The sequence below is a fragment of the Legionella qingyii genome (genome assembly GCF_003184185.1).
Genome location: NZ_QHJG01000009.1, coordinates 11519 through 69189 on the forward strand (window position 1 = coordinate 11519; position 57671 = coordinate 69189).

Consider the following 57671-nt stretch of genomic DNA (forward strand, 5'->3'; position numbering starts at 1 on the left):
ACTTCATAATAAACTACTCCTTCTCCTCTTCCTTTGTGCAAGCAAACTAGAGAACGGCATTTATACTAAGGTCGTTTTTATTCAAAAAATTGGGTCGTCGATACCAATTGTAATCCTTTCAGGGGGTTTTCGCAGATTTCTTGTAGTATAGTTATTATCGTCGGAAAGGCAAAATAATTAAAGTAAATTAAAATTAATAGTTGGCTGTTAAATACTGATATGAAATTTTTGTAACCAAATTTTAGTCTGATTGGGTCCACTTTATTCTACTACAATTGTATAAATTTTATAGTATAGAATTTCACGTAGGGACAGTTTCTTCGTAGATGTCTTCTTCTTTTTTTATTCTAAATATTCAAGTCTATACTTCAAATAGTACTTCTCGTATTCTACTAACTTCTTTTAATACTAGTAGTTGTTTTTTAAGAATTTCTACGTAAGCTGCTATTTTTTTTGAGTAATGTGTGGATATGCTGATTATTTTGTTTATAAAGTTCACGTACGTCTCATGTAATAAATCTTGCTCCTAATCATGGTCTTCTTTTATTAAACTTCATAAAAATGTACTCAATGGAGAACGAGTATTAGTTAGTTATCGTAAACGCCTTTCCGACCGTCATGTCGCAACATTTGCTCCATTTATAGAACAACAAAACGTATGGTAAGTATAGAGCTGGGCCAATTAAGCGCTAAAATTATTAATAAAAAGTAAACGTTCAACGAGAGGACCAAATGAGTTTGTAATGTACAACGAGCCAATATCTGGGATATGGTGTCTTGAGTATGTCAAACTACTGTCCCACCTTTAAGGTTAACAACATTACGGACTATACGTCAAAAACTTTTTGTACTTTAGTTATTTAATAGGAGATTACTTTTTTATGACAGGATTTAGAAATTTTCTACTGATACTTTTAAAAGCCGGTCTACAGGACCTTTTGATGGAATGTAGCCTATTTTGATAGCTACTATATCTAAGATGAATAAAAAGTTTCATATTTTTTAGTAAAGATATGGTAAATTTTTTTCTCTGGTAATTGAAAGAATAGTTTTTAACAATGAAAAATTTAGAATTTTCTCCTAGCGACAATAAATCACTCTTCCTTGTGGTAGTCCTCGCTAAACGAGAAAATTTCCCACTTGAATAACATAGGTTTTTTAGTTATTGATAAAACGTTTAGGTAGGACCGCTATAAAAGCCACTCAAACCCTGTATGGTACTATTGATAAATTCTGTACACAGGCATTGCCGTGACCTTCTGACATCTAATTACCAATAGGGCGCATCGAAGCTTTTTTCTGATAAATTAAAACTAAGCAGAGAAATATAGTTGAAATAGCTTAGAATATATTTTTCGTAAAGTTTAGCTCTTTTTTTTTAACTAGTAATTTTAATAAAGATTTTTATCTATCCTCTAAATATACAGATTGCGACTCTACAAAAGTTCTTTAATACCCATATATCTATTACTATAAGTTTTTTTTATACACTTCATTTTTATAATTATCGGCCAACACCAGATCCATCAATATAACGTCTTCGTGAACACGCTAACCCTACGAGATTAAAATATAACCAGCTAGTGCTATGTTAACTATAGGTGTTAAATTTAGCAGTTTTGAAGTAAATGTGACTATAACCAGTAAAATTCAGACTTGCGAATTTTTTCTCCTACGTTAACTATTTAGGACGCTAATTGCAACTTACATATTAGCTCGGATAAAGTTTTCTTTTACGAGCTTTTGAACAGCTTTTACGCCTATAGTAGTATCTATGTTATCTAAAAAATTCACATTTTCCTGAACAACGCGAGATGCTTGTTACAATAAACGTTTCATTTGGCCAATATTCGAGTTAATTACGTCCCACCCCTCGGTAACGGAAAATATAGGGCCGAAGTTTAGTCTGTTTTTTGACCAAATTTCTTTAGAAGTTGTAAAGATCACAGCTGTGACGACTCGGGTACCTTATACGGATAATGATATTTGTCGAATAAATAGCTTAGTTTGGGGTAGAAGGGCTTCTCCATAGATGTTTAAATTAATTACATAAACTAGAGTACCGGCTCTTATTCGGGACGGGTCGTAGTGTCGAAAGACGCCCCCGTAAACGTAGGCGTAGAAATACGCGTTGATAAAAAATAGCACATGAACGTTTATTTCTCTAACAGCGTGAAGGTATACGCTACCGCAACCTGTACTTATAATAACGTAACTTAGGTCGAAAAGGAAACAGTATTCACATATTTCTTTATTAAGACTTATTATTAATACGCTAGTCTATTACTCTACTCTCTCTAAACATCCCCATAGTAACATTAAATTTGTTCGAAGAAACCTTAAATTGAGGGGAAAACGTTGATCTGGTACCGTCAAATATTTAAGTGGTATAAATGGCAATTTTAAATATGGCTTTGACTTTGGGCTAAGCAGATTTAAAGCTGGTAAGGGTCGTGTTTCAAGGTCTAATCACTCGACCTTAGGATTAAGTCATTCAACGAATAGTTCCTGAAGATTTTAAAGAAGTAGTAGTTTGTTCGGTAAACCTATCACACTCGATAACTTAGGATAATGACGAAGTTAAAGTCGTAGGAATCCGCGTAATCGGTGGTAACGTCGATGTTGAAGAAAAGGGTGAAGACTTAGATTTCGTATCGAGCATTATGGAGGACCATTTACCTAGTATCTGTCCGCGAATTGAAGTAGCAAAGGGAACTATTTTTTACGTTTACTATGCGTAAGTCAGTAAGGTCTCCATTTTTAAGGTACCCGCAGGGGACTAAGTTATAATTAGTGCAAAGAACCTAGCGTGAGTCGTATCTTTCCACGCATAAATATACTTTATTGTAGCAGTAGTTAGCCTAGATACATGTATTAATTGGAGCGTGTCCTATTAATATCATGAAATACCTATTAATAATTAATTCGGTCTACCTCATCAATAGATATCCGCATCATCAATGCCAACCATATTCTCACGGACTTTATCTCCTGTACATTCTTAAATGCCAAAGGGCCACCGTAGAGTAGGAGATAGCAAATTAGAACGTAATACAATCGTACGATTAGTAATTCAACAATTAACCAAAATCTTGTACTTCGAAATGACAGTCAATAGCATACTTTATTCGGCACCAACCGGGAAATAGCGCCTATAGTTAAAAGAAAAGAATTAATAACAATACTTAGGAGATTGAGAGTGCGTTGCGAGATGACGGAAACTCCGATGTCTATTCTACGAAACCCATACCGTTCATAACTCATTTTAAGAAAATTTCTAGCTACTCTGTTATAAGCAAATAAGTTTCTATGAGGGATCTGCAACGAAAAGGTTTAACTTTTCCTCTTCGTATACTTTGGATAAATAGCTTCAAACTAACCTGAGTATCCCTGTTAGTGAAATACAAGTACGTGACACCCTGGACTGAAATATTCAGGGAGCGGTTATTATTTGGTTAGTATGAGAAGATTTAGCTGGAGAGTTAAACCCTTAGTTTCGTATCTAGATCGTTTTTTTTGTAGAGATTGAACCACCTTTCTTAAGGTAAGTTAACATGAGTTATTGGAGTACCTCGTTCCGTAGTTCTTCTTAATAAGAGATCGACGGTACGCTCTTAGAAATCGTGTTCGGTTTCTCAACCAATGTCGAAGGGTTCCTGTTAATACCGGAGTTCGTCCTGAGTTACGCCCATAACCTTCCGTTGTTATACCGGGACGGTGTAAGCCTGGACAATTAGAGTCTTAACTTGGAAAAAGGATAATAGTTTATCCGGGATTACGAAGAAAATGCGAACTACAGAAACCACCTTGTGCCGCTTGCTAACTTTTTGTTTTCCGTAACCGGAATATAGTTGTCGTACTCAACCTACGTCGTAAAGACTGCAACTGCCCCTTGTAACGTTGTTGCAGAAATTGGTAACGATGTTAGTTTCGTGCTTAGCTACAGGAATTTCTATAGTAGGTTCTACTGTTCTTTTTAAATGTCGACTAAGTTTTTAGTAAATTGCATCCGAGCAGAAGTGCTTCACTACAAAATTCACGCGTTTCGGTCAATTGGTTACTACTTTGCAATAACGGAAGAGAGATAGTTGTTAATGTACAACGTGTTTTATGCGAATTACAAGAAAACCCTCACTATGGACTAGTAAGTGTGAGAAATTAAAAAGTAAATTTTCTGAAATGTAATGGATTTTTTAACGGTAATCTCGAAGGGAGTCTTGAGCGGGTATTTTCCGGCCTGTAAGAGCGGCGACTTCGGCCAGACGTACGACGGACACGGCTTTAACCTTAGCGATGACGCGCAGAAATAGGGTTTTAATGGGAGAGACGGTGTGAGAATGTCCTTCCTCATTAAGGGCCTCGTGGTAGTTCATAAAGTGGATTACGTACCTCGGAAAATTCATTAAAATGTTGAGGGCAAAAAAGACCTCCGTGTAACGCACGTGTTGTGGCACGGAGTTAGGTACGTATGGTTAGACGAAAACGTGTCATAGTTCTTCAACATGAATTGCGTAAAATAGTCCACTCGTTGAATAACATACGGAATTTTGTACTACGTCTTCTCGAACGTAATGTTTTTTTTCGGTACAATTGGCGATTTCTTAGAGAAGCGTATCGTTCCAATTCGAAATCACGACCGCACCAGCCACAAAACCTTCACGAGCTACGTCTCGCTAACATACGAGTTAGCGCGAACCCGATACAGTTACGGGTCCGTGTTTCTATAGTTCTATGCTAAGTTAACATAGAACGTAACCCGCCTCCCGAAGTGAGAATTTTTATCACTTTTTTAATTTTTTAAATTGTTTTAGTCTTAAAAAAACCACGTCTGCTATCTATAAATAAACGACATTCCATAAATATTGAATTTCGCTTAGTACTTGATTACATGTCCAATACTTAATACTTTTTAAAGGGATACCATGAAATACTTTGACGTCGTCGAACCGCTTTGAATGAACTATTCGCGAATTTTGGTAATCCCGATTCAGTCCGTTTCACCGCACGAAATCAAAAAGAGAGTTAACTCTGGAGAGGGGATTGGGTTTAAGTCGAACGATTTTTTGATCCAGAACTCCGGGGCTGACAACAGCCAAATTAACTGGCGAACCGATTTCTTCCTACCCAGTAAGCTGTCCTACGCTGAGTGCTAGCGGCTCAGTTTCATTAGACGGAGTGACTTTTTCGCTGTAACTGAGAACCTGTCTATTCTTTGTGACGGCTACTTGATAGTTTCCTTAATGAGCGGAGAGATTGACTTCGTCTTAATTTTCGTACATAACGGTGTGATCTTTTTTAATTCTTTTGGCGGCTCCTTAGAATACTCATTGAGTTATTAGTAGTTTTTTAGTTATTGTGTAGCAAACGCGTTGTCTTATCAAGTTACCTTTGCAAAAGATTAGCCTTCGTCGCAGTGTAACTGCCGTAACCGACAACACATAAAAACCAAGTTAAGAGTCGTTATGCAGTCGTGTCTTCTACGGATATAGTTACCGTTATATCATGTCTAACGTAGTGCACATTGGCCAGTCCATTTTGTGGAGATACACCTATTGTTAGTTAAACAATTTTTTCCAGTTTACTACAAACTCAATCTGGGATGCGGAAAACTTCAACGTCACCTTGTCCGACTCCGTGTTATAGAATAACTATTCTGGTTAGATGTTGTACGAGTTAGCTGTAGTTAAGCCTGGTCTCTCAATCAGTCCTTGCTTCATTACAGGGAAGTTCGTCCTCTACTACATTTTCGTTTTGAATTTTCACGGTTTCGCCGGGATTTTGAAAGTCTTCGGTTTGAGTTTCTTCGGTTTTACTCTGATAGAATATGTGTACACCAACGTGGTTGATCGCCTAACCAATCGTTGGACAGAGAATCCCTTCCTTTACATCAAAGTCTTTTGGTTGGTGATAAACGCTACTAACTATTGTGGTGAAAGACCCAGCTACGTTTAAAATTTCTTTGTCTTGAACTTGTATAGTTTTCGTTAGTTGAGCGTTGCTAATTTTAACTATACATGGGAGTATTTGTTAAATGACCCTAACACTCGTCATAATCACCCCCTTCGCCTTGACGCAAAAGAAATTACGGCGGTGTCTTACGGTGACCTTTGACCCAATTTCATTGTGTTGCACAGGGACAGGCGTAAGTTTAGTGTTGTAATCTGAGTGTTATAGGAAATGCGGACCCCTGGAGACGATTCCATTGACATCTGAATGTTAGGTATGTCGTCTTCGTTCACTCGTTTTAGAGTACTTAGTAGGTAGTCTTTGCAATGGCCGGAGAGCTGCGACCTATTATTGGTAGCGGTAGTACCGACGGTGGAACTACGTTCATAATCTATGCTGGTAGCAGTTACAGCGTGATGGAGTATAAGTCCCAAGTGACCCTTGTTCAGGACTACTTTATTGGACCTGAAATTGGTCAATAAACCAGCGTAGGCGGTAAAAATACGGAAATTGGCCAATAAAATGGCTATTCAAGCCGGCTTTTAGGAAAGAAGAATATAGGTAATATCCTAAATGGTAGTGGAGACGAGATACACCACGCCGTTGGAGATAGCACGTTTACCAGCGGAAGTCTAACGAAGTTCCGTAAAAACCCCGACCCAATCAAGGAAACAGAGTTCGGTATAACTGGCTATAAAAAGGCCTATTGCTTGCACCGTTTCGATACCGATAAACCCCGTACCCTCAGTACCATCCAGGATAAAATCCGGGGAGCGAACCACCTATAGAATGTCTATAACGGTCAACCGCTACCTGTAAAATACAGTTATAGGGGAAGCCCTAACGACGCTGCGACAACCATAGAGTAATACAAGGACTATGCGATTTTTTTCTCGCGTTCTACCTAACCTAACCGTACTATGAGTAACGAAATCGACACCCGAGGTAAGTTATACAAGAGCTAGCGCCCTTAGTTTACCTAACCAAACGACGGAACCTATAATCTTGACGATGTAAAAATTCAGAGTAGTCAAACACACCTAAGTATCGTATGTCATATTTTTTATTCAGGTTACGAGAAAAACTGGAAAGATAAAAAGTTCTGGCTTTAAAACAAGAAAGCTCATACAATGAGAGGCAAGATCCTAATCCATACATACCTTGCTACCAGTAGGTTGGCGTTTACAATGTTCCTAATGAGTTAATAGGACAAAATTAACGCCCTAATTAGTACCGCGGGGCGCCTTAACGGTCATACAACTCATACTACTAACAACCATTCAACTAATTAGTTTAAGTTGGTGCTACCAATTAAAGCTATCCCCAGAATAACTCACGTAGTCCCTAAATATAGTGATGAGTTATAAGAGTTCTACAATCATATCGGACCGAGTAAACCGGTAATTATGAGGTTCCTAAACCTAACCCTAACTATAAGCAAGGTAATAGGAGACAACGTAAAAGTTGGGATGGCCAAAGATGAGCACGACTTCGTCGACCTAACAAGTCAGATAACGCGTGGTATCCAAGAAGTCAACCGTAAAGATAATGGTAATGCAAAAATTCAGCTGTGTGAGTTTACCGTACCTTGGTTTAGCCACCGAGATAAGTTGGGATGTTAGGACGTTAATACCTTATGGACGCAGGAACCGTAGAATTTCAGTGTCTAGGCGTCCGGCAACGGAATAATAACTTACTCGACTTATTTGTTAGAAATTACGAGAGAATATAGTTATGTAAGCGCAAATAGTACACCTCAAAATAGTAGTACAACGGTAAATATAATAATGACTTTGTTTTATTAAGTAGTAGATGGCGGTGGTAGTCACTTATTTTTCCGATTAAGGAGTTAACTTAATATCTTTACCACGTTTACGCTTGATTTATAATAAAGATGTTTTATAAAATTCTCCTGAACCTGTATGTCGTGTTTTTTATAAACATGACGAGTATTCTATTTGTACGTTATGGTTTATTTTGAGGATAGTATTTTGTCTAGGACTATGATGGAATCGGAAATTTAGTCCCTGAGGACCTTGAAATTTTATATTTCGAGAACAAAGATAAAATTGTTAATTTTATTGATGGCTACGGCAAGTACTAACTCATGCGAGAAATCTCGATTTAATATGTCGAATAGAACGAAAATCCAAAAAAATATAAAAAGGTACTATATTTAGTTCCATTAACTTACCTACCGGATACATTTTACACTACGTTTATTGTCTCTTTAGTTTTTTTATTTGCAAGTTGGTTCACTAACCTGCGGATTTAAACTATTTTGATTACGCTCTTGTTTTACTCTCATAATTGATTTTGTTATTAAAGACGTAGTAATAAAAATAATCGGTAGGGACGTTAACGTCTAAGTGGGCACGAGCAAGCTAATGCGCGATAACCACATAATGGTTCGCGGAGTTCGAGTTGGTATTCAGAGTAACCGCCTCTTCAGTGAGTTTATTCGTTAGTTCACCGAGGACTCGAACTAAAATCAATGAAGCAATGTGGAGTTTAACGTCAGCTTGAGTAAAACCGTTGGTGTGCAGTGTCACAACTCCGCTGCTTATGTCGAAATCCATCACACCTAAATCCATTCCAGTCACAAAACGGGGGTTGTGAATGTCGTGTTATAGTAAATCTAAAATAAGGAGTGAAATTTGGAATATAACCGCGTCCATAATTAATGTGGATAAAAATATTACAGTTATCACCCGGTCATCGTTGTTTGTAAGTAATACTAAGATCAAAGCCAGGACGTAATGTTTATCCACGACTGAAACGATAATTACTATTAACCAGATAGTTACGACTGCAATTTTTTTAGACCCAATTTAGGTTACATTGGCAAATGTGGGGACGGTGAGTTAACCTTTGATTGCATGTATAACTGGGGACCCATCAACCAAATCCACATCCGATAGCTCACTCAATCAGCATATTGGAATTGTATAAAAGGGGTTCTTGTTTGCGAGAGAGTCGTTCGCTAATTCTCCACTAATTTACTAAGGACGTTGACTACATCAACTAAACAGAGCTAATGTCAAACGAAATTGTCGTAATATGGTAAAAAATAAACAGGGAAACTGAGATCCAAAAAGACAAGAGAATCGTTAATACCTCTGGCAAATACATTACTGACCTTTTCTTTAAACCGCTGTTTACCAATTTATAACCCCACAAAATAAACCTTAATTAAAACAAGACCCACATCGATGTCCAAATTGCTACCTCAAACTTAAACCCTGTTTGACCAGGATAATAAGAGCCATACATCCACTACATAAACCGCGTGGTAATCGATAACTTCCTAATTACCGTAAGAAAGATCTTCGTTGAAAACACCCCAATAAAAAGAAACCAACCCTCGCGAATAGGTTTAAAGTTGTATACCATACATGCACCAATGAGCGAAATCCATGATTAAATAGTCGCGATACCTAAAATTAACGTTTACCTACCTACGTTTTAGGTCACCCTCGAATGAAACTGATAGTTTGGTACGCGTACCTCCAATCATCGAAAAAGCTATAAAATAAATTAGGCCATCGTGTCCGTTTTAAACATGTGTGATAATCACGACCTATACAATGCCCGAGATACAAACAGGATAGGTAATCACGGATAAAATATAATTCTTTAGCGTTATATCTAAAGCGTTTTGCTAGTTACTGACATCGTCGGAGTAAACCGAATCGGAGTCGTAACAGCCAGCAACAGGAACCGCTACTCTCACCGATAGAACGGTTACTGCTGGTCTTTTACTTTCATCGACGTTACCTCAGTTACACCCTTTGTCTCTTCCGTGGACGATCGAATTGAGAAAAACCGTAAGGACTGCTCGATTGTTTTTGATGTTTTATATGATAATTTTAAGGTATACGCAACCCTTAATAACGCTGGGCAAGTAAATTGTGTGGAAATAATCCATAATTACTCAATTAACTCCTACCGTTTCTAGCCTAATTTCTACCAGACGATCGGATATTACGCAATTCGTGGAATGTTTCACTAGGGTTATTATTTCTACGCTTTCTCGCAAATGTTTTAGTACACTTGTTAAATCCAATGCGGGAAAACGATTTTTTTATGTGTCTTTTAGAATCACTTCGTTGACTTCTTGTTTAATTAGTCCGGCGATTACTGGATTTTGGATTCCATCGGGGGGAGAAAAAAAGTAAGTCCCAATACCAACGTACACCAAAAATGAAATAAAATGACAAACGACAACCGAAAATGGAGAGATGATTTTTGTTTGATGTAAGATGTGTTACCATAGTAGCCTACCGTAAAATGAGGAATGGTAACGGAACCCAGCGTCGCCTTAACCCGACCTATCAACGACTCATACCCGCTGTCGGGACCCAACACGTTCCTCACAACGGTTGGAAATACCCGCGGAGAAGAAATAGATAACCAGTTCATGACTGAAGTAATTGACCTAAACATAATAAAATATGGCATAACCGTTATCATCTTAACATGGAATACCAATTTATGTAAGCTGAACCAGGTCTATCCTATCAATGGGTAATCTTGGTATATAGAATAGAAGTAGCGAATCTCTATTTATTCTAATGTTGCTTAGTGGGTGTAAGTTATACCTCACATGGTACTAAAATCTAATACTTTGAAATTCTCATTAAACCACCGATAACGATCCGCAAAATAATTAACCGAAACGATAGTACCTACCTAAACTGGACCCACAGCGATAGACCAATGGGACCAAACGGTTTTGCCTATGGCTTGCAGCATAGAATTAATTATGCCATCCTGGTTGAACCCTTCCATTAGTTCACACCAAATAAGATCCTCCACCGCGTTAAAAACGACGCACCGGACTAGAAATGAGCGAAAGTAAAAGACCTAAAATAAATCGATACGACCAACAAAATGACAGAAATTAGAATTCCGGGCATCCTAAATTTATGGCTAGATTTGACCTATTAGGAGAAACCTCTAGATGAACCCTAACCGATGAAAAACAACCGCCTAAACAAGGACGTGAGTAAAAACCTCACCGTCACCCATTGCATAATGTTCCGCATGGGAAAATAATACTGCTGTCAAATTCTCACTATATATGTCCATGTAAAAAAGTCAATGAATTGGGAATGCGGAACACGACACCCCATGAAAGTCACAATTACGAACGTTACGTACCACGGAAAAAATATGTTTATTTTTGACTTCCAAGTAACGTCTTTTTTCGTTCTTTACCGCGCGCAATACACCGAAATAACTACTGGAATAATAAGTAAAATTACCCGAAAACCTGATTAAAATAACTACCGATACAAAACTTATTACACTACGGAGTACTACCGGGTAGATTAGGCAATATATTTCTTCATTTACAAGTTTAACCACGAACCAAGTGATTGATATCTCTATACGGCTAAAGAGATAATCAGGGAGAAAATTCATAAGACACACGGACCAATCGATATAATGATCGGTTATTTCGTAACTACCGAAAATATAATTCATCATAGTCACAACCGAGTAATTATCGGTGTCACCCGTATTCATACAAAGGTAAGTAAGAAGGTAGTAGCTGGGTGGGTTTTATGTCGAACTACCATACCCTATCAAGTAGCTCAGTCTGGTGAAATAAGTAATACGAGTAACGTTGTCATTAAAAAGAAGGTTAACATGATCGCATGTGACGTACCCAAATAGCCCAGGAAGCGCCTTTCCAGTTACTTTTCTGATAATTTCTTGTTTGTTGAAGTATGACTATAATTCCTCTTTTTTTACACCATAAAGAGAACCTAAGAACCTTGTCCTGAGCGAACAAGTAAACGGTATAATTTGCGTTACACCAACCTCGATTCCCTATGACTATTTTTCTATAGATGAAGTCTTAGCATTTTTTAAATTCCCAGTCCATCTAATTATTTACGCGTGTTCTTTTCTATAACAGTAGTAACCACGTCCGGGATGTCCCAATCCGGACCGTCGAAGGGAACGGTTATGATTAAATTTTTATCAATATGACCTATTTAATGGTCAAGCCCGAAACGTTATAGGGCTAATGCTACCAGCTCTTTAACGGGAGTTGTGAGGCTGATAGTTGACAGATTTCTCCGAGTTACGAACCCTGTTCTAATTAGGCCTTAAATAAAAAGGTTAATTTGTTCGTTTTCACGAGTCACCACCGAGTAGCATACGTAATCTGAAATTGCTATTTCCGCGGGAAAATCCTATAAATCAGAGTTTAGTAAATTAATTTTTTCGTAACATACTCCAACAAACGAGAATAAGATTATATCTTCACTATTGACTATGATGTCACCTTCTATAAGTTCTTCCAGTGGCATGTGCATGTCAGATAGATAGATTAGTTAGTCAATAACTTCGTAGTGAACAACATCGACGACTATTAGCAAAGAGGCTCAGAGCAGCTTTCGATCCCTAAGGAAGACTACGGGTACTAAAGAGCTTTCATTACTAAAATACGTTTTATCTTGTACTTTCTGGGGTGGTAGTAACACGAAAACTTATGAAACTGTGTCTGTTTCATCAACGCAAAAATGGATACAGATCGGTACGTAGGAGTGACCACTACTGCCAAAGAGGGCTATTCCAACCGATATATTTTTCAGATTTACTAGTTGTTGAATAAAGTTTAAATCGCTTAGTCAAACTTTTTGTCAAACCTTGCTAGGTTTGTCATCCAGTCGCTAAAAAAATAGGTAATCAGCCACAAATAAGAGTTGCTAAACAACTACTTGCCAAACGAAATTATCCTCTACGTCGGCATCCATACGTAGGACACTGTCGGGTACCGAAATTAGACCCTAACTTCCCCAGACTTAGTAACCGTTTACGTTAAGCTACCCGTGAACGTGTTTTATTTCTATAACCAAGCTATCTTTAAAATCTCGCAATGGTTAGACTCGTATCCGTGCGATGTTTCGATTACATAGTACCATGATTAAACTATCAGTCAAATAAGTGTTGTTTATGTCAAAAACGAGTCGATGAATCGGTCACATGGAACGCTGAGCGGTTAGTGCTAAATAATGGAAAATTTGCATAGTAATACCTAATAAACAGTCCGTCTTGATCGGGGTAGTGAAGCGAATAACTTTTCCAAGCTAATACAAAAATTTACTACAAAGACTTGTTAATTATAATTTGATACTCCCCGTCAAAGGTGCCATATGATCGATGGGTTGGCGAGGAGTGAAAAGATGACTCTAATTACGCTGTTGAATAAGCGTTACCGAAGTACGATAGGGTCGGGTCCTGTGAAACAGAAATATATAAGTATAAGGTAAGACAGTCGTTAACACGACCATAACGCCTACGATATGATTTTAGTCGTTGTTTCTTAGGCGACAACTTCTCATACAATTCCATAATTATGTTCTTTATTTGAATCAATGGTCTGATGACGGGGGGGTTACGAACTTGCACTGAGTATAAGTAAAACCACCCCCGAGTGGTTGGAATAATAGAGGAGTTAATAAAAACTTCAACTACTCTTCATAAGCTCTCCGTAAAGTACATCGTGGAGTACGTCTTTATCGGTATCTTCAGCTGGGAGCATGATAGTTACTTCTTTTTTATTCGCGGATACGATCACGGGAACACTTAGCTTATTCGTAACCGCGTGTTCTAAAATTGGGGCTGCAAGTTGTCCGCTAGTTATCTCTCGTTGGTTAGCTTAACCAAGTTAGTACGTAGTTAGAAAAATCTGTCATATCGTAATTGTTGTATTTGGAACTAAACTACATACCTAATGGGTTTGTTTGTTATCTTTCATAACTTTTATTATATCTTCGTCAAAGAAATAATTTAGGTTCATCCTAACGGAAAAAACGGATGCGAGTACAGGCAACCTACTTTTTCGTGTACGTTGATTAGGTCCTTCTCCTAGAGGGTTTACTACGGTCAGCTTATCTTTACAAAACGGACCGAAGACTTGTTGAATTTGTTTTTCCGATAAATGGATAACCGAATCTAGTAAAACGATTTGGTTGTCTGGGGTACCGTGAACGCAATTTATGTTTTTGTGATTTTTCTTTAAAAGTTCCTATGTCACAACTCTCACGTAGAGTAGAATAACCCAATCCTCGAAGTAGCTAGTCAGTTAATTGAGTACCTATACGCGTTTTATGTAGGCTGGATTTCGTCATATTTTTGTGGCAGTATTTAGTAGATAATGGGTAACACGCGCCATACCTCTAGACGTGACTTCTAGTTGATTCCTTTCGCTAATAACTACTATAATACACAATAGAACTTCACCTAGAGTTTTTTGTAACACGACACAAATTAATAGGAGAACTAATAAAACTATCACTTGAAGCGAGCGATCTGTTGAATCAATTTCTACCAGACCAGCGTTAATTGCTGATGTATTAAGTTTAAGTGGGGTTTCGTTCTGTTTATTGGGCTCAACATTCATCGATAAAACTAGCGAAAAAATTTTGGTTATGTGTTTCTGTGAGTTCTTAGTGAACTTTAATCATTTTAAGTTTTTTCTGGCTTCTTACGAAAAGTTTGTTCTGAATGCGGGGAGGGTTCCGTCTGTAGATGTAATGTCTTCGTGGTATTACTTTAAATTTAAATAAAAGAAATTTTTAGAATTACGTCCAAAATGTTTGAAGTCCCAGTATATCGAGGGGCGACAAAAATGTATTAAGTAGTTCTCGGTGTAGTTAAGGTGCTCGTCCGGATATCCCCGCTACCCTTCTGTAGCGAAGTTGATTTAGACGTTGACGTTCATAAAAACGAAGCTCTGCCTATAGTAATGGAAAATTTACCAACCCCATCGGTCTTGGTAGGTTAGCAAGCACTACGACTATTTATTAGACTCGATGTAGTCCTTCATTCAAGTATAAGAAATGATAAAGCATGGGTGAAACATGCACGCAGAAATAGTCGACGTTAAGGTTTAGCCGATCGAAAGGGCCAAATGAATTATTGAGTCATCCATGTAATTAAAAAGGATATAGTACCTAATACCGTCGGTAAAAATTAACAAGTTATTCTAAACCTAGGTGAGGGTAAAGACATCGTTATCGATGTCGTTCGACTCGATGGGCGAGAACTACCGGACGGCATATGCCCAGAGCATTAAGCTGATAAAAACGGTATCATTGTTAACATAGTAGTTCTCTAAAAAATTCTAATCATATCCGTAAAAAATTAACAACGAGCCGGTTAAAGGCAAGTCATTATAGGTTTTGGCTAGGTTAATGACGTCCAAATAAAAGATTTTATCAAAGCCTCGATATTTGAAGGTCCAACTAGACAAGGGGTAAAAAAAAGTGCGGGTTTTTAAGTTTCACTTCCCCTTATAGATAAAGAACTCTAGAAAAATTGTGCCATAGTAAGTAAGATATTTAGAGTAGTCCTACCCGGTTCAAAGAATATAAGTACGGTTAGTAGAGTGGTGATCATATTGGTTTATGTGAACGATTTCGACTCAAGTGTATTCATTTATCAAGTAGGACCTGTTATTTTTGCGGTTAGTTTCTCACCGACGAGTTATACGCTTTTGCTCTAAGCGAAAGTTCATTAAAAAGAAGCCGAAAAAAAGCTCTTTTACGTAACCTTATATTTACTCTTTGGTAAACTTTAAATAATTTAAGTAGTTGGCAGGTATAAGCAAGTAATGCATAGTATAATTTTCTTTACTATGGGTATTATAAGAAAACGAGTGGGAATTCAACTTTTAATTAATGTGAGAACTGAGGTTTTATTAATTTCGAGCGAGATAGATCGAAACGGAGCCCACCGTTTAGTAAAAAATAACTACTATTTTGTTCTCTGAGAAGACTAAATTCAACAACAAGCGTGGTCCCCTTTATTAGAAATCGTATCCGAAAGACCCCTTAAAGTCCCGGTTGAACGGCCGCTACTATTGATAAATTATTTATTAAGCTAAATAGTTTCCCAAGGGTCTACTGTTGCCGTAGTTATAGCTCGTAAAGTGTCTAAGCGACGTAAGGTAGGCGGTAAAGAACTAAGTTGACGGGATTAAAACGTAAGTTTTCAGCCAACCTATGTAGTCAATTATTAAACACTTTTTCTTATAAAAAAAGAACAAGAAGCTCACGCACGGAGACAAGACACTATAGATTTTATGAAGGTTACTAACGTCCGACCACTAAATTCTATTAGGACCACGACATTTAGCGCTGTACAGAACAGCGTAATAGACAACGATTCTAAAATCGAACCATAACGCAGCTTTAATTTAAGGGTCTATAAAAAAGGTTATAAACGAAGCAGTGTTTTAGAGACGATAGTCCTACTTTTACTTCATAACCCAGCCAAGGTTAATTAAGTAGACCTCATGTGAATTACTAAAACCGTTTTCGTCTTAAATGTATTCATATTTGTAATAACAATTATTATATCTAAGGTTACTCGCTAACAAGTGAATTCCGAGCCTTCGCACGAAGTGATAGTATGTTATTTCGAAGACACACAAAAGCGAGCCACTATAGTGCATGATAACGCTCATTATTTTGAAATAAGGGCTCGCAATTAAATAAATTTGACTGTAGCCGGTATTTAAAGCTCGGTAAAAGTGCAACTACAAGGGTAAGTTTTCTAACTCCTGGATGTCTATCTCGTACAAGCTAAAAAAATTTTTGAAAAAGGAAACTTTCGAGTGGCAGTCCAACTATTAAACCTCTTATTAGCCGACCTCACCTTGGATATTCAAATAGTACTCACCAAAGCTTATTAAGAAGTCGAGCAAACAACGTCAGTTGTTTTGTTAAAGGTAGGTCATGTTTTTAGCGTAGTATACGACAAAGTTTATTCCATATTATAAATCGACTATTTAGTAAATATAGAAGGTACTTAAATTTGAGCAAACTCTTTAAAAGTATAATCCTACTTATCTTAATACCTGATATTTGGCGTTTTTCACGTTTCACACTGAAATAGTTCGTTTAACTACGAAAAGACCTCGTAGTATCGGTTTGAGAGAACAACCCAAACTTAATTGGAACGTTTTATTTTGAAGGAACTGATATACTTTTTTATGAGAATGTTGAACTTTCTATAAGGGTAAGAGCGGAGTTCCAAATACCGATCGAATTAACTATATTCCTTCATGAATTAATATCCAAAAAACAAGAATCCAAGCGGTGATGTACGGAGAAAATAACTTGTTTGTTAACCTTGACGACATCATTTTCTACGGTGTCGGCAAATGAAGTTGGGCCGCCGTAATTGATAAAGTGGAGTAGTTGTTGAATAGGAAGATCCGTGGAACCGTTCTCGCGTTAAACTCAAGTCGCCCTAACGCGTTTTTTATGGAAAACCCCCCTGACTTAGCCCTAGTTGATGAAGATTTAGGTTAAAAAAGAACGGAAGATACATAGAATCGTAGGGATATTTACTTGCTAAACATCGCCCAAAACGTAAGCAACGCTTACTAAAATTAGCGCTTAACCTATTGGTTGGCTAAGAAGCGATATAAGAACGTGCGTTAGTTTGCGTATTATAACTAAAATAAGGGCGAGAACCGTAATTTTAATTAGTTATAGAAAGGTATCCCCGTTTGTAATTAAAAAGGATACGAGTAGAGTAGGTTCTTGGATAACGACGGCCGTATCGAGCAAACTTATAAGGGCTCTCATCTTCGAACTTACTGTCAGTTCGTTTGTCAAATCCACCACTAAAACCCTATGATTAATTTGGGTCATTTTTTTGTCGGAACCCAAAATTAATAGCGTCAAGTTACTGGATATTAAATGTCCCATCATCATGTTATAGACCAAACGTCATGTAAAGAAGCCTACTAATGGTAAAATTTATGACCTGTGGTCGTTCTTCACAACGCTGTAATTCGGTAAAATAGTTACTTTTTAATCCGAAAAATCCTTGACAAGTTATGGACGTTACCTTATAAAAATTTCTTCAAAGACAGATATTGAAACGTTGAGTTCGCCGGAGGGTTCAGAAATAGTAGGGATTCCGAGCGTAATTAATAGTGAAAGTGTTGTCAACCGAAGATTGGGAGCCCCGTTTGATATTTCAAAGCTGTTTCACCTATCAAGCGCATCGTCCTTGTATATTAGTCAGCGGTAGCTTACCCTCTAAAGTTTAACCGGGACCTCTGTCAAACCAATGACCAAAAAGGTACCCTATAGTTTACTACTTAGTAGAGTGACAACTAAAGCCAATACCGGTACCAAAAAAATTTTTCCTTGTATAATTATAGGTTTGGAGGGTCTTATAATGTTGACCGTAATTACTTCCGCAGGTACTGCGGCAGAGTGAGTTTAAATGCGAGTGAAGAATTACCATTTGAACTTATTCTGTTATAAAGTATCAGAGCTCTGACTGCAATCAAAACTTCTATTCTTTATCTAAACTTGTTATCTAATGAAGCAATTAATCAGGTTTAATTTCTAGTCATCATATCGATAAGCAATAACAACTATTAAGACGTTTACGTCTTTGTCATATTCGATAATTGAACCGCAAAACTCTTCTGAGTAATACGAACCCTCAGTGAACTAATGTTTATAGCTTTGGTACTAGTCAATTATTAAATTGATTTGATAGTTCTCTAAAAAGTCCTTCTCTGAACGATTTTCGTTGAAGTCGTACAAAACTTTTAAGAACTCGAAATACTATAAGGACACCAGGCTTGAAGGTAAGGGGAGGGTGCTTCGGATCAGAGGCTACCTGTTTTAGCAATACAAGTGACGATTTTTTTGATTACCAATTATCAGGACCCTATCTCGAAAGGGCGTTCTCGGTATGGAGGAATAGGTTAAATAACCCCCGAGGGAGAAAGAGCTCATAACTTATTCGAAAAGGTCGTAGTCAATATCTACTTTTTTATTGATGAAATAAAAGATTAAACCTGAGGTTCCAATGGAGGACATATACTATATATTGTTTATTGAAATTGCATTAATAACAAATACGCATCGTTGGCGAAATTTCAAATGCCAATGGAGTAGAAAATAAAGTGATCATGAGCTGGTTAGTGGAACAGGTTATGGTTTTATTTCAGCAAAATCCAAGCATACGGGAAGTTGTTGGTCTACTAGAAATCCACTGAGACATCGTCATTTTCATTCACAATGACCGTGGCTAAATAAAAAATACCAATTATAGGGTTATCGAAGTATTAAAAATAGTAGGAAAAATCACTTAAATCAGCTGAATTTGAGTCGGGATCCTTTGAGAAATCGTAATTTGGTCAGACTTGACTCATTATAACTGCTTTAAAGGCGTATACTTCAACAATCACTTAAGTACAAGTGTTGATGTAGGTGTGACGACAAAACTATTAAAACCCCCAGACGTTGATAAAAACGGCATTTGAGAAATTTACTCGGTCATTGTCCACGTAATAAAACACAACGTCATTTTGAATATGACGAAAGTAACCCTTGTTCACAGGTAAGTCCATTTCGTCGGCTTAAGCGTAACTGTGATGAGTTTTTGTTTTCTTTCTTTTTTATGAATTAGTAAAAGTACCCTTGTAAGAGGCATTATATAGTAGGAATAACTATTTTACTACAAAATCTCGTCGTCGACGTACGTATGTTTAACGGCGTTATTCTCGTATTGGATTGGTGAGTACTTGGGTAAGTTTATTCTGTGCAAACGAAAGTAGTCCGCGATATTCTAATCCATCCCATTTATTAGGTTTTTTACTACGTCCGTTGGGACGACGACTCCATTAATTGGTGGGTCATTAACCGTATCGTTTGTATTTATGTATTTTACGGGTCACGTACGACGCACGTCGTTAAAAAAGTTCGGTTCCATTTCGGTCAAGTCCTGAAAGTAAGCGATTCGCGGTTTACTAAGAATTTTATCGATTTTTGTCCTGATTTTTTGGTATGAGAAATACGGTCGGTATTTTAAAGTCAGAAACCCGTGAGGTCCCGTATCTTTGGTATATGTTTGGATCACGGTTATCGGGATAATAATTATTTCGTTAATGGGTTACTTTATGATAGCGTTACTACGGTTTTACTCAACTCGACAAAAACTAAACGTACTTTATAGGATAAAAAATGGGACACGGACAAGAAATAGAACTAGACCAAAACATAAGACTAGATCTATTCGGAGTCGAGGTTATCTTTCTAAGTGAAATAGCGAGTGTCGCCCGTTCTTACGTAACTAAGGCTTTAGCCTTGCTAAATATCTCGGACACCGACATTTTGGTTGTCTGTAGAATAATGATTAACCTAAGTAGGGGAGAAATAAATTCCATTGAACATTGTGGTGACCAAACGAATGGGGTGCATTTCAATTCCACGGTAGTTGACAACGAAATAATAGTGGAACTCCGCAATGAAATAATGATTGTTTCCAACGACATCCTATTACGAGTCGCAGTTTTTTGTTTAATGAAAAATTTACAAATAGTTCGAGTCCTTATGGGCATTAGTATAGGAATTGTAGTTAACAGTGTAATTAAAATGAAACTGAACCTAACAGAAATAGTTCTTGATCGACAGGGCAACGTATGGTAAACGGTATAACTCAACACTTTGGGTTCACAAGTCGTGAGGTATTTTATATTCATACTAAAAATAGGTTTCATATGCAAAGTCTCCGTCGTTTATAACCTCATCTTTTTCATTAACGCTATTCGTTACTACTCTCGCTCGAAGGATCCCAAACGAAGTATTAATTAAAGGAATAAAATTATAGTCAAATTTAGTTAATATATAATTTAAAAATGAGCCCAAACTCTAATGGGGGTTGTTAAGCAAGTGTCTCAGGAAATCCATTGTTTTATTTCCGTAGAAAGACGAACAGAAATCATCGTCTTCTTCGTGTACTTCGTCAACGGCATCGTGTCAGTAAGTAGGGAAAAAATCGTTAAGGTATCGTAAAAAGTCAACGTCGTTATCACAGTAACAATAGACGACGACTTGAAGGTCAACGTTGTTCTTGTTTTTTTCGTCAGTAATGACTAACGTAGTTGAATAGAGCACATTTGTACCAAAAGGGAAGGTAATTTACTTAAGAAGTAATTTTATGTTATCACTATAACTTTGCTGTTCATATTCTAATTTTTTGCTATAGGTTGAGTTCTTCGATTATTAGTTAGTTCTTTCCTTGGTTAGTATAATTCAAGTGGCGGTTTTCCGTGAGAACGATTTTCTCCTCTTAATTCAAAAACCAAATTACATAGTTATAATCGTCTATTCCGGACGTATCGACCTAGTTACGTCAACCGTTAGGTGGGGTATGTAACTTATAATAAACACGCATTTTGGTAAAGACAATTGTTTCGTACTAATTACGTTGGGTTAAAGTACGGTTGATGATTTTATTGTCCATAAAAACATTAGGCGTTTTTTAGTTAGGTTCAAAGTACTAGTAAATTACCTTGGTAATTAGGTGGTCGTGGAAGTTACTTATTGCAAAGCTATGGTAGGTCAACGTTTAATTCTGTTATTAGGCGTTAAAGTAGTTACCTGTTCATTGGAGGGAGTGTTATACGTCGTTATACTCCGCTATGTCCGTAGAATTTAGCGGTTCCTAACTAATGTAGGTTTAACTATGATAAAAAAACATATATAACACGTAGTGATGATTGGTCAAATGGAAGATAAAGGTACGTAGGTGAACGATGTCCAAATTAACGTCGACTTCGGCTTTTTACTAAACGGTTTGCACGACATTGTATCCAAAATGGTGTTAGGCACAGTCATGGTCACTATTTTTTTACGAAGTAAATTATTTAGGAGCATGAAGCAGTTATTTATTCAGACGTACACTATTTTTACCGTACACCCGTCGAGCGAATATATTGTGTATTACTCGAAGTCCTATCCGGTTAACGTACCTCAAGTAACGAAATTAACCGTGTTAGCCTAGTTCAGCTGGTTTATATTTCGTCCAACCGAACAATTTGACGAAATTAACAAGTGCGTTTAGGGTTCAAAGATTTTAGAATTCTGGTCTAAGGTTCGGAAGACGTCTACCGTTAAATACTCCGTCTACTACATTGAGAAGTAATCTAAAATAAGGTAACTCGAGATTTTTAAGAAAATTACATCGTACACCTAGAAAACTATTAAAGAATATTTTAAAAAATTTTTGAAGTAGTCTTTGTGGACCGGTGTCTAGCCATATATTTTTAGCTCCCCTACTTCAGTGTAATTATTCTATTGGATGGGATAGTCCAAGAAGATGACGTTTTGCGTAACGTATATTAGGGGGGTATCTGGTTGGATAATTACGTTTAAAAAGCCCATTGACCAACTGGTTCTCTCAAAATTTAAATAGGGTTAGGTACTAACCCGATACTGGTTTAGGACCGTTTAGTTGCTTATAGTCAACTATTAGGTACTCCTCGAATCCATAATTACCACTGGTCTGGACCGACAGCTTAGGGGTAGGTACTTTTTTTTATTCTCCTATAGGAAGAGGCATTGATACCTACGAATACAAGTATGTAATGTGAATAGACTAATTTATTGAGTGCTTAGACAAGCCCTCATACTAACATTAAGTTTTACTATGCATTAGGTCTCCGAAACTGTGAGTGTCACCCAAAAGAATATCGTGTCGTCGAATAGGGGAAAAAGAAGTTGAGCGCTCGTATTACGTTTCGATTTACACCTGTAGGATTAACCTCAACAACTTAACCTGAGTATCTTAGTCGGGTCAAATTTCCGCTAACAAAGTGCATACTAGATTTATTTCTATAATCAACACGATCAAATCTCGCGGATAGAAGCCGTAACTGATGTTTAAGGTTACATAAGTTATTCGGTATTGAATTTCGTCCCGATTGACGACAACTTATTTATTACCTCGCAGGACGAACATTGTTTCGTATCTAGGTCAGACGAAACGGACGTTGTTCCCGCGGAACACGGCGTATTCGAAAAGGATTTCCTTAATAAGCATTACCTTGAAGTAAAACTCAATCGGGTACTATCCGGCAACGGGGGGAAGGGACTAACGGTTCTTGTGGTTTTCTTACGCGGAGTAGTTGGTTTTCACGTGGTAGTAAGCGTAACGTTTCTCTTCTATCAAAACGGTTACCTCTGTTAACCGGTGAGTACGATTTTTATGGAAGTCACTAATTTCGACTTAAGAATTTTAGGTTCCATTTAAATGCTGAATTTAGTAGATTTAATAATACGTTTATTGCGCATATCAAATGGACGCTATTTTGATTCGGTAGTATTTAACTCCGTACTTAAAGAAATAGTTATTTTGTTACTTGAAAATTGGAAGGTTCATTACGACATTGCCGTTCTAAACGGCGTATAGGGCTTCTTTTATTTTATGTTAGCAGATGCCGGTTATTTAACCTCTTACGGAGAAGTTGTCGAGCCACTAACCCCACTATAGGTGAGTCGTTGTAGCTTCGGGGTGATGGTGATCCCATGTCTCGTATAGGAGCAACCATAGGAAGTCTTTATGCAAATAGAGAACGATCACTATTTATTAGTAACGATAGTTTTACTTAATTGCTCCTTAGGAGTCGACTGTGCTTGGATCAAGAATTATTTGGAAGTAGACGGTCGACCAATCATATTAAGGATTAGAATACTCAATCTCCGTAAATTTGGTAGAGTCAATCTGGTTCGAATAATTTTTCTTGGAATAGAAATCGTGCGACACCTAAAAGAAGTCAATTATTGAATAGTGGTTCTTTATGACTTAAGCGTGGACGTTTCTTTGTTTCCCGGACATTAAGTAGTGAGTAAAGGCAGGAAGGTCGACAATCAGCTTACTGCGAAACGCCGTAATCCTAAGACCGCCATCGTTAACATGCTTGATTGAGCTAGGGAAGATGACCAACGCGAAAACGTTCTCCACAAGGGAGATGTCCATAATTTGCTAATTAACCTTGCGAAAGTCCTCCACAAAGGTATAAACGATTTCAATTATTTTTAAGTTAAGCCAGAAGTGCACAAAGTGGGTTCGGGTTTTATGGCGGCGTTGTCTGTAATTAAGGTCGACTAGCTTGTAATAAATTACATAGATTTGCTAGTGATTTAAATGCACAACATTGATGAAAAAGTATTATTCTTCCACTTCACAGTTATAACACTAATATTATTAGGTTTGGTCGAAGGAAATTTGACCGTCGGACAAGAACTAAGTTGTACGGGTTTCAGTATGTCCAAAGATCTGGATTACTGAATTGAGGGAATTAGTAAAGAACATTGAGTGAGTACCGGAATAGTCCACCTGTAGCGGTCCGACGGGGGTATGTTTTTGCAAACCGCGGTGGAAGAAAACGAAGGACTCGCCGAAAATTTTGTAGTCGTTGGCTGTAATTGAAAAGAAAAAGTTGTACTCAAAATACTACAGGTGAAACTCTTGTTATTGGTGTCAGGAGTCCTGTTCGGGGACAAAATTATGAATTATTACATCGTTTAACATTGCTTAATCCAACTACTATAAGAGATACATGGTGTACGCGAACTACATTTTCTAGTAATTTACCAACAAGTATTTCTCGAAATTAAAGTCTTTGTCTGGTCACGAAGAATAGAACTCAGTGTTGTCCAAAGGAGGATTAGTTCCTACAATTTGCTTCGCTTTCAGATTGAAGGGATGTAAAACATAACAAAAGTAAAATAAATTCATTGCCTGTACTATTTCAAGGCGGAGTAGAACAGTTGGTTTTAAAAATTTTACCAGTTGTATTTAGCTAATTAGTCATCTCTAAATTTCGTAAAAACCGTGGGAACGTGCGTTTACTTTCTAAAACTTAGTACGGGAGGCAACCAATAACTTTTTCGAGTACCATCAATGGAGATATGGTTATTTCCAGGTGACTAACTACGGTAGAGGTCAACCACCACATTTAGAAATCCAGTGCCGGTAGGACGATAATAACCACGTTATTTTCTAGTTTACTTAGCGAAACTTGTACAGTAATGTCGTTTATGGTGTTTAGGTGTTGAACATCTCAATCGACTTCTCAATCGAGTTTAATGATTTTTCGTTGTACATAAGAAGCGGTCACTACCGAGGTCGCGACAACTTTAACGCTACTTTGATCGTTAGGTACGGTTAGTTTAGTTTCCGATATGTCTATCTTTAGTCAAATAACGTGAATTCTTGCCTATAGTACCCCTTTGTGATCCATGTTACTCGTAGTCACTAAATCCAGAAATATTTCTTGGGATATTTAGTAAAAGAGAATCGACAGTAATATAACTCCTATAAGGAATATAAAGACCGTTTCTCCTAAGAAATACCTCATTAACGCTATGTATAACCAGTTAAAATCTTTTATTTAATCTCCGCTAATCATTATTTCAGACACGGTATCATCATCTTGGGGATCAAGTTCCACGTCCACCCTACAATACAATGTCAGGGCTAAAGGAATTTTCTGATAGCAGGACCCGATTTTCGTTTTTATAAATAGAATAATGGCTACTTTATTACTGACCGTACCCCGCTTGTCCATTTACCAATCGAAGTGTGGTACGACTACAACTTAGCCTAGAGTAAACAAATAGGTTCCCTAATTGAAGTCCCAGATAAGGAGATTCGACGCACTACTAGCTGTCGAGGTAGAAACTAGAAAAAATACGTCTAATACTTTCACCTTTCAGGAAGAATGTAAGTGTATGTATATCACCTTTACGGGAGCGTCAGTCGCGGCGTAACCGTTGGTAAGCACAGTACGCACTTCTTTTTTATTAGCTCGTGCGAGTTTTAGACCCATTTATATACAAATGCCGGAATTGTCTTCATCGGTTTGAGAGACCATTTAATTCATTACAGGCTCCTTAACCTCGGCAGCAGCGTCGTCTAGAGCTCCCATGACTTGTAGTGGCTTATCCATTATTCCAAATAGTCGTTCGTGATTTGGTACCGCGGAATTATTCTGGATATCCATTTTGGGAAATGACCGAAGGAGGTAATTTATGCTTAGTACTTCATTAACCCTTTAATCGCCTTTATTGTGATGTGAGATATTTCCCTCGGATACATTGCGGCATTTAGTACGCTTTTTATAAGTCTTTGTACCATAAATAACAGATGTTCTCTAACTCCAATAAGACCTATAAAAAGTGGTAAAAAAATGAAAATTGCAAAAGAATATAAATAACCGTATTGTCACAACGTTTGAGAAAATTAAAATAATGTCTATATTGGGTATTTGCTCGAGTTCTATAACTACAAAAATAGTTACTGCAAAAATTACTTGATATGTTTTATGGACGTATAGTTTTCTTATTAGATTTAACGTTCCTACTAAAGTTAGGAATAAATGTTGTATAGCATTAGTTAGTAGGAGTTTAGAGACCTAATCGTTAAGTACTAGTTTTCGTGGTCTAATGTACGAGGTGTAATGGTGTTTTAGTTTGTAAAGTAGATTTAGTGCTATAGTTAGTCAGTTAATATCCTGGCGATTTTTATGGATACAAACAACTAGGGTAGATACATTAAGTTTTTTTTTATCCATAGAAATTGTATCTTTACTAACAGAACAGGGGTCATGAGGTTTTACTTAACTTATTAGGTCTCTCGCCCTATTTATGTTGATGCAATATGCTACACTTAGTCTTTTTTCTTTAATAAGTCTAATCTTTTGGACGTTAATTAAGGACCTATCTATTTAAAGGGTAACGTCCTCTTTCTTATAAACGATCATAGTTTAATTTATCGGAACTACCATAACACGAATGACACCTTCCTGGGCTAGTTTGAAGTTAATTGTTCGAGACCATATTAGTTTAGGACGAGTAAGAACTATAAAATCATAAAAGCTAAAGAAATATAAAAAACTAATTTTTATTTAAATTATTTATAATAAGTAATGTGCCACGCTATTTTGTCCGATAATTTTCACTTGTTAAAATGGGACATATAGTTGGTAATAAATTGTGCGTTATGTTATGGATATGACCTCGTCTTCAAAATAATTCTACCGTTCTAGTACCATTAGTTTATTATTACGGTCTAGACAAATAGCTCCTTCGACTTCTATGACCGAATTAACAGGGGTAATGGGACGTTTAATAACTTTATCGTAAATTTCTTAGATTTTTATAGAACCTATGGGTTGTATTAAAAGTAGAACGTAAATTATAAACACGGGATGTAAAGTGACTATCAGTTAAAAAAGGAGTTAAAATATGCGATTACGAGGTTATACGATAAAGTGGATTTGTTTATAATAAACTTTATTGTCTCGCATTAAATGAACTATACTTATTACTTTATATAAAGTTGTCTAATTTTCTCGAGTCTCTATAACCCATAAGTAATCGATATCTGCTAATACCTTGCCCTGTAAGCTCATAGTCAATAAACGTTGTGATAGGAAAGTTAAAGGAATTTTAGCTGTTTAATAAGTAAGTACGATAACCATGTTTTCGACAACGTCTTTGTAATTTACTACGCTAATAAGTAAATCGGTTTTTTTAATTAAATTGCTAATAACGTCTTCCTCATCTTTGTCTTCTTGTTAATTTAATAAATAATGTTTTGCCCCAAGCCGAATACGTTCCGACCATAAAAAGATTTCGAAATGTACATCTTGTCAATTAGCTTGACGAAGTTCCTCTTTTTTTTTTACTTATTCATATATTCTATAACAAAAAAAGAACAAGATCCATAGAGTCCAAGTTCAAAACGACTTGATTATTTGTGTCTTCCATTAATAACCGTTACAAGTTGAGTGCTACTTTGGGTGTGTTTTACCTGAAGAGTTTCATGAATGGTTTTTTAAAGAAATTTAGAAAGAATGAGTCTTACGTTTTTTTTGTCGTTGTTTGGGCGATGCACATTTTGTAGATTACGGTCAACGCAGGCTAAATAAGTACCGTGATTACATTGTGGGTACACCGTTACATGACGAAAACTATCTCTTCGGTACTCTACCTTATCATTAGTGATAGGATTAGCACTACTACGTCGTAATCGCCGGGTTCGTATAACGTTTGTATTTTCAGGGCATGGAAGATGTACAATATAATTACATCATTGGACATAATTATTCTTACTCTAAATTTGTTATACCAAATAACACACCCTAATTGTCCGCTATATCGCTCACCCTTTTGATGACAACGACTTGAAAAAAGTTTTGAACCATAACTACATTAAATACGGCTGTTTTATAGTTCTCTCGACTGGGTTTTCTTACTTGAACGAATATCATTTTAAAACCTTGTAAAACCGGTATTCCAAGATTTTGTTCTATTGCTCAACCTAGCATCGTTTGATTCTCTTTATTATAAAAGATTAGTATTTCTCTCTCTGACCGAACTCCCTGAGAATGTAGGCGAATAGGCTGTTCTTTATTTTTTTTCTCAACTATGGACGTGCTGTGGAATAACATACCATCTTTAGGGAAATGACTAATGCTTTGTTCGTATAGGAATATAGTTATCTTAAAACGAACAGACACGTGGTTTTCTTTATGTTTATCGGGCTAATTACGTTGCCCTAGTTACGTCATTTCTTGTTCGGGTCCGTTAAAATAGACGAGTCGGCTTATAATTATAAGCGAATCCTTTGCGTCTACTATATTATCTATTGATGTACTTATAACTGCTTAATTGATTTAGTCAATTACTAAATGTACTATTTATGGAGGCCTTCAGTTTTTTATAGTACACTGGCTATGAATAGGGACATGGTCGTTATCTTTCGGGCTCGAAACAGTTAAAAAAAGTTTACTTCCTTTTTCCTTAAGTTTTAGTTACTTTAATTAATGAAATTTAAATACCCCTCCGGCGTATGCTCCGGGAAATAATCTGAAATAGTTATTTGTAGCACTATAACTATAAAAAACAAAAGTCCTCCATATAATGTTGCGAGTAGCATGACATTGGCTTCTTCTATCTCTTGAATCAGATTTATAAAAAAGACTAGACGTCGTCGAGGAAGGATTAGTAAAAAGGTAAAAATTTGGACGACAGCTTTTGTAAATACCTTAACGTTACAATAACTTTTTATTGTAGCTATATAATCCTCTTCCTCTATATTTATAAGTAGTTTTTGTTGTAATAGGTCCTTATCCTAATTTAGTGGGATCTTTAAACGTTACCCAGCTTACACTTCATCTATTTTTTTGAATGAGGTATGAATTACAAGTACCTGAGACCTTACCAGTTCCATTTTTACTGTGAGGCCTCGCTTAGTTAGTTAGTGTTGCATAAGCTGTAAAATACCTATGGTAATTATGTGGATTTTATAATACACCACTGAAATTGAATTCTGGACTGTGCTTTTCGTACGTATAGGATCTCGTTTCCTACTTATTAAATTATTTTTTATTATTACAATCGAGTTGTTCTTGTTCAATAATGTTTTTCCTTCTTTTTAAACGTCTAATATAAGACTGAAGTGGCCTATAATAACAATTACTTAAGTGACAATACCTTCTACTTCAGAGTCTAGTGCGAGGTAATATAGAACTAAAATAAATCGGTTTTTAAATTTCGGTTATTCGTGGGTTAACGGGTGATATATAAAAATATATAACTTAAGTAAAGGGAACAAAAATAAAGCTGTAATCTGTTAAAAAATAGATCATGTAAATATAGCCCTTATATCTTAACTATCACAGGTCGTTGTAATAATTGCCAATATAGGTCTGGAAAAAGTTCTCAAAATAGGGAATCAAGGCAGAATTTAAGAGCCAGAACAAATCATCATTAATCATCAACTAATGCATGGTCTCTTTAGAGTCCTTACAGAAATGTCCATTATACATTTAATAGATCTATTGATTGATCAAAGTATTAATGGAAAAGTCAGACTATTAGTCTGCAACAGTTTGGGCATTAAACTTATGGGTATATTAATCAGTAACCAAAAGATAGTTTTTTCCGGACAGAGACTCGGCAAAAAAGTGAAAGTAAAAGAAGTAATCTTTCGAGAGAAGCTACAGGTAATTCATTTATATTCAACACCGAATTGTGTTGACTTTCGTAGCATCTATGAACTTTACCTTTATTTGATCTTGTAACCATTAATAAATATTAAACTGAATCCATTCATTGTTTCAATAGAACCAGATATTCTTTACTCAACCTTTATATGGCGTTTCGTAGGAAAAGGAGGCCCATAAAAAGATTCACTCACATTTCTCGAAGATTACCAAGACGTTCCCGTCCACGTTTTAGTGAACTATGATTTTTGTATGAATTTGGTGGTGCAAGAAGTCGAGGGAAAAGCTTTCGTCATTCATTTAAGTTGTACTCAACGTTACATAGGGGGACTTAAAACGATGAAAATTCTTGTGAGTTAGGGTAAGAAAGAAGTTGTAAAGAAAATATCAAATACATTTGTAGGAGTTAACGATCATAAACTAATTATAGAAATCGGCTTTTACCGGACTAGACGACGTTACTATTAACACCTGAGAATTTTAGTATCTCTATGGGTATACATAGTTACGTAAGTAAGTTAAGGAATTGGCATATGTGTCGTGGTGAAAGTCTAAATTTGAGCTACCCTAAAAGCAAATTGTAAACTATTAATGAGGGAATTCAGCAGTACTTGTAAATAGTGTGGTTTCATTACTAGTTTTTGCTTAGATCTATTAGTTTATAATCGTATTTTCAATTTAATTAAATGAAAATAAAATCTTTCGAATAGATTGTTAATCACGTGGAATCGGTCGTTCGTAATTAAGCTCCAGTGCGGGATCGATTTCCTAAACGTAAACTTCTGAGTACAATATTAAACTTATTCGTTTCCAATATTCCGTCCACAATCGGTCTAGCAAGGACCTGTTTCCAACCAAACAATTATAATGAAGTTGTTGATCGAGATGAGATATTAAGTAGAAATTTTTTGAGCCAAAAAGTTGGAGTAATATTTTTAGCTTTAGATAAAACATATACATTTGATTTATCGAAATGGTTTTATTCACGTAGGTAAGTGGGTTCGCTGTCGGAAAATATTTCTAAGTAATGTTGTATTTATCAAGACATGGTAACGTTAATGAAAGGCTAACCGAAGTCCCTTTACAAGCACTAAATTGAGTACGCCTATTTGGGTGAAGTACCGGTTAACGGGAAGGTCCGTACTTCCTCGTGGTCGTTTAACCGAATGTTCTTTTTATTAATTAAAATGAAGAAATAGTCTTATAACTACTAATTAAAGTGAGTTATTAAACATAACATTTTGTAGATTAGGTTGGAGAAGGAACTAAAGAGCTTAGTCACGCCTAGGACTTCCGAGTAGTCGGAGGTTGAATGGCGGTCCTTTGAGGGTTGTAGGAGGTACTCCTTGTAATTTTCCTGCAACCCATTAGTTCTATGCGACGACAAGTAGTTGTTATTGGCGATGTCGTTGAAGTTACGAGTTCGGTTCGAAGGTACTGTACAAAATATAAAAAATGGGCTTGGTGTACCTGTTCCTAGCAAAGCTGGCTAAAAGAAGAGTACAGAAGACATACAAACTCAGCAGAGAAGAAGTAAAAGTAGTTGTATTAATGGCACAACATTCGAGTAGAATGAGTGAACGAGTCGTGCAGCAACGAGAAGTTGACGCAATTGTAGAAGAAGTCAAACTTAAAGTTGACTTCTTTAGTTTGCTTAATGTAGTATGAAATTTAATAGTTCGTACCATCATTTGTTCCGCTTCCGAAGAAAAAATATGAGAACGAAACCTAGAAAAACACGTATCGGCGCGTTTACTTAAGGAACTGCATTAACTAGGTAATGTCGATTCACAAGTGCGGTAACTAATAGATTTCAAACGTTTTAGTGACTAAAAAGTTTGACTCTGTAGCACCGAGACGGTCGGACAAAATGAAAAAGTAGTATAAAGAATCGACTTTACAGTTCTTAAAATAGAAAATAAACAAGACCAACTTATACTACTAGACGAAGTTAGGTAAGTTCGTGTCCTCGGAATTCAAACTTGAGTAGTCAGTTGTGAAGTGAATTTCTAAAACCTAGGGTAACTAGAAGGTCTGAAACACCTCCTTATATTCATAGTTGTTCTAAACTATACTGAAGGAGAGAGTATTATAACTGGTGAAGAAGTCATAGACAGTATCGGTACTAACTCCGAGCAACGCATATCTATTGGACAGAAACTAGTAATCGGTGTAACAGCATTAGGTTGTTGACGAAAGAGTGTAGTTTTACTACGGGGAGTTCAAAGGCAACTCGTAAGAGTTAACGAAACCAATGATTTGATACAAGTTAGCCAAGGGGACCGAAGTAAGGGTTTGCTGCGTAGTAGCTGCGTTGTGCGAGACTTCGTTTATAAGCGTAATTTAATAGAAGTTCTCTATTCATCTTCGCTGACGAGGGGTGTAGTGGGACTGCCGGACTCGCAGGGGCGTTGACTAATAGCTAAGCTGCGCTGAGTACAGCAAGACTTGGATATTAAGAATTAGGTGGACGGCGTTAATGAAGTAGTACTGCAAAGACGGTATTGACAAAATGTCGCAGCTAAAGAAGTCGCGAACGTCAAAGTCCGTCAACGCGATTTAGTCGTCTGTACGAAGGTGGTTCTTGTTATAGGCAAGGAGCAGGTCGGTATAAACATCGTTATCAATGACGTGGACCCGCTGGACGAAGTCGTTATTAAACGCGGAGAAAAAGTACCTTAAACCGTAATTCATGAACTACAAATTATAAAAGAAAAAATTCTTCAACTGAATTTTTGAGTCTACGAAGTTAGCTTTGTCATGGGTGTTCCTGTCCAACAAACGCTCGTTATGTGAGTGCCTACAGGCGATATTGCCGGAGCTTAAATAGAAAGACACAATTTATTTGGTCTAGGCTGAGCAGAAAAGCGTGGTATCCAAATAACCAACCTTAATGTTGATGTAGTTCTAATATCTAAACGACATTAAGCATTCGAAGACACAGTCGCCAAGGTCAGTACGGGCTGTTAAATAATATGTATGCCTTTTTTAAGACCTTACATTAACTTCGTTCTCAGACCAAAAGTAAAACTTAGCTTTGTGGAAGAAATCGAAGTTGCCGGACTACATTCGGAAGTCTGGTAGCGGCTGGTCCGTAACAAGCTGGTCATACAAGCAGTTGTTATTATTGGACAGGTAGGAAGTGCTATATTAGCTGTAGCGCTACTTTGTATCGTACCCGGAAATTACGACGTAAATGCACTACGTAATTGTATTACAACGATCGTACTATATTCGAGAGTGGGACTAGGTCTTCAAAACGAAATTGGTCATTGAGAAGATATACAACTACCGGATATAGTCATTCTACACGGACGAAAACGAAGAGTAGCTGTCATATTAGGGGAAGTGGTGGGAGAAGGAGAACAAAGAAGTTTACCCCTTAGTTACATAACTAAAACTACATTTCAAGTCTTGATAGAAGTCGGCGTGGGCTTTATTACTCTCCACATGCACGGAGTAGTTATTCTTACCTCAGATGAAGCAGGTGATATCGTTTTAAGTTGAGAGCAACATGGAACAGAAGTTCTGATTTACGGTATAATAGCGCATTTATTAGTTTCGGCATGAGTAACAAGCAAGGTATTTGTTATAGCGTGGCTATGCGAAGAACAAAACGACTTACCCTGTATAGCCCTATTTAGTGTGGGTGTCAATTGGGGTTTTTAAGTTTATATCCGAAGTAGGTAACTGACAGTGCAAATCGTTCTATTAGTAAGTGTCATTGTTGTACATGTGGTACCGGTCATTAACGTAAATTTATACGTCCGTTTCAACGATGGTTACAAAATGGAAGGGGGCACGCGTAAAGTCGTTATAATGGAAGTACGTTGTGGTAAGGTGGTTAATTAACGTGTAGTTTTACTGCGTTTGGGTTTCAGGCATATCTACGGAGAGAATGACATCGTTTTCGGAGTCGGTTGTAAAGTCGTTCCGAAAGTGGAAGGCGTTTTGCACGAAATTTTACAACCCAAAAACGTCGGTTGAGTCGTAGTCAGTTACGAAAGTAAACCCCAAGTTTACGTAACTAACGGTAATGACGGAAAAGGTATGCGGCGTTACATGCGAGTAAAGCCGAAGGTTTGTAAAAGAATTAGTTGCATAAGTCGTACCGGATTTATTAGGAGACCTCTAAAGTTTATTGTTTAAACAATTACATGATTTTAAACCCCTTTTTATGGTACTTATGGAATATTAAATTCTCTTAGAAGTACTATATTGAATCACTACTCTTTTCAAAGACCGCTTTGTCTGTTGGTGCTATACTAAAAGGTGTTAAGGAAAAGTATAATATGTTATAAAGCTTATCCTTTATTACGTATAGAGAGTTATATAGTACTATTACGTTCGCTCGAAGTGAAATACTTCAGAGACGTACGTAGAGCTAGAGGACATTTATGAGTGGATTAAGAGCTTTGTTTCTTTCTAAAAATCAGACGTTTTATTCGTAGTCAAAAGAAAAGGTAACTGACCGTGGTCCATTAGGTTTTCGATTTAATTTATGTCCGAATTAGTCATTTGAATCCCTTTGAGGGAATCACATAAGAGGTATGTTTATTAGGTTTATTGCTAATTTATGGAGCGACGCGCACGAACAAACTCAAAGTCCTATTTCACGAACTACATAAAAACGATAAACTTTCCCCAATAGTGTACGATTTGCTGGTTCGTAATGAGGAAGTTGTATAACGTCTACCAGTAACTAGAGAAGATATAAGCTATATAATGGTAACTGGTGATGGCCTTGCAGCCCATAAAGGAAGAATTCAGCTATTTGTATAAGTATTAATTAGCCGCCATAACAAGCTAAAACAAACCCCAAATTTGGTAAATCGGTTCGGAACGCTCGTACGTGTTATTGAAAAACGTGAGGCCGGAGTTCGTTAACTACATGTTTTAGTGATTTTTTGAGTATTGACAGAACTACTAGATACGGATAAGAACAAAAACGCCATTGTCCATATCACCGGAGAACATCGTACCGGACCTATGTTCGCTGTTGAACAAAACCGAGAGAGTAATTCGTGCGTGGTTTTACGGGACGGACTTGAAATAGTGACCCTGTTGGGTCTAATTCTAATTGGAGCAGTATAGGGAGAACGAGACGTATAACTCGTGTAACACGATTGCGGAATCCCAGACTTGGAGGTTCAACTTCACGATAACCTACAAGAGAAAGTGATTTAACGTTTCGCGCATGACCTAATAAAACATAGCGGGGTCATCAAACGTAAAGACATATGTCTTCACGTACACCGCGGTTTTATGCGTATTTTTGGGCTTTTACTGACATTCAGGTTAGTTAGTAACCCCGTTATCTATTTCCACTATCGTTTTACAATCTGTGATAATAATAAGTTAATTTTTTTCTCTGTTAATATTGGACTAGGTTTTTTCAAACATGTTTTTATATTGACTTAGTCATATGACCCATGTGCATCCGATATACAAGTGTTAATAAGAACTAAATGTCGTAAGTAACGAACTTATTCATTAACATCGGCACAAGCTGGAACTATTTTTAACTATAGGTTGAATATTCGACGCACATGTTTAAATTGAGATACTAAACCGGTCCTAAAATTCAGATGTAATTTTCGTTAGCGTAGATGAACAACCAGTGGAACACAACAGCGGTTTCAGTAAAAATTTACTAAAAAGGGTTGGTTAGCAACTAGATTTTGAAGTTTCTGTAATAGTTTTTGTCCGAGTCGTTTAACGACGGGGGTACCTGGACGGACGACCTAATTGACTCGTTGGAGTTCTGATTTGAGAAGACCGACATCACCTGGTAGACATTCATTGAGAGGACGTGTAACGCTGTTTAGTTACACGAATGGGTGAAGTCTTTAATTCCGAAGAGCTTTACGAAATTCCCTTGCGCCCACCTATGAGTCTGGTCGACGGTATCGTACCGGTGGTTTGAATAATTATTCAGGTCCCACCAGGAATAGATAACGGCGGTTATGTAGGGCTTATAAATTTAGTCCTTGACTTGCTCGACTAGGAAAGTTGAGTAGCAGTGAATGAAGACGTTTTCGTTATTGTCCTGCTACTATTGCAAGAAAGTGAGCAGGCCGATTTTACGGTTACTGAGGAACTACGGTCCAGAATAGTTTTTCTGTGTTTCGATATCCATTTACTCATGACAACATGAGTCGTGAATCTCGTTCAAAAAGGTTGCGTTCGTAACGAACAAGAAAGTAAAGGCAAAGTTAAACGAAAGCAAGAAGTAAATTAAGTAGATTAACGACCGTTATTAAAGATCGAACAACGCCTAGACACCATTAATTTGTAAGCTATGGGTTTCGGTATAGCAGGTTAGCGGGCCGGCGTAACTCAGAGCCTCGTTACCGTTTGGGGTTTAGTCTGAGAGATTCAGCGCTTTTAAGTGCAGGTCTCTGAAGTTAATTTCGAAATTAGGGACGAGCTGTCTCTGGAACTGCATAAGAACTATCTGGAACTAAGTGGTATTATGCTAATAAAACTAGGTCGGGATGTTGTAGTCGGTGACAGGGATTTCGTTGATTCAGGTTTTTCGAGCGGTATAACCCGAGCCATTATAAGTAGAGTGCTTTGGTTAACCATAAGTGGTTTACAGACGCGTCTCGGTCGTACTGTATTTTCTATTGAGGTTGAGGTCGTTAGCTAAATGATCCTTTAAATGTTAGAGCGACCAAGCCTAAGTGCTATCGTATTCGAAAACCTTCTCAAAGGCGTCCGTTTACTACTAGACACTAATTTTGTAGCTATGGATTAACTAAGCGGGAAAGATGTGGGAGTTATGATCGTTAAGGTAATAGATGTCATTATTAGTTGCGCCCTAAGGTAAACGACCGGTGAAGTTGATAAACGCCACAGTTTGGTATTGGTTTGAGCTTTGCCAATCCTTGATTTATGAGATGTTTGACTCGTGGGTAACTCGCATCGCGTCATTATCGTTCACGGCAACTCCAGCGAGGTAGCCGTAGTTTTAGTGGCTAATAATTTTAGGATACGACAAGTGCATTGCGAAAAAGGTTCGCATTCGTACGGAATAGATAAGGGTAATTCGATAGTTTTCCGTTATTTCGGACCTCAACAAATAGGTCGACTCTTTCGAGTCATTAAGGGGACAAACGCTTATAAGCAAAGTTATGCAGACCTTATAATCCATTTAGTTTACCCAGACTATGAAACCCCGCAACAAATTATTCGTACATAATCAAAAGAGGTATTTGCTTGTATGGTTGCTAATCGTGAATATCTCATTCGGAGTAACAAGGTTATGGTTACTTAACCGTAAAGTAAGTTAAGAAAAACTACAACGAGTGACTCGTGTCTTTTGAGCCACTCGTTATTTTAAACTATTAGGAATTCACAATAACTACCCGATATATTTCTTTGAACACACGATGTATAAAAACGATTACTTAGTTTTACCGGTAGTTGTGTTTAAAACTAGCCGTAAAATAAGAATTCAAAACGTGATGAGGTACAGGTATTAGGTAATCGGTTCCTAACTAACCCAAACCTACGTTTTTCGTAAACCGAAAGTCACTATTTGGAAACGGTTATGTAGCATAATAGGTTAACACGATTAAGCCCGTAATTACTAACTACATTATTTACTACGCCTCCAAAACGTACATTACTTATAAAAAATAATAACTCGTTGGTCCAAACACGTAATACCATTACTTCTTGCTGTAGAAGGAGACGGTCTATAAGACTCTTATTTAGTTTGGTACTAAAACGGAGCACAAGAAGCTCAACGTCGAGTGGTGGGTTACGTTGTTAGTACCGCAGTAATACGCATCGAAGGGTTATTTGGCCTCAGTTATGTTGGGTAAGTGGAAGGTTTAATACTATAACAGAATTATTCAGTCGCATACCACCTAGATATCCTAGTATCGGTTCTGTGTCGTTTTTTAACTCATTACGTAAGGGAAGGCTTAACTCACCGAACCGTGCGAGTCCTTAGCTTGATGTAAGACTCAATTAATGTTGTATGTATAAACAAGCCGGAATTAGTCAGGTAGAGACGCTTTGTTGCGAAAATTTAAAGAATTACGGACCGCGTATGCTAGAAATAAAAGATAATCTGGCTTTGCTTGTACTGGTAGTGGGGGAACTGGTTTTGGATAAGGCCCTCTATGTCGATGTACACGAAGAAAATTATTTATAAATGACTTAAGTTCACTTGGGTATACAACTATTACTCGCCCTTATCCGCGGGTTTGCTTGTATCAACGGAATCCCGCTCATTGAAGGGTCGGTTAAAGTAAATTCGGTAGCGTTTCTTATAATGCAGCAAAAAGCATGTCAAGAGATTAAAGTACATGTGTGAGTAGTCCTGGTAGATTACGCCGTTATCGACGCTGAACCTAACCGCATTTGCATGGTATTAGATTTATTCTAAATTAGGCTCATTCACGACGTTGATTGAGAAGTAAAGGCGTTCGTTTGGGTTGCGCGGTTGGACCGTATAATATACTAAATCTGTAACTTATTCAAAGTTAACGATATAGACATCGTGGACCTTGAACTTCTTAACTTCCGCGAAATATGGGTAGTTTATGTTATAGTCGTATTCGATTTAGTACTTAGTGGGTTTAAAATACAAAAAAACGATTTAGCTATTGAACGAGTTTTTTACTTATTAGGTGTGTTACACATGAACCTAAACGGCCTTTTAATTAATGGTTACGAAATCCGAATCCGTTCGATGCTAATTAGCATAGAAGATAACTTCGATTTTTAACTCAAAGCAATTATTCACCTTAGACAAAATGCAATCGTGGTCGTTACTATTTAGGTATTCATACTTACCCCATGCGACCTAGTCCTTGATTTTAGCATAGGGGCCCAGGTGAATAGCGATTACGGTCTACACGATCAGGGAGAAACCTTGGTTACCATCGATTATAAACACAAAGCGATAAATTGACATGTAGTATCAACGCAACTATGGTCCTTCGGTATCTTGCAGAATCGGAACCTTAAGGAAACCTGTACCTTATTGCTACTCATAGACCGGAAACTTGGCGAAGCTAATTGAATAAATGTTATACACCCCCTCAACCGACTAGTCCTAAAGGGTATGGTTTTAGTTATTATAGGAGAGGTGCGCGAGCGCGGAGACAAAAATTAACTCGATTACATAATTTTTGTATTCCACCGTTTGCTAAATATGCACCTTTAACTGAGTATTATAACTGGAGACATCATATGAATGTCGGTATATATTAAGTAACTTGGTGAGATTTGGTACTTGTAGTTAAATCTTAGGCGTCTTGATGTACGTCACGTTCGAATATCACTATTATTTTAAGTCTAATTAAGGTAATAAATACTTTCGTCAAATTAACAAAGATTTTGTTTTTAGTAATCACTAGACGGTTAATTTCTGTAAGTTCCTTAACTACTTGTGATATACTTAAATAATTGCGTTAAATTTGGCCTTTAGTAGTAGTAACCGGTACTTGTATGGCCTTTTGAGGACGGAGACAGTTAATACTTTGTCAAACGTCTCGTTGCTTATCCATATCTTACGTACAGGTATCCACGTCGCACAGCATGGATATTACAAAATAATTCACTCGTAGCACGACAACAACGACCCAAATAAAAATTTATTCCTATCGGACCACGTGGCTTCGCTATGGTCCGCTGTTATCTAATGTTAATCTAAACAGAAGAGCGAAGCTCGTGTAATCCTTAAACGAGATCGAAACAATCATCAGCTCTATCTGATGAATCAGGTAGTTGTAGATGTCAATTTCATTATATTCGGTACAAAAGAACGAATAACGAAACACAAACATTACTTATTTGTACACGAAAAAGTAATCGTTCTTCGCTTCACTGCAGAAAGTTTTCGAGCCTCGCTAGTTTGCGAAACTAGTTTTATAGTTGGTGTATCAAAAGTGCCCATCGTGAAGGGGTTGAATGAACGTTCTTTGCAACAAAAACAGCAAGTGACCGTACTTATTATAATCCTGTTAGAACAGATACATGACTATGTGGAGCCGGATATCACTATATTGGTTAATGACCTAGTGGACCATGTCCAACTGTCGTTGCGCGGTATTTTCAATTATTTAAGGGTTGCGGAAGCTATGCTTCTAGTGAGGGTCATTAAAGACCAAACCGTACAACAAATTGTTTAGCAAGTTCTAACTCGAGACTTCATTACCCACCTCGTTCGAACGATTGTTAAACTGGATAGAATTATAGCGGTGCAGGGTTTAACCGTATTTCTAGTAGTTCAAAAAACTTTACCTCACGACAACGTTGAAGTAATTCAAATAGTCTAAAATAAGGATTTCTAAAATTAAGAAATAGTTCGTCGAGTGCGGGTAGAACTTACAAAGATAGTATTAGAACGTAAAATTTGGTTACGTTTTGAAAACGAAAACGCGCGCTCCAAAACTCTATTAAATTCACCCCCAACTAGGTTAGCGCTCTTCCAAAAGAAAGAAAAGGTCAGTTTTGGAGATGGAATAGCGGACAAAAGTCAACTATTCAGTTACCGTGTTACACAGGTAATTGTGCACGTGGAGCTGTCGCCACAGGGTTTAGTGATACCTGCACTATCCGTTTTAGATTTCTACAATGTGGAACTCCATTTAGTTCTTGTAGAGGCAGACCTCATTTTTGTATTTGAGATAGAAGTTCTTTGAGACATCATCATGAAAGCCCTTGTGGAAATAACGAACGGTAAAGGGCTACGGTGCGATTATGTAGTGCATCGGTAAGTTAAAATGCGAGCACCGAAACAAAAACAAACTTCGGTGGAAGAAATATGAAGGTTACGCGACGTTGGGGGTAAAGCCGGTTTAGCACGTAGTCTTTACAAGACTAAACGTGGAGTTTTTGGGAGGGAAGCCACGAAAATTGTCGTCATACGTTGCTAACTATCGGTAATCCGAATCCTAATTATTATATTAGTAGTTTAAGTCGGCCTTAAACGAAGGTATCGCATACCTGGTATGGATTCTGAAGTATTGTAACTCGGACCCATAGCTGTTCTTGAGCGTGACGTCAACGTAGTATTTAAAGTAGATCACTATGTAAGAACGCACAGTAAAAAAATATCTATGATACCTATACAAAACTTGCAGGTATTTGCCGTTTTACAAGATATGGTAAACGAAATTAGACGAGTAAGTTGACTCGGTGTTATCGTAGTTGTTTTGATAGAGCAAGGTTGGCAAAACGAAATTCCGGAAACCGTTAGCGAAATATGAGGAGTCCTACATTTATTGCTTTTCGGTATAGGAGGTAAAGGGTAAATTAACGGGGTTAAGGGTCAGACAACCGGTTTCCTCGTATTTAGAGGTAGCGAAGTCATCGATTAACGAACGCATTAAGAAGTCTATTTACGGGACGTCAAGAATTTTGCGTATCTGCAAGACGTTCAAATTAATTGTGTTGCGCTTGTAGTAGATGGTACCGATTATTGTAAAATGCTTACAATAGTTAAACAACAAATAAAACACCCATAAACAAATTAGGAACTTTCGACACGTAACGCGAGTACGCGAGATACGGGAACTGGTTAAATCGTTATAATCCTGGATTAACGAGCTGTTGTAGTAGTTACCTGTCTAGTCGTATCACATGCAAAAGTTTTTATTAACGACGACGTTCACAAAGAACTAGTTGGAGTTCTAGACGTTCATTTAGCCGGTATCTGTTAGGAACAACGTTTGTTCTAACAGGACAAAGACATCGTACAAGAACAGGACGTTCAACTGAATTTCATGTACGCGATGCTTACTCAAGTTCTAATAGGTTTATTGGGAAACGTGGATTGACTACTTCGGTGTTTAGTTGTAGCTACGAAGGTAGAAGCGTGTTCCCCTGTCATAGAAAATGAGATTGGTAGTCAATATAGGAAAAATTTGTTACGCTAACTAAGTTGTACTCGTCATACCCCTTTGTATAGGTAATGGGGACGAAAATAGTCGCATATCGGAAAAACTAATTGATTATATAGACATAGTGCTCGATTACAATGCCCTAATGTACTATGTATATGTTATGCGAGACCTAATTAACTTAGTTAAACAAAGTGTTAAAGTTCACGTGGTCTAGCTCCACCCAGTTAGTTGTGAAATAACGTTCCAACGACTTGGTCGAAAAAATGAAGTAAATGTAGTAGGTTTAAACGTCGTATTTTCAGATGTAAGACTTATACCAATTCAAAACGTAAGTATATCCGAGAGAGTTGGTATAAAAATGACGGAAGTTGTGGATCTTGAAACCATGTTTTGAATCGGTAACCTTCACTTTTTAATGGGTCGGGTGTTTTATTCAGATCGTGATATAGACATGAAAAATTCAGGTATTCGACGTAACGAACACTGTGGTATCTCGCTAAATTACGGCTTAAATGAACCCATTTCAGACAACCTACTTTACTCTTTCATTAAACTATTAGACCGTTACATATACACTCCATAAGTGAACTAAATCTGCCTATTTTTGTTATCTGTGACAGACCCGGTGGACCGACCTCTTTTTAACATATAACCATAAGAAGGCGTTTAAAAAAATATAAGTTGAGTAGCAGTTTTGAATTTAGTCAATTCAAAGACTTTTATTCTCGTTAGAGGAGCAGAGGACGTCGGTGAAGTTAAACACGTTACGTTACAAACAGAACGTAACTCAGTTAGTTAACAGAATTACCTTATTATAGCCGTAGCTCAAAACGTAAATTTTGTCCTGTAACTCACTAGAGTCGTTATATTGCTCCTAATGATGCGAGGGACTTAGGTTGGTAACTTCGAACAAAAAAGAGATGTATTGCTTGCGAATCGGCTCGAAATAAGGCCATTAAGGTCATGGGACTTTGATTTCCAAGGTCGTGTTAAACACCAAATCATACCGGTATAGCACTGTTATTTAGCTCGTTAACAAGAACAAATTTTACTTAAACGAGAAGACGTGAGTATACGACATTACTTGTTGGTGGTGTGTAGCTTATTACTCCTGTAAAACCGAGTTGTGCATTTCTTCTACCGAGTACTTGGAATTCGTTCTGTGGGAGTAGTTTTAGAAAAAAATAGGACCATATAACTTTGAGCTGTTCAAGCGGGCCGTTACGTGGAACTTATTTTCAGCGAAATGGTAGTTATGCGCGTTATGGAAAAGGAAGTACCGAATTTAATAGTTAAACTCGTCAAACTCCCCATCCTAATTCAAACCTGAAACGAGAAGAGTACTTTACAAGAGTTGTTTATTTAGATATTTAGTTGGACTTAATAGTCAACGTTAGCAATCCTTTTCTAACGTAAAAAGTTCTACAATCTCTCATGGTGTCCGTTAAATATAAACAGTACCATTAAACAATACTGTTTTGGGTGCTACATGTTTAATTGGAGTGGTAATATCGCGACGTATTTTATTTTATTGTACAAATACAAGACGAAATGACATAAAATCATTTCCTATTGTTAGAGAAAAGTAACCAATTAAAACTCTGTTGGTTTTTACGCGAATAAATAGTTCATTAAGTGTCATGATAAGTGTTACAATAGGTGTCTAAAACACCTATTTGAAATGAAATTAATATAGTTACTTTTTTTTACTGCACCGAGACCTATTCCCAATATAATTAAAAATTACTTTTTTTTGTTCTTTTATATTTTAAAGAGGTCTTTTCAATAGGTGTCCTATCCCTCTACTACCCTAAATGTTTAACCAGCATATATTATCGTCTCTTTTTTAAATTTTTGTCAGAACTGTCTCATAAAAAATTTTTTAATTCTAGTTTAGGTTAAGTTTAGACAGGATAGAGAATTATGAAGAACGCATGAGCAAAATTGGTTGAAAAATTAAGTCCGGTTTTTCGCTACTACGGATAGTATTCGCATTTATTTTATTGACGTTAATGGTAAACTTGCTATCCTTTGGAGTCAAGTAGTACACGTTGTTTGGTCGAGCGCTAACGAGGACTTTGTTGATTTTCTTTGGAATTTTTGTTGACTTAGTATTTATTGAGGTCTATCAAATACGTACACTGTGATCTAAGTTACATACGAAACGTTAGTATATGAGAAGTAAACATCCTTATTGTGGTTACTTCTAAGATGATAGTCCTACTGATTAGTGGCCGAGCAAAAAATCTAAACGTACAAGTAGGTTATATTGTGGGTTGGTTCGTTCTGCAAGTGTATAAAAAAAAGAGTGACCGCGACTTACAAGTGGTTAAGGCCGTCATTTTTATTAACGTAGTGTAGGGACATTTGATGACCGATTTCGTGTTTCGAGAGCACGACGGGCTATTGTTTTATTTAGTTGGCGGAGTTAACGGAAACGAAGGAACGAACTAACTTCAAGTGCGTACAGTGACGACTAAAGTCTTTGAGGGTTTTCCGGACTAAAGAATATATCTTACCATAATTGGAGTAGATAACTATTAAAGAAAAGGACTTCATTTATATTTTAATGAGGACCTAGTTCATGCGGTGTCGCTCAAGGGTAGTAATTTGGTAGATTTCGTCACTTAGGGTAACTCCAACATTGTGAAAATGTTACAAGGTACCGTGTGTACGAACGAGGTAATGGTTCTACCCGTTGTTAATGAAAAAATAGAAAATAAACGAGTCCATTTTGACTTCGCTATATAAGTATTCTTTATGGTACTTTCGGTATCGCTTATTACGGGAGAAGTGAATTATGGGACCCATATCGTTTTTCTCATCGGTCGAATAGAACGCAAACTACTTTACTTCATAGTTTTGTTCGTTGAACACCATCAAGTCCTATTTCAAAGTTCTATGAAAGTTATTATCGGTGTAATACACCAACTACTTCACCGCGATTTCCTAAATTTCTGCGATCAAAAAATTACCTTAGACATAATTAATCACGACCTCGAACTTTTATTTCAGGTGGTACTTGGTGAGCTACCGGTTGGCGAGAATTTTTTATCGCACAACCGTTTAAAAACTCGGTAAGTTTATTTATCGAATTACGTCTAAGTATAGGGCCACTACTTTACCTAAGTAATCGTTGAACAAGTACAACAAGTAATCTTTAGTGTTAAAATCCTAATAGTACTTATGAAAGATAAAGCGGCACTATTTAATTTCAATTTCTTCTTTATTTTTCTGACTTAAATTACGACCTTCTTGGACGTAATTAGTGATCCTATCGAAGTAGTTAAACAAAATTAAAGTAATAAAAAAAGAAGCACGTATGTTATTTCGGTATTGTGTACTACGAAAAGCGCTATTGAGTAGTGATGGAGCCGACCATTCTTATTACCCCTGTACTCGTGGGTTATGGTAAGGACGTCGAAGCTACGGACTATTTATTCAGTAAACAAATATTTCGTATAATGGACTAAGTTGCAGTCCTTGTTGATTCTATAGACGTAATGGTCGTTGTCCTCTTTTTTATGGAAAAAGTGCGCGACTTAGGTAACTTTATCGTAATAGTTTACGATTACCCGGTAGATTTTATGGGGGTCATTAGACAGGCGCGAGTCGGTAAAATGTGTTACGGCATCGTAGTTCACATCTACCTTAAAAGAGTAAATGTCAAAGTTGACGTCTTTCTTAACGTTGCAATCCACATGGATCGAGCTCACGCACTTTATCTAGCTAGCGTAAAACGTGTTACAGTGTGAAAAGAAACTCTAATCCTTTATCTAATTAACGCCGTAGTCAGTTTTTTTATCCAAACCCCATTAATCCTTGAAGTTCCCTTTTATGTACCGAGTATGCTGCAGGGCAAGCATTAGGTAATAGGAACCTTTGCTAACCAAAGTAGTTGAGAAGACATACTTCAAAAGGAAAGTAATAACGAAGTTGAAAGACACAACGACGATTAAAATGGCGACAAAGTCGTCGGAGTAACGACACAAGACATCCTTATTCGAGTATTCGGCTTTATAGTTATAATGGGAGAAAACGCCGTCGTTCTTAAAAGACAAATCCCGGTTGATCTTAGCCACATTAATTAGGGAGAAGCCGTCTTCGTTAACGAGGAAATTCACTGTCATGTAGGTGACCCACATGGTGTCGTCAATATTCACCAAAATCACTTAGAAAACGGTATTAGTTCGCGACTATGGTTACGAGGACAAATCCAAATTCAAGGTGAAATCCATTAAGTTGTGTGAAAGAAAAATAAAACCAACAACCGCGATATTGGCAACGTTCCGGCGATTAGTGGCAAAATGGTTCAACTAATTGAGGGAATGTTAATTCGAGTTGCTATACAAAAAGGCCATAAAAAAAGTGATGAAGCTCACATTAACATTAACACAGCGGGTTTCAGTGCCCTACAAGCTTAAAATTTCAAACAAGATCTATTTACCATGGTCCAGGCCCATTGAGTCAAGGATTTTGTCATCTATTTTCGCTACGGGGGGTGTAAGGCACTCGCTATTAAAATACTTTCTATAGTAAAAATCGTATGAGACGTAGTTGTACGCGACCTAAATGTAGGGGGCTGTACTACCGTTTTTCGAGATATAGAAGGCCTCAATTACATGCATGATTCGAACGACTAAATGGTTACCAATCAAGTAGTTTCTGTACTAAAAGTTACATCGAGTAGACATACGGACAATATTATTTTTTAAGTATTAGGTGAACCAACACACCAGCAATAAACATTGCACTTTTTATCAACGGGGTGTTATTTTTTGTACCCCGTACATATAAATAAAGCGTCGAAGATAGAATTGCAGAGCTCTAAATGGAAATCGAAGACGAAAAAATCCATTAAGATGGGTCTCGTAAGGAAAAAATTTTCAACGAAAGCGGAACAGACGTAGTTAACAACTTCCATTTCTTTCACTTGCGAGTATAAATGGCATTGATTAAAGAGCCCTTTATATAAAAAAGAAAAGTAAAAAAAATCTTCAACTAAAAAGCGGACACTACCACTCGCTTAATGGTGAATATCTGTGTAACTACAGAAAAAGTAGGTATGGTCCGTAAAGGTAGACTTACCATTTCACTAGAAATAGAAGTTGTTGTAGGTAACTACCGTATTCTAATTCTAAAAGCTTGACTAGGTCCGAAAATGAACCACGTTTGTAAAGTATTTTTAGTACTTTACGAAATAGTTGAAGGACGACTTCTGGATTTTTTCCTAATACCCCTACAAGTTAACTTTATCCCCATGGTAAAAAGGTAAAATTATCGCGTAAGTACAATAGCTGAGGCAGGTTAATTAAAGGTAATTGCAAACGTTTATGTGGTTTATGTCAAACTATATGTTTTCATTAAACAGTTCAGTTTTATGAAAATTAAATCAGATGTCAAATTATTTATAGTAAATTAAATATCAAGTTATGCTAAATTCCTTTTATAATACTACGTACGGTACCAATACCTTGTTAGTCCGTTTTTCAATTAGATATTTCTTCATTTTTTTGGACTTGGAGTTCTTTTACTTCATGAGTAATTTCAAGTACGTACACCGTAAACAGCATGACTAAATGTACACAATCTACCACTTAATTTGTTAGGGTTCGATGGAGACTAAGGTCCAGTAGTTTAACAACCGTGCCAACGTTTTCATCCAAGTAACTTATGGTTAAAACAGTAACCTGTTGCCTAACCCCAAGGCACCAATCCACCTTCAACACTTTTCACAGGTAAAACAGATAGTCCTGCACTTTTAGAAACACTGGTGCGAGCTAAATGACCAATAGTTTAACTACCACCAAAACGTCTTATAACACACCGATTGGTCGCTAAAACAAAAGGATATGGACTACCAATAAGACTACTAGTTCGACGAGGCGATAAAACACGTCCTAATTAACCAATGGCCCGGAATAACTTTTGTTTATTGCGGTTTGTAAACCCTAATATACCTAAACCACGTCGTCGTGTATAAGAATAAGTTCATCGATTTTTTGTTCCTGCTTGTCAAATACAGAAATGTTCAGGACCACTATTGGTTCGAGTTCTCAAACGGATATTCAATCCACGTCATACCCGACCTCTGAGTCTAGTTCTACGCGGGATAGGAGAACTACGACGTTAGTAAAAACGTGGGCATCCTCGTGAATAGGGCGATCGCGAAGCATTATGTCCTTTTCCTCCCTATCATCAGACACGACCTTAAGTGTACTCACTATAAGGGTCAAAAGGGATATTATAGGAAACCCCCCTCTCTCAAGAAACAAGACATCGGTTAGAGTGGTCTTTTCTACCACTTCTTAAAAATAGCGAACGTGGCTTTTAGGGACAATTTTGTCTTCAAGTATGCATAGGTAATTCACTTCGGTTAGTTCGTGAACTACTAGACGCAGTACCCGCCAAATGTCCGCGTCGTCAATAATTCTAGTCCTGAATGCTTTTTGGGGTTCCAGCTCCGTTTTTTACAAAAATTACTCCCTCAAATCTATCTGATTTACTGGCTTAATTTTTGTAAAAAATTGCTTCTCTCACCCCAAAAAGCATTCAGGACTTCTAATCTTTAGTTCACTGCAGTGAAAAAATGGTTTAGATAATCTACCAATATAACTATATAACGTTTAGGTTGTATAAATGGATAAATCTTATGAGTGACTTTTTGTAGGTATCCAAGAACGGAACTGAGTTTTATAAACCCTCGTAGCTGTAGTTCCTAATAAATGAGTAGTTTCCCTTAATAATACAAAGTTGTTCGTTATCATGCTTGTGGAAGTGGGTCAAACTAAGTACCTAATTGTAGACGCTATCTGAATCCGGTTGGACTAATATATTTTCGGGACCTCGTTGTGGTTTTAATATAGTTATGTAATTAAGCGACACCGGACCTTCATTGTCAAAATGGGCGTAGTCTACGCAAAGGACTAAGAACGAAACATCTTCTAGGACGTGAGGAATGTCTATCTAAGCGGGAGGAGTGAGCAGGCCCACGTGTTAGTTCTGTCCTTCTTCAGTTAAATTAACTTGGAACATAAGTTTGAAAAATATTTTGGTCTTGGGTATTTTATCTTCGTGGACCTTGGAATCTTCGTCCACTACAGTACGTTCATCTTCTAGTAAAGATGTATCCTGAAAGCGTTGCGTGGTTATTTCTTCCGCACCGTGTTAACTGTCGAAATAACCGTGTTATACCCAAGTTTTCATGGCACTAGCTTGAATTTTTTAAAAATGTAGATTTTTGTCCACAAAGTATGGAACCCTTATTTACAAATGACCAGTTACCACTTAATCACTTGGTAGGACGGAAATTCAGTAAACTTGTTAATTAATAACTACTATCACTTCGCATACGACGGTTAACGTAATTGCAATTATTATGGCAGTAATACGGAGTTCCAAAGGGAGCAAGATATCTTTACCAAGTATTAAGGCCGAAAGTACATTAGTGATGTCTACATTCGCTCAAAGCATTTTAACTACCACCGAATTCGACAAATAGGGACTCTAAAATTACTTATTTTTCGATTGATAAAAATCAAACTGTGATTACTGGCACCCAAGTCATCTGTCGTAAGCATTAAATGGACGACGCCGTAATCAACCTTGTCTATAAAAAACCATAAAGCCAAACCGAAACAAAAAGAAAAATAACGGGTCACGGTAATAACGTTCGACCAAAAGGAGATTTAGGGTACTTCCTTAAATACCCACCCATTTTTAATCGAACCCCTTTTTTCGCCCCAAATAGCGATAAACCAAAGTTACCTACGTCTTGCAGGAATATATAGGATGTAAAAAGTCAAAATATCGTCCACGTAAAAACATAACGTAATTAGGTTTAGAATAACTTTTATTTTGCGAGGACAAATAATATTAATTGTATGAGTAGACCACAAATTGAACCTAGTTATATATTCCTAAGGTAAATAGATTAGCTAACTGGTAAAAAACGAGGTATAAACCTGAAAATGAGGGAAAGTAAAATTAAAACTGATATCCTAACTAGACCCATTAATAAATAGGAGTAAGAGATTTGGAACATTGTGTAAGAGTAGTTCTAAGTACCTGTAGAGATTGTCGTTAGTAGGAAAGAAAAACACCATAACTTTAACGACCGCAAGTATGCGTTCTAACGTTTGGACCTCGTAAAGGGTTCCGATAACGAGAAAGTCATTAATAATAAAAACAATGCTACGAGAAACCAAGTAACTGAAACCGAAACGATGAAAGCGGCTCAGTTAATTTAAAATAATCACCATAGGGAGTCGATAAAGTTCAAAAAAAATGAGTTTATGTTAAACGATTTGACTCAAAGTAACAATTACAAAATTAGCACCATCCAACATAACCAACACGGTTATTAACCGATTAGAGGGGCTAATTTCCAGATAATAAACGTTCATTACTCGAGTTATTAAGTTAGTTTGTTAGGAGGAGACCTAATGACTAATATGTCCGTACACCACATAGTAAATAGTCATGGGAAAAAAATAATAATGGCTCATAATTATGTAGGATAACCAAGTACTATTGAAACCGATGGGTTTACATAAACAAATACATACACAAATACAAACGACCACGTTATGCTAATCGGTCCGCTCTTTTTTTTGTGCCAAGGACCAAGTAATAAAATAGCAGCTAAGAGCCTAAATAACCGTAATGATAAAGTGAGCGGTAATCGAAATGAGGAGGATTGAGCGATTTTATACCGAGCAACGACGTAATACTAAATAAATAATAATCGACAAACAATGAATAGTGAAGGAGTCGCTACAATACCTTTTTTTAAGAAATACTAGCTCACTGATTGCTTAATAGATTTCCTAGAGTACGCTCGATTTAAGTCCGCAGTTGCTCTAGTATCTAATTGTAGAACTAAATAGTCAGGAAATGATTTTCATAAGAAATGAATTCTACTTTTATTCTGATATTAAACATGTCTTATTAATAGGATTTCCTCAAGAGACACGGATTGAGACGCGTTAGTCAGAGTTACTGTAACTTAAGCTCAGTCGAACTTGTTACCAAACGATGATATCTTTCTCTGTTACGTGGTTTATGTAGGCTTTGTTTAGGAGTAAATCGATGAGTTAAAGAACGTGCAAAACCTGATTCTCTTCGGTTTGTTCATCAACTCAAAGACTTTTGTTGACCGCCTTTGCTTTGATAGTTATACTATCGGGTTCTTGATTACTTCCTTCTCCGCTTTCGAGTTAACTAATCTCTTTCATGTCGTCTACTTTACGAGGCTGTCGTCGCAAACGAAAAAGAAGAGTACTGTAATTAAAGGTTCTTATTTCGTGTACATCTTGTACAATTACTCTACTGGGTTCTCGTTTATCTATTTGTCGAATTTCTTTGGTTTCGACTTCGCTTTTTCTTGAGCAATTAACTTTACGTATAACGGCTACGATTATACGCCCGGTTACTTTAAGATTTCGAACTGTTTCTTGAATTTTTTGATCTTTCACTTAATTGATTGAACCTTGTTCTCGATGTTCTCGAGCTTCTTCTTACCAACCTCTATCTTCTTTAATTACGACTATAAAGGCTGATAGACCTTCTTGAGTTGCTCAAAGAAGTTTATGGAGATAATTAGCTAGTCGGATATCGACTTATATAATGCGTACGTTTGTTTGTCCATTGTAGTGATAGTCGTCTCAATCTCTGGGAATCTCGTGACGTTTGCCGTGTTCGCGGATGACGTTCGTTACAACTATCTCATGTCCTTTGTTGGCATGTGGCGGAACTATTTTCTTACGTTGTAAACCTTTTCGCTGAACGAAATAAAGTTAGAGTTGATCTTGTCGGCGGAGTTTGAGCACTTCTTAATATAGTTGTCAATTAACTAGCCCAATTTCGAGCTAATTTACTTGTTCATCGCAGTTTGCTTCTTTATGTTAACGGATGCGTAGCGCGTCCAGTTTATCTTCCAAATTCTAACGTTCTTGCGCCTAAAAGTGTTCGTGACGTTAAATATTCTTTTCTTTTTTAAGAGGAATTGAGAGTCAATCTCGGACAATTGCTAAAGTCAGTTCGGGTTAAATAATAACTGGGTTCAGTTTTCCGAGCAATAGCTGCCATACCTCTGAGTATACGACAAAAAAGTCTTTTATACCTAGGGCTAGTACGGTCACTTTTTCTGAACAATGTCCGGTTTGATTTGATACTTTTCGATTTTGGTCTATAAACATGGCAATGGAAAAAGGTGTTATTGGCGTTTGTTTTAGTTTGTCTTTACAAATCCTGAGCAAGAGTTTTAACGGTTTCAGCTAATGTTCTGAACTACTCAGCATATCTATCGGTAGTTCTTTTTGTTTATGTTGAATAATTTAGCGGCTGTGGAAATCGATACCGTGAATTTGGTGTTGGGTTTGATTATTAAAGATTTGAACTTGGATTTTCGTCGATGAGCGAGTACAATTTCTCAAACCACGGTTGAGTACGGGGTCGGGGGGCAGGGCTTCTATAATAATTCCGTTCTTTACGTGAACTCCGTCATCAATTCGGTCTTGCGTTTGCACTTAATTTTGTTGATTATTCGCTTCACTCTGGTCCCCTTTAATACCGAGGTCTACGTGCTGAACCAACCGAGGTATCTCAATTCTTTGACTATGGCCTAGAAGGACATGGGCTTAATCTAAGCTCAAACTTTATAGGCTTTTTTATTTACAAAGATTTTATGATCCGAGATAACTGTAAAGTAAATTAGGGTGGATGAGGGGCGCGAAATACGCGCTCCTCATCCGATTAGTTCGTTACGAGTTGTCGGGGATCTCTATTATGTAGGTTTAAACCATTTAAGACTCACTAAATCGAATAAAGGGGTCGAGTTGTCTCTAGTTTCTTGATAAGTCTGGGTTTATAATTTAGAAAGCTATTAGATAAACTGTTATAGATTATGATTAACAATTGTACTATGTTAATGGTTAAATAAGGCGTGAGACAAAATATATACTTGTTACCGAAGGTTGTAGTGAATTGAAATTTGTCGAGACATCCCAACTACCCACGATAACAAAGACAGCAAAGACACCACCAGCACCAGAAAGAGAGGAGTGGGATCTCAACGCAAAAACTAATAAGCCGGAGAGATCCCTTTCCGGTTTATTAGTCCGCTATGCTGAAATTGATAAAACTCCTCTAGTTGGAACCTTTGGCGTGATCTACGTTTTCGTAGCGTTTTTGTTTTTTGTTAGTGGTCAGCGCGATAAAAATAGTAATCGAATACACGTCGTAAAAATAAAATATTCATGTAAGAGGTTTTGAAAGGTTCACATTACGGAGTTGTCAACTACCTATGTAAAGTGGAGGTTCCAAATCCAGAACCCCAAAATAGTCCTCACATGAAGACCTGGATAGAATAGCATGGAGATAAACATCCCTAATAGGAGCTGGTAATGCCGTGCTCTACCCACTGATGCCCTCGGTAAAAAACAACACGAAAACCATAAATATAAAAAAGAGTCCGGGTCCTTAATTTATGGCGATAAAACCCCGCAAGAAATTGCCCACATCCACAAAGGAAACGCAGGTAACGAATAAAGTTTAACCGTCGTCATACCAAAGGGTTTTTTATAATACGAAATGACTGGAGTGATGAACAATGACGGCGGTACTAGCCACGTTAAAAACCTGTTTACGGTGACCGTACCGACCAATCGGTTTATCCTACCTCTCGGTCAAATCAACTACATCGGACCTACCCTTATTAGAACCGAAAGAACAAGAATAAATAACAATTTCTATTTGGTAGGCAAAGGTAACTTTGTAGTGTTAGTCTATGAGTCGTACGTTGATTTTTAGGTGTAAATACCGTTCTATAAAATAATTAACATTTTTTGTTTGTTTTGACCAACAATTGACCTATATCACCAAATCGTAAAAGAGGGTAGCAATAAAAAACACCAAATACCCCTTTAGGAAAAAACGTTTTTCGTATAGTAAATCTATTTAACCAACGGGGGAGCGAGTAAAGTAATCATAAACATCCTAATCGCTAACGTACAGGGAATAAACGAAATAAATAATTAGCTTATTTTTTAGCGACGCGTAAATAAAAAATGTCATGAAACCAAAGACGAAATAGCTAATCAAACTATTAGAAGCGAGTAGGATACGGTTAAACCGATGACTCACATAACGAAAAAGAAAAGCCAAAATCAAATCCTCGTAAAGGTTATCATAAACATTAACCTTTTCTTAGTTTAGGCAATATAGACCGCCCATGTCATTCAAGAAATTAGTTACGGTCACTACGAAAAAACCTACGTTAATGACTCGGTCGTTATCCATTCGACGAACTATGAAAATCATTGCGTCCATGAAGAGTACTAAAAAGTGATAAATCAATAGTATAACGTAATCGATAAAATGGAAATATAGTTTATTAACCACGTAAAAACTACGCTACCCACTTTCTACTTGTAGTATGCCAAGTAATTCATACGTTACTTAGTAATTCAAATTATTTGAATTACTAAGTAAAAAATTAATATAACCACTTACCGATAACAAATCTGTGACACAAGCTTAAGTATAATTTGAACTGGATCTGATTTCGATCAGATTTAAAGAGTACCAGTATTAGTCTATTAAGTGACCCATACACCGAAGTTTATTATTCAAGAAAATCAAGTAAAACATAATTGCGTATAATTAGACGAAATGAAGTTGGAGGAGACATCTAACTAATTATTTGAAAAACTAGCGATTTAATTACTTAATTTTAGTCTACTAATAAGTTATGAGAGTTGTACTTGTATCTGGGTTCGCTTATGTGGACTTCGGTTGAAGTGGAACTGAGCAAATATCAGACGATGGAGTATACTTAGACGGAAAAGATTGAGAAGCCATGAGTGTAGTTTATGGTACGGAAGTTGTAATAGACGCCGGGAAGGTCATATGCATTACTACCCTACGAGAACGAGTGGTGAGTATCGTTAATGTGTCCCCAGAAATTAGAAATGAAACCTGTATGGTTTAGGACCGTCTGATAGATGCCGGGGGACGTTAAAAGCAGGTTTTAATGAGTAAACGTGACGAAGTATCGCGTTTCACGGTATTCTTTTATCAAAGAGTCATAAGTAGCGAAATGGATATATTTATTACGAGCTAATAGACCAAAAATAATTATTACTGTTCTATTTATATGAACTGGGCAAAGTATCTTTCAAGGTCAAAACTAACTTAGGGAAAAAATGAAAATTACTCTACACTAAATAATTTCTATTAAGCTAATAGTAACAGGTCGACGTAAATATAAACCATAAGCAAGTAAATATTAGTAGTTTCCATAGTTATTTGATTGTCCGTTTAAAAGTTTGTTTATTATAACAGGTTTAACTCCGGGTAAAATTTTGAAGTCTTTCTTGTCTTAAATTCTTCTCTGGTCGGGTAGATCATAAATCACTAAAGATAAAACTAAGTGTGACCTCGATCGATGATGAAACAATGCTGGGTAAAAAAAACGGACTATGTCACGAAGTAGACGAAAACTATAATTTAGTAGCTGAGAAAATGGTAGTATTCCTATTTTTCGCTATGGCTAACTATACCATTGTCTTTATCCAAGAAGGAATAACTAAAGTTAACATTCAAAGAGCTAGCTGAGTGCATCACGAAGGCGGAAACAAAACCGTACAAGGTTTAATGACCAAGCATTTATTTAGTATTTAAGGAGTGGCGGGGTTGCTGTATGGTTCAGTAGGAGAGCTGTATAAACGGAATAAAAACATCGTTTAAGTTTTTCTTGGACCAGCGGTTAGTTCACTGGTATCCATAGTAAATGAAAAAATTTTATTAGTTATAGTTAATTATTATCTCGTTTACACTTGCCTGTTAGAAAGCTAAAATTTTAAAGAAAAACGTTCATAAGAAGTTTTTTTGCAGCTAATATTTATGGACAATTCGATAGAACTCATCTAACCCAAAAGTTCTGTAGTACTTCAAATTATAACATTTCTGAGTCACGTCTGACGAGCCTTTATTAAACACGGTTTCGTTAATTAGCAACTAACAGACATAAATGCGGTTTGAGGTGTATTTTGTTTGGATTGTAAAGTAAAACCCGATTATTTCCTTTCGTCCGTATCGAAAATCCGAAAAAGGGTCGAAAAAATTATACTAATGTGTTATTGGGAAGTTAACATAGACTTTATATTATCCTAACCACAGCATTATTTCTGTTTGTTAGGAATCTTCATTTTTCTTTATTTAACCTTTGCCCGAGTGGGGTCGAATTTTGAGATGATTAGTGCAAGTTTAATAGACTACTTTATTCTATTTGTTAAGGTCTACATGGTCTATCCTATGCAAATGACATTAAAAAATAATAGAGTTAGCGTAGCAGGTACCTTTCTGACCTAACGTTATTTGAGTAATTAAGAAAGTTATTGAGGTCAAGAAATAAAACGTAAAGTTCTGAAAACTGCTCTAAAAGTTCGAGATAAAATCTAAGGAGCTCAAAAGCAAGTAAAACCTATGCGACTACCTGTAATTAACGTTTTACTGAACGTGGTTATTCTAATGGTAGACTTAGTACTTAGCCTAATATTACATAAAGTTTCAGGTTAGGCAGTATAGCAAACAGAAATTTACTGAGTTAGTGTCATTTACGCCTTGGAAATTAACGAAAAAAGGTTTCGCTGTAGCTAAAACAAACTAAGAGCCGCGAGTAAAAGACATTTTCATGTGACTTTAAGTATGGTTAAAGATTTAGTTAAAACTTTTATGCTATTTAAAGTGTAAATATGTAACATAATTTTCGTTATTTTAACATCAAGTTTAGTTAACGTCGTTGATTTAGTAATGACGGGAGTTATTAAGGAACGTTCGCAAGTGCTCGTAAACGATTAAGATGAACACGAGCGAAATTGAAAAGTCTCAAGCGAGAATATTGGACCTCCCATATTTAGTTTTTAGGTCTCTCATGTCGGTACTAATGAGGCTAATAATTCTAGTACCGTCCCTTTTTTCTCCATTATTGGACAAGTATTTCAAGTTATCTTCCGGTTTCCGAATAAAAGGTTCAAACTGGTATACATCCTTCTTATTATCATACAACGGTTGAGCTTATTTTAAATAATAGAGCTCGTAATCATATATTTTCGGGACTCCTCAGTATCTATGAATTTAATATAGGAACTTATAGGTAAAAGAAATTTTAAAGAAGATTTTTTCAAAGATATAGTTCTTATGGTTGGTATTTAGGAACTTTTACTAACAGAAATACGTTACCTGAATTGTTATTCTTATAGAAAAGAACGGGCAGTTCAAGTTTGACTCTTGAGTAAACGTCAAGTAAAAAAAGGTTTGAAAAATTATTAAGAAATGCAGCTGACTATAGTAACATATCTAATATAGCAAAATAGACAAGTAATGGGAGGAGTCCCCATTAGGTCGCATGTAATATAAATAACAGATGGGTAAGTTAACGCGCTTTTGGACCAACTAGTACTTATATCACGTAATGTAGGCATACGGTAAGCGAAAGTCTACAACAAACTAATGAATCGGTCGCAACTCGCTAGGACCTTTTTATCCTGCACTCGAGAACGTTTACCCTGAGTTAGTGTAGAAGATGTAAAAGTTGAAAATTGAGATTATTGTATAAATTACTTAAAAGAACCAAAAAAAATCACTTGACGGTAGGATTTTATCACTACAAATTTTACTGTTTTTGCCAATAATTACCTTCTCTATACGCTCTCACAAAATATAAAAAACTTAATTACATTCTTTAATAAGGGTCCGAATTTTCCTAATCTGGTTGTCGTCACCTTTAACTTTAAAAGTAGGTAGCAGGTTGTGGTTTTGCACAACACTTTAGTTATTTTACTAGTCGGCGCCGCTATTTAGGGTTTGAATTTTACTTCTTATGTGGCTTATTTGAGTCGGTTTCGGTTAATCACCTTTTTAATTTACTTTGTTAATTTTTTGTTTCCCGTCATTAATATTTTGAGTTTCGTTGTGGTCCACGGCGTCTCGGACCTATAACTCAT

The 57671-nt window shown here is 36.8% G+C and carries 1 protein-coding gene; it reads left to right on the forward strand.

Features of this window, described 5'->3' with window-relative positions:
- Positions 1–31252 precede the first annotated feature (31252 nt).
- On the forward strand, positions 31253–31465 hold the full coding sequence (locus DGG96_RS07300; RefSeq protein ID WP_110142081.1) for a hypothetical protein: 213 nt from the start codon (positions 31253–31255) through the stop codon (positions 31463–31465).
- Positions 31466–57671: the final 26206 nt, after the last annotated feature.

Bases quoted from the DNA above. Each gene is read 5' to 3' on its own strand.
- DGG96_RS07300 (WP_110142081.1), top strand. From the start codon at position 31,253: ATGGGCTTGGTGTACCTGTTCCTAGCAAAGCTGGCTAAAAGAAGAGTA.